The organism is Actinoplanes sp. NPDC049316 (assembly GCF_040677315.1).
Taxonomy (GTDB): Bacteria; Actinomycetota; Actinomycetes; order Mycobacteriales; family Micromonosporaceae; genus Actinoplanes.
Genome location: NZ_JBFAQM010000004.1, coordinates 55,837 through 111,512 on the forward strand (window position 1 = coordinate 55,837; position 55,676 = coordinate 111,512).

Here is a 55,676-nt window from a genome sequence, read left to right on the forward strand (position 1 = left end):
GGCGGACGGCGTACCTGGCCCGCTCCGGCAGTTCCTCCAGCGCGGGTTGCAGCGTGACCCGGTCGTACAGGATGTCGAAGTTCCGGTCCGGACCGCCGAGCAGATCCTGGCGCTCACACGGGTCGTCCGCCGAGCCGACCGGCCGGTTCAAGGAGTCGGCGCGGTAGGCGGACGTGCCCGCGGCCGCCGCGCGAACGTCGGATTCCGGCATCCCGAGGACTCCGGCGATCTCGGCGGTGGTCGGCGCACGGTGCAGCCGCTGCACGAGCTCGGCACGGGTACGGGTCACCTCGAGGCAGCGCTCCTGCATCTGCCGGGGCATGTGCACGCTCCAGGACCGGTCCCGGAAGTGCCGCTTGAGCTCGCCCAGGATCGTGGGGTACGCGTACCCCACGAAACTCGTACCCCGGTCGGGGTCGAAGCCGTCCACGGCCTTGACCAGGGCGAGCGCCGCCACCTGCATGAGGTCCTCGACCGGCTCGCCCCGGTCGGCGTAGCCGCGGGCCAGGTGCCGCGCCAGCGGCAGCTCGCGACGGATCACCGATTCGCGCAGCCGCCGACGGTCGGCGGCGTGGCACCCCGCTTCGCGCATCGACCTGATGGCCTCCACGGTGGCGCGGTCGCCGGCAACGGCGTCCGTAGCGACGGGCACGGCAAGCGAGGACATGGTCTCTCCCTGGAAGATCACACGGATGTCAGTGGCGGAGCGGGCGCCGGCGCGGTCCGCCGGCCGGACCGTCGGGAGCGGGGCGCACCGGCAGCGCGGTCGCTCAGCGCTCAAAGGCCGCCGAAGTGGGCCGGTGGACGGCCCGGGTGCCGGGGCTTGACACCGGCGGCGAGGAGCTTCGGGATCACGGATAACCGGCCCGCACCGGCAGAAACCCGGAACCCTTCTTCGTCATGAACCTGTCATGGGTTCGTGTGGACCCCGCGTCAGGGACAGGCGGAGTGTGGGAACCCGGGGCGGTCGTACCCCACGGCAGAAGGGAGAGACCGATGGCACCGCAATCCGCCACCTCGCTGGTCAAGCTCAGCGACAGCGACCGGGTCCTGGCCGACCCGGCCGACGACATCCGCGGCCGGAAGGTGTCCGATCCGGGTGGTGAAGAGCTGGGCAGGGTGGAGGACCTGCTGATCGACGAGGACGAGGGGAAGGTTCGCTTCCTGCGCGTCGAGCACGGCGGCATCCTGGGCTTCGGCGCGACCCCGTCGTTCGTCCCGGTCGACGCGATCACCGACATCGCCGACGAGACCGTCTTCGTCGGGGAGTCCCGGGATCGGGTGGCCGGCGCGCCGCGCTACGACCCCGACCTCGTGCAGGGCAACGAATACTTCGACCAGCTGTACGGCTACTACGGGTACATGCCGTACTGGGGAACCGGCTACCTCTACCCCGGCCTTCCCCGCCGGCGCGGCTGAGCACAGTAAGGCACTGCCGGTCAGGCCCGGGTCACGACGTCGGCGCCTTCGAAGAGGTACCGACGGCTTGCCTGGGAAGCATCACGAGGATCTTCTCCTCCTCGAACGGCGCATACGCCTGCCGGTCCGTCAGGTCGTACTGCTCCCGATATAAGTCGAAGGAGAATTTCTGCACGTTCGCATCGACCGTCACGGTCTGACCTTTCGCCGGCCCGGGCCTGCCCCGGCTCAGCACGAGCAGCGGCAGATCACCGAAATCGTCGGCGGCCATGACGAACGACGTGGGCGTGAGAACCTCTGTGACCTTGCCGGAGACCGTGACCGTCCGTCCGATCAGGTCGCGTTCTCCGACGGCGCCGGCCACTAAGGCGATGGATACCAGGCGTACTGATGACATGGTCGTCCCCCGTCGTGGAGTGGGGCGAGGCCCGGACTGGCCGGGCACGACACGTCCTTCCCGTTTCCGTCGCGCGAAACCGAGATACGGGCCCGCGTTCCGAGGACGATCGTGTGGCCAGCACCTCGCGGCCGCCGAAGGTACGCTTCGTCGGTATCCGCACGCAGAGCTCGACAAGGTCTTTCACGGACATACGGCACTGGAGGGTCATTGCGTAGCCGGGCACGGAGTGGCACCAGCGGCGGCGAAGTCGCCCGGCTGGCCGCGTCCGTGCAGCGTCTGCAGGCAGAGGTGGACGGCCTGCGCCGCGCCCAACGCGGCCGAGCCGTCATCGAGCAGGCGAAGGGCCTGCTCGTGGGCCGGCTGGGCTGCACGCCGGAGGAGGCGTTCAGCCACCTCTCCGAGATCTCGCAACGCAGCAACATGAGGGTGGCCGAGGTGGCCGCGGGTCTGCTCGGCATCGCCGCGCCGATACCGGAGCCCGCAGGGCCCTCCGACGCCGACGAGCCCTTCCTCCCGGATCGGTACGTCAGCCATCCCGCCCCCGGTGCGCCGGAGCCTGTGGAAGCGGCGCCGGTCGTGTCCCTGCTACCGGAGGAGATCACCGCCCGCTACCACCTGACCTGCGCCACGCTGGCGTCCTCGGAAGACCCCACGGGCCTGGCGGAGGTGGCGTGGTCCGAGGGTCTACGCCAGCTCGGCGTGACGGCGGTGCTGTTCGGCGTCCTCGAGCCGGACGGCGCCGTCCGCCTCGTCAGCACGTACGGATTGCCGAAGTCCCTCGCGAGCGCCTGGCAACGGGTTCCGAGCAACCTGAACGTCGCCTTCCTTCGCGCCGTGGGCGACGGACGCCCCCTCTGGATCGACCGCAAACGGGCCGCAGAGCTCGGCTACGACCTTCTGGGCGACGGTGATCTGCGGGCCTGCCTGCCCCTGCGGGACGGCGGCCGCGCCTTCGGCGTGGCTTCGATCGTCTGGGCCGAGGGCAACACACCCGAGCCGGGCCTCCGCGCTTACGTAGCCGCGATCGCGGAAGCGTGCGGACGCCGGCTCTCCCAGCTTCTGCGCGAGGGTGACGTCGTCCCGATCGTCTCACCGGCTGCGCATTGGGTGGAGGCGGTGCTGGAAACCCTCCCGGGGTCCTCCGCCCTGCTGGCGCCGGTGCGCGACCGCGACGGCCGGATCGTCGACTTCCGGTTCGACCGGTGCAGCCCGGAGGCGGTGGACGCCGCCGGGCGGACCGCCGAGCAGATCTGCGGCCGGCGGATGCTCGACCTGCACCCGTACGCGGCGACCAACGGAATCTTCGAGGGATATGTGCACGCTCTGCGGACCGGCGAGCCGTTCCGGCTGTCACCCACCGCCACCTCGGTCGTGACCAGCCACGGAAGACTGCCGGTGGTGGTCAGCACTCGAGCCACCCGATTCGGCGACGGCCTGCTCGTGCACTGGCGTTACCACGACGACGAACAACGCACCGCGGCACATCTCGAACGGCTGCAGCGGGCGGCAGACGCCGGGTGGTCGGAATGGGATCTCGTCACCGCAGAGACCACCTGGTCTGCGCAGGCCTATCAGATCCTGCACCGTGATCCGGCCCGGGGCCCGGTCAAGCTCTCCGCGCTCCCCCGCTACGTCGCCCCGCAGGAGGCCCCCTCCCTGACCGCCGCGATCCAGCGTCTGATCCGCTCGGGAGAACCGTTCGACCTGACGCTGCCGCTGCACCGCGGCGGTGCGGTGTCCTCGATCCGCATCCTCGCCGACCCGGTGATCGACGGCGACGGACGGGTGGTCGCCGTGCACGCCGGGCTGCACCGCATCAGCCCCCTCCCCGACGGCGCCCCCGCGGGCGAAGACCCCGCAGAGCCCGCTTCGGATTCGTCATAACGGGTATTCGAGGCGGCTGACGCGCACACGATCTCCGCGGACTCGGTTCGTGGAGGCGCTGCCGGAGGGGGATCATGCCGCCGCGGACAGACGCATCCGAACGGTCGAGGCCGGTCGTCCGGGCCGCTGTGACTGTCGCCGCCGTCCTCGTGCTCGCCGCGGCCGCGTACCTGCTCGTCCGGGTGCTGCTGCGGCTGGCGCCGATGACGATGGCGATCATCGCGGCGCTCCTGCTCGCAGCCCTCATCGGTCCGCTCACCGAGCGGTTCAAACGCTGGGGGCTGCCGGCAACCGTCGCCGCCCTGTCCGGTGTCATCGGACTCCTGGCATTGCTCGCCGGGGTCTCGTACCTGATCGGAAGGCGCGCCACGTCGGAGCTCGACGACTTGCGCGCCCAGGTGGTCGAGGGTCTCGACCGCCTCCGGCAGAGTGCCCTGGACACCCTCCCCGGCATCGACGACCGCCGCTTGGACGAGATCACCGCCGCTGCGGCGGACGCGGCCCGGCGCGCGCTGCCCAGCCCGGTCGCGGGTGCCACAAGTGCGGCGGAGTTCCTGGCGTCGGCGTTGCTGGCGGTTTTCCTGTTGTTCTTCTTCCTGCGCGACGGCGAGCAGATGTGGTGCTGGCTGGTGCGGCTCATCCGGTCACCGCGGGCGGAACGGGTGGACCGGGCCGGACGGTCGGGATGGCACACCCTCAGCGCGTACACCCACGGGACGGCAGCCGTCGCGGCGGTGGACGCCATCGGCATCGGAGCCGCTCTGTTCGTCCTGAAGGTGCCGCTGGCCCTGTCGCTGGCGGTGCTCACGTTCGTCTCGGCGTTCGTACCCATCGTCGGCGCGACCGTGGCCGGTGCGGCGGCGGCGCTGGTCACCCTGGTCACCAACGGCCCCCGGGACGCCCTCATCGTGATCGCCGCGGTCGTGATCGTCCAGCAGCTGGAGGGCAACCTCCTGCAGCCGCTGGTGATGCGCCGCGCCATCCGGCTGCATCCCGTGGTGACACTGCTGGCTGTCACCGCCGGCACGCTGGCCGCGGGCGTGGCGGGAGCCTTGATCGCCGTCCCGATATGCGCGGTGGTCTATCACGCGACGCTCGGCTACCGAAGCGACCGCCTCGAGGAAGAACCCCCGCACGACACGGACGCGCGGGGCCCGGACGACGAGCATGCCCCGGCGGGCGACCGTCCCGGCGAGAGCGAGACGGCCCCGAGCCCTGAACACCGGGTGACGCAGGCGCACGCCGGCCAGGCTGCCTCGCGAGGTCGGGTGTAGTACCAGGACCGGACGCGGTACGAGCGCGACATCGCGGAGGGAGACGTCAGTGCGGTGGGGTTTGGGATGGTGGGACGCCGTGACGGTGGTCGGGTCGGCCATCGGCTTGTACGTGGCATTTCTGATCATGTTGCGCATCGTCGGGCAGCGGGCGTTCGCCACCATGTCGAGCTTCGACCTGGCGGCCACCGTCGCATTCGGCGCCGTCATGGGCCGGGCCGTGCTGGGCTACACCCCGACGCTGGCCGCCGGGCTGCTGGGCATGGTCACCCTTCTGCTCCTGCAGGGTCTTTTCGGGGTCCTCCGGCGAAACCGCGGTGTCGCCTCCGCCCTCACCAATCAACCCATACTGCTCATGGCAGATGGCGAGGTGCTGCACGACCACCTCCGGATGACGCACATGGTGGAGGATGAGCTCCGGCAGCAGCTGCGGCTGTCGGGGATTCACCGGTACGACGAGGTCACCGCCGTCATCCTCGAACGAACCGGCTCCGTGAGCGTGCTCCGGCGCGGCGAGACGATCGCTCCGGAGCTGCTCAGCGATGTGCGCGGCAGCGAGCACCTCGCGGCCCGCCATGTCCGCCCCTGATGGGGGGCCCGAGCAGTACCGCCGGCAGAGGCGCCGGGCCCGGCGAGCCGCCCGGGCCCCGAGCCTGGTGAACAGCGGATCCACGCGGCCGGGCAGCCGCCGGCAGCGGATGTCTTCGCCCGTCCGGTGAAGACTCTTCCGCAGTGCTACCGCGACGAGGTTGCCTCCGGGGCCAGCGGGCAGCAGCGCGGCGCGGAACCCGTGGCGACGGAGTGGTTGGCCGTCACCGTGACCGCCGAGGTGAGCAAGGTGATCACGGATCGGTCGTTCGTGCTGACCGGCGAGGAGTACGGCGACGACTCGCTGCTCGTCCTTTCCGCACCTGGCATCGAGGCAGAGCGCGGCGAGGAAGTCACCGTGACCGGCGTGGTAGGCAAGTTCGCGTACGGCGCCTACTTCAACGACTACGACCTCGGCAGCGCGGACTCGTACGAAGACTTCGACGCAGAAGAATTCCTGGTGGCCACCGGGGGCGGCCCGGGGACCGATCCCTCCCCCTCGAAGTGAGGGGGCATCGAACACCGCTGACGCTGCCGCTGTTTCGACCACAGCGCCGCTTCGCCCGCGTGGGCATCGTGGCCGCCGGCCTATGTCGCGGGCCGCTCCGACTCCAGAAGCCGCACCGCCCGGTCTGCCAGCTCCGCATCGACCTGGACGTCGTAGTGGGTGGCGACGAGCTTCGGCTCGGTCGTGATGGAACGGCGGCCACGGGTCGCGGCATAGCCGATCAGACCGATCGCCGCGCCGAGCACGGCACCCAGGATCGCGGCGTTGACGACCAGCCATGCGGAGGACACGGTCGGGTCGACCAGGTCCACGATCGCGAGGATCCACCCGGTGAGGGCTCCGACCGCCACCCCGGACAGAGCCCCGCGGCCCGCGACTTCGGAGCTGGACATCCAGCCGTTGGCGGACTCCATCGTCGTCAGGCCGCGCCCGACGATCGCCGCCCGGTGGACCGGGAACCCGGCCTCGTCGAGCAGGCGCACTGTCGCCTCGGCGGCTGCATGGTCGCCGTGTACGGCGATGACCCGCTGCGCCAGGCCGACGCGCACGTCACCGGCACCGGCGGACGAAGGTGCGCGCTGCGCAGGGGCTGCGCTTGGAGATGCGGATGAGAAGATTTTCATGACTGCTCCCAATCGTGAGCGTCCGCCGGGCTTCGGCGCAAAGGCAGAGATCTCCGTCGCATCGCGCCGTTCAGCGGCGGCGCACGATCAACGGCGGCGTCTCTTCCTGACAGTCAGGGCGTTGCACACGTCGGTCACGCCTTCGATCCGCCACACGGCCGCCACGACCGCCGATCGGGTCGGCTCGGAGTCGGCATCACCGTCGATGATCACCACACCGTTCTGCACGTTCAGGTCGATGTGGCCCCCGGTCACCTCCGGGTCGTCGAACAGGGCATCGGCCACCGCCCGCAGGATGCGTTCGTCACGGTCGGACATGGACGTACCGGCGCGCCGGCGCGCCGAGGCGCGATCGTCGCCCCTTGCCGGCCGCGGCGCGTACATCGGGCCGTTGTACCAATCGGTGTACCACCAGTAATACATGGCCAGCTCCCGCCGTCCGTTTCCCGTCATCCGCCACGTTGCCCGGGCGGTATGGCGGGTGCCACGCGGCACGATGACAATCGCGTGACTACCCTGCGGGCCCCCGGATCAGGGAGGCGCGACATGGCCCCTTCGGACCTTCGACGACCTCGAGACGGCCCTGGACAGGGTCCGCCGGCCCGGCGCCGAGGTACAGGATGCACCGGTGAGAACCGGCGTCGGCCGGGTACCCCGATCCATCAGAACCCTGACCGGAGGCCGTCATGGTCATGCGTATCCTCCTCCTGACGCTCGCCGTCGCGGGCGTCCTCGTGGCAGCCGCGGGATCGCTGTTCTCCGTGGGGATCCTGGTCCTCGTGGGCGCGGCGCTGCTCGTCGTGGCTGTCGTCATCGGTGCCCTGGCCGCTCCCCGCACTCGCCGGGGGCCGTGACGCCCGGCCGGTCGTACGGCGGCGGGCCACCGACCGGGTGGATCCCGGCAACCGCTGTGACCGCGAACCTGTCACGCAACCGTCATCGGACCGCCGGGGAACCGCGTCGGCTCCTCACTACCGTCGAAGGATCCGACGCCGCAGAGGGACCCCCACTGGATCGGCGAGGTGATCATGGTGCTCCCATCGAGCAATGCACACGCCACGTGGCGCACGAGGTTCACATGGCGACTCGTACTCGTCCTTGTCGTCGTCCTGACGGCGTCCTGCACGCCCGGACACGGCCGTGACGAACCGGCGCCGGAGCCGAAACGCACGGCGCTGCGCAACACCATTGAGGCCACCAGCGTGGGAGGACGTCTGATCATCACAGCTGCCGTGACCGAGGTCATGACACCGCAGTCGTTCGTGGTCGCCGACACCGACCTGCCGGACCAGGGCCTGCTGGTGCTCTCGGACGCCCGGACCGATCTGCAGCCGCACGAGCTGGTGACGGTGTACGGGGTGCTCGACCGGTTCGACTACGGCCGCTTCGCCGCCCGGCTCGAGCTGGCCACGGCCGCGACGTACCGGGCCTATGACAACCGGAAGGTCCTGGTGGCCGCCGACGTCTCGTCCCGGGCCTGACCGTTCCGCTGTGCACCGTGGTTGTCTCCATTGCCACGTCACCGGCACGCAGTCGCGGCCTCGCCGGGTGCACACGACGCGGCTTCATCGACCGCGGACCGCGGCGATCCGGCGGCGCAGCACGCCGTGCCACGCCGGGGTATCGGTCTCGTCGTCGAAGCCGCGGGCCACCACGACGTCCGTCGACGAGTGCAGCACGATCGAGAGCACGATCGTCAGCGCCACCAGATGGAAGATCTCGTCCGCCGCCGTGATCCCCGACTCCAGCACCAGCAAGCCGTACACGACCGAGGCGAAACCCTTCGGCCCGAACCACATCGCCGCGGCCTGCTCACGCAGGTCCAGCCCCGACCCCAGGAACGACACCCACAACGCCACGGGACGCGCGACGAAGATCGCCAGGAACGCGAACACCCACCCCACCCAGGAGATCTCCCCGAGGAACTCCAGCGAGATCAACGCCCCGAACACCAGCAACGCCGCCAGCTTGAACAGCTCGGCGATGTTCTCACCGAAGTGCTCGAACGCGGCCCGCTGCCGAGGCCCGAACGTCGCCACCGTGATGCCGGCCGAGAACGCCGCGAGGAACAGGTTCGCATGCGTCGCCTGCGAGACGCCGAGCACCAGCAGACCGATCGCCAACCCGTTCAACGGCTCGTACGCCGTCGACGCAGCGAAGAAACGAGTGCGTTCCAACAGGATCGCCGCAACGGGGATGACGACACCGACGACGATCCCGAGCGACACCTCCACCGCCAGCTCGCCCAGATGCAGATCCTCCGAGCCCGCCGCGACCGCCAGGAAGACGATGACGAAGGGCAGCGCCAAGCCGTCGTTGACTCCCGACTCCACGTTGAGCAGGTGCCGCAACCGCGCCGGCACCTTGTCGTTGCCCACCAGCGCCGAGGCGAACACCGGGTCGGTCGGCGCCAGGATCGCCCCGATCAGCAGCGACTCCGCCCACCCCAACCCGGCCACGTAGTGCGCGGCGACCGCGGTCACCACCAGCGTCAGCGGCAGACCCCAGCCGAGCGCCCGCCCGGGCAGCTTCCAGGCGCTGCGCAGATCCGCCCACCCCACCCGCATGCCGTCGGTGAACAGCACCGCGAACAGCGCCAGCTCCGCCAGGGTGCCCACGATCGGTGCATCGGCGTGCACGTCCACGATCCCGGTCGTGTCCGGCCCCACCAGGAAGCCGGCGACCAGGAACAGCACCGCGGTGGACAGGATCGTCCGCTTCGCCAGCGCCGACACCAGCACGGCCAGCAGCAACACGACCGCGAAGGTCAGAAGAAGCACAGAAATCTCCTGGTACGGGGCTCAGCCCTGGTAGACGTCGGGAATGCTGTCGTTGTCACGGTCGATCTGCTCGACCTCGTGGATACGCCGGTAGACACGGTTGCGCAGGCGCAGGACGACCGCCGCCAGCAGGGCGGCAGCCAGCGAGCCGGTCAGCACGGCGACCTTGACGTGATCGTCGCGCTCGGTGCCGATGCCGAAGGCCAGCTCGCCGATGAGCAGCGAGACCGTGAAGCCGATCCCGGCCAGCGTCGCCAATCCCACCACGTCGATCCACGCCAGACCCGAGTCGATCTTCGCGCGGGTGAACCGCGCCGTCAGCCAGGTGGCGAGGGTGATGCCGACCGGTTTGCCGATCACCAGGCCGGCGACGATGCCGATCGCCACAGGGTCGCTCAGCGCCGACGCCAGGCCGCCGAACCCGCCGATCGTCACGCCGGCGGACATCAGCGCGAAGATCGGAACCGCGATGCCGGCCGAGATCGGACGGAATCGGTGCTCGAAGTGCTCGGCCAGCCCCGGCCCGGCCTCCGGGCCACCGGCCCCGGGACTGCGGATCACGGGTACGGCGAAAGCCAGCAGGACACCCGCGACGGTCGCGTGCACCCCGGACGCGTGCACCAGAGCCCACGTCACGAAGGCCAACGGCAACAGCAGCCACCAGGACCGCACCCGGCGCTGCACCAGAACGGCGAACAAGCCCAACGGTACGAGCGCTCCCAGCAGCGGCAGCACCGACAGATCCGCGGTATAGAACACCGCGATGATGAGAATCGCCAGCAGATCGTCGACCACGGCCAGCGTCAGCAGAAACGTCCGCAACGCCGACGGCAGCCATCGGCCGATCACCGCCAGCACGGCCAGCGCGAAGGCGATGTCCGTCGCCGTGGGAACGGCCCAGCCCTTCAGCGCTCCGCCGAGATTGAAGGACACATACACCAGCGCGGGGACGATCACACCACCGACGGCCGCAGCCACCGGCACCGCCGCACGACGGACATCACGCAGGTCCCCGGCCACGAACTCACGTTTGAGCTCCAGCCCGGCGACGAAGAAGAAGATCGCGAGCAGCCCGTCGGCGGCCCACTTCGCCAGCGACAGGTCCAGGTGAAGAGACGAAGGGCCGACGGTGAACGCCAACATGTCCTCGTACCGGTCCGACCAGGGCGAGTTCGCCCACAGGAGCGCGATCAGCGCGCCGACCAGCAGCAGCGCACCGCCGATCGTCTCCTTGCGCAGGACGTCGGCGATCCGGCTGGCCTCGGCCCACGATCCGCGGCCCAGGACCGGATGGACGGGAGGGGACTTCTGGGACACGAGTGCTCCATCTCCGGGGTCGGTTCAGCTCATGCCGACCAGACTTCCCGGCGCACCGCGTTCAACCCTACCGGAGCCGTCATCCCGAGACGGAGGGCCGCTCGGACCGGTCGAGCGCGTCCACCGCGGCGGGGTCAGGCCGGAGCGATGAGATCCGCGTAGTCACCGGCGCCCAGCGGCCCGCGGGACAGGGAACCGTCGGCGCGCGGCACCTGCAGGACGTCGCCGCCACGCGTGAAGACCACCGAGTTGACATCCGCCCGGGACGTCAGGGTGCAGACGATCTGCCCGTAGGCCAGGGTCTCGTCGCTGCGCGCGTTGCTCTCGTCCGTCTCGGCGACCTCCACCTGCGCCTCCGTACTTCCGGCCGGCACGTCGACCCGTAACGTCGTCGCAGCCAGAGCCGTCGTGAGGCCGTTGGCGCGCTCGGCCTCCGTGGGGCCGGCCGCCAGGGTCTCGAGCTGACGCTGCACGGTGGGCGGCGCGCTCACCCGGCGGACCGCCTGCACGATGCGGCCGTCCCGGACGAGGCAGAGCACCTCCACGACCTCGCCCGGCGGCTCCGTGCCGGCGGTCGTGGCCGCCGGGCTCGTCAGCGGCCGCCTCGGGAGCTCGGCCTTGCGCGGCTCGTCCTCGGCAGGCAGACCGCAGGCGGCGCCGAGGAGGCAGCTGAGCAGTGCGGCGACAAGCCGGCCGGCTCGGGTCGTCATGGCAACTCCATCCGGAATCGGGCGCCGCCGGCGGGGCGGTCGCCGACGCTGACGGTGCCACCGTGGGCGGCGGCGTGCTGCGCCACGATGGACAGGCCCAGACCCGTTCCGTCGCTGCCGCCCCGGGCGTTCGCCGCCGGCCCGCGAACGAACCGATCGAAGATCACCGTACGGTCCTCCTCCGCCACGCCGGGCCCCGCATCGTCGACCTCGACCAGATAGCGGTCCCCGGCCCGGCCCAGCCGCACCGCCACCGGTCCCCCGCCGTACCGCACCGCGTTGTCCAGAAGGTTGCCGAGCGCCTGCTCGACCCGGCGCCGGTCCACCGGCCACTCGTCCGGCGTTCCGGGGGCCACCTCCAGCAGTTCCGGGGACAGACCGCGGCCCTGGCAGACGCGTGCGACGAGCTGTCGCATGTCGGTGGGTTCACGGTCGGCCGGCTGGTCGCTGCGGGCCAGTTCGAGCAGATCGTCGACGAGGACCTGGAAGCGGCTCACCTCGTCGGTGATGAGGCCGATCGCCGCGGCCGCCTTCGGGTCGAGGCCGTCACGGCGCCGGTCGACGACACTCGCGGCGGCGGAGAGGGTCTGCAGCGGGGATCGCAGTTCGTGGCTGACATCCGCCGCGAACCGGCGGTCGCGCTGCAGGCGCCGGGAGAGCTGGTCCGCCATGTGATTGAAGGAGGTCGACAATTGCGCGAGATCCGGCTCGGTGTCCGGGTCGAGACGGGTGTCGAGGTCGCCGTCGGCGATGTCGCGGGCGGCGGCCGCCACGGCGGTCAGGGGACGCAGCGCGTGCCGGGTGACGTACCAGCCGACCGCGGCGCCGGCGGCCGCCACCATGATCGCCACCGCGGTGAGCACGAGCGCGAGCAGTTGCAGCGTTCGTTCCAGCTCTGTGAGCGCCACCACCTCGTAGAACTCACCCGACGACAGGGGGATCCCGACGACCAGAGCGACCTGTCCCTCGTCGTGGACGCGCTGCAACCCCGCTTCGCCGTCCCCCGTCATCTCCTGCAGCGCCGCGGGAACGGCCGCACCGGCGGTGGAGTCGGCGCTGCGCGAGTACCACTGGCCGTCACGATGCAGCAAGACGTACCGGTCCGCGCCGGGGTCCAGCGAGCGCAGCACCTCGCCCACGTCGGCGGTGCGGCCGCCGGGCAGGCCCGCATCCACGACGGTGGCGTCGAAGTACGTCGCGCGTACGGCGGTCCGCTCGCGTTCGTGGATCAGTGTGCTGCGGGCCAGCTCGTACGAGACCATCGAGATGCAAGCCGACAGCAGGAGCGCGCCGACTGCGAAGGCGGCGCTGACCCGCGTCCGAAGCCCGATTCTCATCGTCTGGACGCGGCGCTCGGATCGGTCTCGCCCTCGACCGGCAGTGCGGAACCCATACGCGCATGATGCCTCGGTACGCCGGGGGGCCACACGTGCCGTGCCCTCCACCGCAGGTTTGTCATCCGACTGTCATAAGGCCGGGCGCTTTCCGCCGAACCCGGTGGGCAGGCTCGATAAGCAACCGAAGCAGCCGCGGCATCGGAGGACGACGCCCATGACCACCAGCAGCCTGGTGACCGCCCTCGTGATCGGGCTGGTCCTCGGCCTCAGCGCCCGATGGATCGTGCCGACGCGGCGCGACGTCCCCTTCTGGCTGCCGCTCGCCGTCGCGATCGGCGCCGCGATGTCCGGCACCGTCGTGGGCAGGTTCGCCGGCATCGGTACGGACGGCGTGACCGCCACGGAGGTGCTGCTCCAGGTGATCTTCGCCGCCACCGGGGTGGTCCTGGTCGCGATCACGGCGGACCGGCCGCAGGACTCCCGGTACCCCGGCGCCGGCCGGCCGCGATGACGGTCGTGCCCACCGGGGACGGCACGGCGCTGCTCATCTGCGACCTGTGCCGCGGCGAGGACAGCGCCGTCGACGCCACCCGGGACGGTGACCTGGTGTGGCCGGTCGTCACCGCGCTCGGCTGGACCGGATCGGCGTTCGCGACCGGGCCGCACCGATGCCCGCCGTGCAGCGAGGAATCCGGCCCGCAGCAGCAGGCGACCGGTGGGGAGCGGCCCGCTTACCACAGCGCGTCGTACCAGATCCGTACCGACGACGACGTCGATGTCGCGGCCATCACGCCCATGGCCGACCTCGACGCCGGCCTCGCCGACCGGCTGCGCGAGGACCTGATGCGCGCGGCCTCCGGGCACCGGCACGTGGTCGTCGATCTGCACGCCGTCCGCTTCATCGACCCGGCAGCGCTGGGCCTGCTCGTGCGCGCGAGGCAGGAGGCCCGGCAGCACGGCGCGACGTTCGACCTCGTCGCGCCGTCGCGGTTCGTGCGTACGGTGCTGCACACCATGCGGCTGGACGGTGTGTTCCGCACGTTCCCCGACCTGCCGTCCGCGGTGAACGCGATGGCTCCGGACCGGACCGGCCGCCCGTCCGACATCGTTTCCGCCGCCGCGGTTGTCCAATCGCGCACGAAAACATGACAGTCTTGTGACCACCTTTCCGGGGTCGCTTTTTCGGCTTCTCATTTCCGGCCGAAATGGTGGGCCGTAACAGGCGCGGCCAAGTTCCCCGAAGTGCCTAGAGTCGGTCATGCCATTCTTCTCGACAACAATTCTGGCTCGGACGGCGCTGCTCTGCGCCGGGGCCCTCGGAACTGTCATCGGCGCCGCCGATGTCGCCGCCGCGGCGACGGTCGGCGAAAGACCCCGCGCGATGCCGTCCTTCAACGGGTCGGTGTACGCCGTCGCCTACAGCGGCAACACCGTCTTCGTGGGCGGCTCCTTCACCGCGGCGCTCGTCGGCGGGAAGAAGGTGACCCGGCAGCGGCTCGCCGCTGTGGACGCACGCAGCGGTGCGCTGCTGCCCTGGGCGCCGTCCGCCGACGGCACCGTGCGGGCCCTCACGGTGTCCGGTGGCGTGGTGTACGCCGGCGGAGACTTCTCCGGGATCTCCGGAAAGAAGCGGGATTCCCTCGCGGGCATCAACGCCGCGTCGGGATCCGTGACCGCCTTCCGGCACAGTGTCTCGGGGCAGGTCAACGCGCTGAGCTCCACCGGCGGACGCCTGTTCGCCGGCGGCCGGATCACCGCGATCGACGGCAAAGCCCGGGGCAATCTGGCGACATTCGCATTGCCGGCGGGAACGCTGAAGAATGGGGCCGCCAGAACCGACGACACCGTCTACGCCCTCGCCGTCACGGGCAGCCGCCTTTATGTCGGCGGCCGTTTCCACAAGGTGAACGACGTACGGTCGGCCCTGCGCCTGGCCGCCGTCGACACCTCCACCGGCGCCCTGCTCACCGGCTTCCGTCCCGCAGCCGTCTCGGCCGTGTACGCCCTCACCGCGGACTCCACCGGCGTCTACGCGGCGCACGGCGGCCAGGGCGGACGCGCCGTCCGCTACACCCCCAAGGGCGTGACCAAGTGGAGCCGCGTGTTCGACGGCGACGTCCAGGCGATCACCCGGCTGGACGGTGTCACCTACGTCGGCGGGCACTTCGACAACGCCTGCACCACCGCACGGAACGCGGCTCAAGGGGTGTGCACCGACGGATCCCTCCCCCGCGTCAAGTTCGCCGCTGTGAAGTCGGACGGGACGTTGACCGGCTGGGCGCCGCAGGCGAACGGCGTGGTGGGCGTACGCGCCATGGCCGCCGACCCGGCGCTCGGGCGGCTCAGCGCGGGCGGTGACTTCACCGTCGTGGCCGGCAGCCCGAGCAAACGCTTCGTGTCCTTCTGAGCCGAGGTCTGTGCGCCGCCGCTCGGGCGATGGGTCACCCCACCGCCCGAGCGGGTCAGCGGCGGTCAACCCGATCATGTCAGTCAATCCTTACCGTCTTCTGACGCTTGCCGGATCGCACGTCCGCCGGCGGGCGGGCCGCCGTACCGCTGCCCGACGGCCGAGCCGGGCCGTCGACGCCTCGACCCCAGGAGGACCAGCGTGCGAACCCCCACCCCACGACGAGCGCTGTTGCGATCACGCCACGCCCGGATCGGCGTCGCCGCCGCCGTGCTGGCCGCGACCGGCGCCCTCACCGTCACCTTCGTGTCCGCCGGCGGCAAGGGCACCGCCGACGCGGCCACCGAGCTCCAGCAATACGCCGCGATCGAGACCGTACGGCCGAACGTCACGGTTCCCCGGGTCCAGGCGAACGGCTCGCGTGGCCGCTTCGTGGTGGACTGCGGCACCAACGCCAACGGCAAGTTCAGCCCGGACAACCCGGTGGCGCAGCCGGGCATCAAGAACGGCGCCGAGCACGTGCACGACTTCGTGGGCAACCTCGCCATCACCGCGAACTCGTCGGACGCCGACCTCGACGCCTCCGGCACCACGTGCAGGAACGGCGACAAGTCGTCGTACTTCTGGCCCGTGGTCCGCATCGACCGATCGGTGCGGTCGGGCACGGACACCCGCCGGGCGCTGGCCGCGACCACGCCGACGGTGACGTGCCCGGGTGTGCGCAACCGGCTCCCCGCCGTGCCGGCCGGCGCGCGCGACGCCGTCCTGGCGCGGCTGCGCAGCCTCGACGAGGCGACGGCCCGGGCGAACGCCCGCATGGCGAGCAACCGCGGACGCATCGACGCCCGCGCCAACGACGCGCTGCTGACCTCGCTGCGGACCGAACGGGTCCGCCTCATCAAAGGCATCAGCGACAGCATCGCCGCGGCCGGCGGCGGCCGCAGCTCCGGGCTCGTCTCGCTCGTCGAGTGCGACGTGAGCTACGACGGCATGCACGCCGCGATGCGGCACACCGCCGCCGAGCTCAAGGGCCGCCTGGTCGCCTCACCCCAGGTGCAGTGCCCGACCGTACGCGACAAGCTCCCGGGCGTCCCCGCCCCGGCACTGGACGAGGTGAACCGGAACCTGACCGAGCTGGACCGGCAGATCGCCGAGGCCGACGAACGCCTCGTGACCACCCGCGGACAGGGCGGCCCGGACTTCGTCGCCAACGCCGTCGTCGGCCCGCTCAACGCCCGCCGCGTCGCCGTGCTGGACCGCATCGCCACCGCCATCGGCCGCCACACCGACCGGCCGCGGAACCTGGGCGCCCTCGCCACGTGCACCGTCAGCGGGCAGAGCGGCGCGCCCGTCACCCCGCAGCCCTCCTCCAGCGCCGCCGCGCCCCTGCCCGATCCGCAAGGTCCGAACCTCGAGCTGCCCAACAACACCGGCGGGATCGTCCGGCCCGCCTCCGTGCTGATCGAGTACCGCGGCAACGCCACCAGCAAGGTCGTACCCATGCCGAAGTTCCTGCGGGCGCTCACCGGCGACGCCAAACCCACCAGCCGGGGCCCGGCGAACGCCCGCGCCGCCTGGACCTGCTCCGGGTTCGCCGACCGGCTCGCCGACCGGTACCCGATCTGCCCGGCCGGCCGGCAGGTACAACGCGTCCACGACTTCCCGGGCTGCTGGGACGGCAAGAACACCGACAGCGCGAACCACCGCAGCCACGTCGCCTTCGCCGACCGGGCGACCGGCGCGTGCCCCGCGGGCTTCGTGGCCATCCCCCAGCTGCGGATCACCATCTCGTACGCCATCCCCCGCGATGTCCAGCTCAAGGGTCAGTACGCGCTGGACTCCTTCCCCGAGGAGGACCACAACCCGTTCTCGGACCACGACGACTTCGTGAACGTCAACTCGGCGCGCACGATGCAGCGCATCGCCACTTGCATCAACAAGGCGCGGGTCTGCTGAGGGCCGGTGAACGCACGGCCGCGGGCCGCATCGGCCCGCGGCCCGCGGCGTTCACGACCGTAGGTCGCGACGGCGATATCCGCCGACACCGGCAACTGCCAGCACGACCGCCGCCGCCAGCATGGCCGCCGAGGCAGCCGGATCGGGGCCGGTGAGCGGCACCGGCGCCAGATGGGCGAACGGCGAGACGTCGTGCACCCAGCCCGGTGCGGCGACGCTCTCGGCGAGGACCAGCAGCAGGAACCCGCCCACGCCGGGGAGGCTGCCGATCAGCCCGGTCCAGCGCGGCGCCCAGCCCACCCCGAACACCGCGGCGCCGAGGCTGAGCAGCACGATCGGCAGGACGTTCCAGACGCCTCGCAGCGCCGCCGCCACGCCGAACTCACCGCCCGCGGCCGTGACACCGGCCCAGGTGAGCAGGCCGGCGCCGGTGACCAGGACCGCCGCGGCCGCCGCCGTGACGGCGGTCTCGGCGGCGATCAACCGGAGCCGGGTGACGGGCTGACTCGCGAGCAGGGTCAGCCGGCGGTCGGTCTCGGCGCCGGTGAACGCGCTCATCCGGACCGCGGTGAAGCCGCCGGCGGGCAGGGCGAGGATCGCGAACAGCGTCGCGGCGAACCCGGCGATGCTGCCCAGGCCGTCGAAGCCGGCCTGGGCGGCCTCACCGGCCAGCGCCGGGTTGTCGTTCAGGAAATCGGTGATCGACACCGCCGTCAGCCCGATCAGCAGGTAGTAGGCGCCGACGCCGAGCATCCAGCCGGTCAGCGGCCGCAACGTCCGCCGGATCGCGAAGGTCTCCACGCTCGCCAGCAGACGCGTCCGGGGCGGCCGCCCCGCTGCCGCCGGGATCAGGCCGCCCTGAACGTCACGGCGGCCCGCCGCGACCAGCGCCGCGACGGTGATCAGACCGGTGACGGCGGCCAGCAGCACGAGCGGCAGGAACCGGTTGTGCACGTACGGCCCGCTGAGCGCGAGCAGGCCGAAGGGTGAGAGCCAATGCAGCCAGCCGAGGGCGGCGACGCCGTCGCCGATCATGCGGGCCAGCAGGCCGACGGCCAGCACCGCCACGGCCGAGCCGGTCGCCGCCGGCCGGGCGGGGAAGATCTGCGCGGTCGACCCGGCCACCGCGACGAAGAACATGCCCAGCAGGCCGGTGCCGGCGCCGTGCAGCAGGGCACCTGCCGGTTCCGTCCCGGCGGCCAGCAGGGCGGCCGCGATGGCGGCCCCCGTGGCGGCCGCAACCGTCATCACGGCGGCCATGTGCCTGATCAGGACGGTACGCATGGCAGGGCGCCCGGACAGCAGCAGATCCCACCGTCCGGCGTCCTCCTCGCCGCGGGTGATCCGGGTGACCGCCAGGATCGACCAGACTCCCAGCAGGACGGCCATGACGGTGCCGACCCGCCACACCGTGAACCCGCCGGCGGTGTCGAGGCCGACCGGGGCGCCGAACAGCGTACGGATCGCGGGGTTCCCGGCCAGCGCCTGCAGACCGCCGGCCGCCGCGGGGTCCGCCATGACCTGTGCATAGGTGGCGACGACCAGCGCGGTCATCCCGCCACCGAGACCGGCGACGATCAGGCCGCCGCGCCGGATCTGCCGGATCGCCAGCCACGTGACGGCCCGCCCGGGAGCCGGATCGGGCAGGAGCTCCGTCTGCGGTGCGGCAGCGAGCGCGCCGACACTCATCGGACCTCCTCCGTCCCGTAGTAGTCGAGGAAGATCTCCTCCAGGCTCGGTTCCCGCACGGTCAGGGCGGCGACCTCCGCCGCGGCCAGTGCCCGCAGCGCGGGGCCGGGCTCCCCGGCCAGGGTGAACCGCAACCGGCGATCACCGGCCGGCTGCACCGCCTCGACGCCCGGGATCGAGCTCAAGTCGGGTGCCGCCCCGGTGTAGGAGATCGTGACCTCGGACCGGTGCAGAGCCCGCAGCTCGCCGATCGTCGACACCTCCGCGAGCCGGCCGGCCCGCAGGATGCCCACCCGGTCGCACACGGCCTCCACCTCGGCGAGCTGATGCGAACTCAGGAAAACCGTCTGGCCTCGGTCGCGGGCATGCCGGACGGCCGTACGGAACTCGCGCTCCATCAGCGGATCCAGCCCGCTGGTCGGCTCGTCCAGCACCAGGAGCCGGGCCCGGGTGGCGAACGCGGCGATCAGCGCCACCTTCTGCCGGTTGCCCGTCGAATACGTCCGCGCCGGCTTCGACGGATCGAGGGCGAACCGTTCGACGAGGTCATCGCGATAGGCCACATCGATGCCCGGCCCGGTCCGCGCCTGCAGATGCAGGATCTCGGCGCCGGTCAGGTTCGGCCACAACGCCACATCAGCCGGCACGTACGCCAGCTGCCGATGCGCGTGGCCCACATCGGCGGCGCCAATGCCGAACACCTCGGCGCGCCCGGCGGTGGGCCGGGCGAGGCCGAGGAACAGACGGATGGTGGTGGACTTGCCCGCGCCGTTGGGGCCGAGGAATCCGAACACCTCGCCCGCCGGGACGTCCAGGTTCAACGTGTCGAGGGCGGTGAGGCGGCCGTACCGTTTCGTCAGGTCGACAGCGCACAGCGCAAGATCGGTCATCGCGGGGGAAGTCCTTCCGGTCGGCGTCGATCAATGACCGCCGACCAGACTTCCCGGCACACCTGACGCTCACCGTACCCGCGTCCGCCCCGGTCGGGAAGCCGTCGCCGCGCCCTTCCTACCCGGAGCCATCGGGAGCCGGCCGGTCAGCCCCCGATGCGCCACGGCCGGTACTCGTACCGAGGTCGTAGTCCAGCCACACGCGGTCGCGCAGAGGGATGCCGGCTATGACGATCGGCTCCGGGTAGCCGGTCGCCGGGGTGAACGCGTCCCGGTCGACCGCACGCATGCGAAAGCCCTGCCGCTGATAGAAGCGCAGATTGCCCACATCGGCAGCCGCCGTGGCGACCCGCACGGTCGCACGCCCTTCGGACCCGGCCAGAGCGATCGCCGCCCGCACCAGCAGGCGACCGGTCCCTCGCCCTTGACGGCTCTCCCGCACCGCCATGTTCTTGATCTCGAGCACGCCGGGACGGTCGCTGCCGACCAGCTGGAGGTGACCGATCACCTCGTCGCCCGCCAGCGCCACCAGGACCCGGCCTTCGTGCAGATAGGAGTCGAGCTGGGCAGCGGAGTCCTCGGCCAGCTCGAACAACGGCCGCAGATCGTCGCGGGAACCGGTGTGCAGCTCGATCCGGACATCGCTGACGGATCGCTCGGCTCCCGCGGGGCTGTCAGGCACAGGCATCGCGTCCACGAGCGAACCGTACGCCCGAAGCCCGCCGCCTTGCCCGGCAAGACGCCGACGACGTCGGGCGGGGCGTGGAAGGGTGGAGGGGTGAAACCACCGCAGAGTCACGCCGACCTCCTCGACAAGCCGACCTTCGCCCACCTCGCCACGGTCCGGCCGGACGGGTCGCCGCAGTCGAGCGTCATGTGGTTCGCCTGGGACGGCGAGCGGATCCGCATGACCCACACCAAGACCCGGCAGAAGTTCCGCAATCTGGCGAACGAGCCACGGGTGGCGCTGTCGATCGCCGATCCGCAGGACCCGTACCGTTTCCTGGAGATCCGCGGCGTGGTCGAGGACGTCACGGACGACGACGAGCAGGCGTCGTTCTACCGCTCCCTGCAGGAGCGCTACGACATGGTTTATCCGATCCCCGACGCCGACGTCCGCATCATCATGACGATCCGCCCGGAGAAGTTCGTCGCCGTCAAGAACGGCTCGGTGGTCGCCAGCGAAGGCTGACCGCCGGCCCGGAACCGGCGGCCGCCTCCGGCCACCGGAACCGGCGGCGGCCTCAGCGGGCCGGCGGGTGGTCGTCGTCCGTACGGTCCTCGCGCAGTTCGTCGATCACGAGCAGGTCGGCGCGGGCCTGCCCGGCGCGGTAGACCGCCCGGCCGACCATGTGCGCGGCGACCGGCGCGGTGGCCAGCTGGAAGATGCCGACCAGCACCAGCGTCGTGACGTCGATGGTGGTCTGCAGGCGCACCGCCGTGCCGGCGAGGATCAGCAGCAGTCCCAGGACCTGGGGTTTGGTCGCCGCGTGCATGCGCGACAGCAGGTCGGGGAAGCGCAGCAGGCCGACGCCGGCGGCGAGGCTGAGCAGCGCGCCCGAGACGAGGCAGGCGCCGGCGACGATGTCCGCGACGGTCTGCACGGTCATCGCCGGCTCCTCGGGGAGAAGCGGGCGACGGTGACCGAGCCGATGAAGCCCAGGATCGACAGGACGACCAGGACGGGCAGTGCCGTCGCGTCGCGGGTGTAGGCGGCCTCGGCGGCGATCGCGCACACGACGACCGCGAGGAGCACGTCGACGGCGACGATGCGGTCCAGGGTGGTCGGGCCGCGGACGATGCGGACCAGCACGAGCGACACGGCCGCGAACAGCAGCGCGGACACGGTGATACCGGCGACGATCATGAGAGTTCCCTTCTGCCCGCGGGCGGCGGACGGTCGAGCATCCTGATCTCGGCCTCCGAGCCGATGGCGCGCACGATGCGGGCCTCGGTGGCGTACACGTCGCGGCGGAAGCGTTCGACGGCGGCGCGGTCGGCCACCCCGATGACGTGGATGTAGAGCGTCGTGGACGCCTGGTCGGTGTCGACGATGAGGCTGCCCGGCACCAGCGAGACGGCCTCCCCGGTCAGCGTCAGCACCAGGTCGGACGGCACCCGCAGCGGCACCCGGATGATGGCGCTGCGCGGCTGGTGGCCGAAGCGGAACGCCAGCAGGGCCAGCTGGACGCTGGCCCGGACGAGGTCGCCGGCGAAGCGTGCGGCGAAGCGCAGCAGCCCCACCGGGTGCGGACGCCCGGCGAAGGTGACGGGCGGCAGCGGGAAGACCTTCAGCACGACGGCGGAGACGACGATCCCGCCGGCCAGGGTGGCCCAGGAGAACACGCCCCAGAGCAGCGTCCAGACGGTGACGAGCGCGGCGGCCGCGACGATGCGGTCGCGCCATCGGGTACGCGGCACTGCGCTCCGGCTCTCGGTCATGGCACCTCCTCGGCGAAGACGGCGTCCACGTACGGTTGCCGCTCGCGCAGCTCCGTGGCCGCCCGGCTGGTGACGTCGAACAGCGGCCCCGACACCACGGTGAGCCCGGTCCCCAGGACGACGAGGGCGAGGGTGGCGCCCACCATCAGCCGGGGCAGCGCCCGGCCGGTCCGGGTGCCGTCGTCCGCGGGCATCGACGTGTGCGGGGTCCGCCAGAAGGCCAGATTCCAGACGCGGCCGATGGCGTAGAGGGTGAGCAGGCTGGTGATCACGCTTCCGGCGACGAGGATCCACGCCAGGACGCCGCCCGCGGCGGCACCGGCCTGCAGCAGCCCCAGCTTGCCCAGGAACCCGGAGAACGGCGGTATCCCGGCGAGGTTGAGGGCCGGCAGGAAGAACAGCACGCCGAGCACCGGGGTCAGCCGGGCGAGCCCGCCGAGGCGGTCCAGCGTGGTGGTGCCGCCCCGGCGCTCGATCAGTCCCGCGGCGAGGAAGAGCGTGGTCTGCACGACGATGTGGTGCACGACGTAGAAGATCGCTCCGGACAGCCCGGCGGTCGAGGCCAGCCCGATGCCGAACAGCATGTACCCGATGTGGCTGACGAGGGTGAACGACAGCAGCCGTTTGATGTCGGACTGCGCCACCGCGCCGAGGATCCCCACGATCATGGTCAGCAGCGCGGCGACCAGCAGGACGTCGCCGGCCGGGCCGTCGGGGAACAGCAGGGTCTGGGTACGGATGATCGCGTACACGCCGACCTTGGTGAGCAGGCCCGCGAAGACCGCCGTGACGGGCGCGATCGCGGTCGGATAGCTGTCGGGCAGCCACGCCGACAGCGGGAAGACGGCGGCCTTGATACCGAAGGCGAGCAGCAGCATGGTCTGCAGGCCGAGCTGGAGATCGCCGGGCAGCGCGTCGAGCCGGCCGGCGAGCTGGGCCAGGTTCAGCGTGCCGGTCGCGGCGTACGTCAGGCCGATGGCGGTCAGGAAGATCAGCGACGACAGCAGGCTCACCACGACGTACGTGGTGCCGGTACGGATGCGGCTGCGGGTGGCGCCCATCGTGATGAGCACGTAGCTGGCGGCGAGCAGGATCTCGAAGCCGACGTAGAGGTTGAACAGGTCGCCGGCGAGGAACGCGTTGGTCACGCCGGCGGTGAGGATCAGGTACGCCGGGTGGTACACCGCCACGGGTACGGTGTCGTCGCCGTCGGCCATGCCCTGGCCGATGGAGTACACCAGCACGCAGAGCGTCACCGCGGCGGACACCACCAGCATGAGCGCGGCGAGCCGGTCGGCGACGAGCACGATGCCCAGCGGCGCCGCCCAGCCGCCGACGGCGACGGTCAGCGGGTCCCCGGCGACGGTCGACGCCAGCAGCAGGAGCGCGACGACCAGGGTGGCGGTGAGCACGAGCACGCTCACCGTCCGTTGCAGGGCGGGGCGCCGGCGCAGCAGCAGCGTCACCGCGGCGCCGAGCAGCGGCATGATCACCGGGAGCGGGACGAGCCACGTCATCGCGACACCCCGTTCGGGGACGTCTCGGGGGTGTCCTCGTCCTCCAGGCCCTCGTCGCGCTCCGCGCGCCGCCGGATGCGCCGGTCCTCCACGTCGTCCTGCACGTTGTCGTGCCCGGTCAGCAGCCGGCTCCGGTACGCCATCGCGAGCAGGAACGCGGTCATGCCCAGCGTGATGACGATGGCGGTCAGGATCATGGCCTGGGCCAGCGGGTCGCTCATCGCCGGCTCGGGGGTGACGCCGACGATCGGCGGGCCGCCGTACGCGCCGCCGAGCAGGATGAGCAGGTTCACTCCGTTGCCCAGCAGCATGATGCCGAGGACGACCCGGGTCAGGTTGCGTTCCAGCAGCAGCGTGACACCGGTGGCGAACAGCACCCCGACGACGACGATCAGCACCAGGTTCGGCGTCATACCAGCTCCTTCTCCCGGCGGGCCGGCTTCTCGGCGCGCTGGATCTGCTCGTGGCGGTCGACCTCGGCGCCGAGGCTGCGCAGGATGTTGAGCACCGCTCCGATGACGACGAGATAGACGCCGACGTCGAAGATCATCGACGTGACGAAGTGGACGTGGCCCAGCATCGGCAGGTGCCAGTCCAGCAGGGTGCTCTGCAGCACCTGGCCACCGCCGAGCAGGCCGGCGAGGCCGGTGCCGAGCGCGAGGAACAGGCCGGAGCCCATCACCGCGCCGGCGTCCACCGGCGCCGCCACCGCCAGCTCGTGCCGGCCGCCGGCCAGGTAGCGCAGCACCAGGGCCAGCCCGGCGACGAGCCCGCCGGCGAAGCCGCCACCGGGCGCGTTGTGCCCGGCGAACAGCAGGTAGACCGAGAACAGCACGATCGTGTGGAACACCAGCCGGATGACCACCTCGAGGATGGGTGAGCGCAGCCCGGCGTCGAGCGTGTGCCCGGCCATCAGCCACACCTGACCGCGCGGTGGGGTCGGCAGCGGTGGGCGCCGGCCGCTGTGCAGCAGGCGCTCCGATCCGCCGAACACGAGGCCGGCGACGCCGACGGCGGCCACCAGCAGCACCGAGATCTCGCCCATCGTGTCCCAGGCCCGGATGTCGACCAGGGTCACGTTGACCACGTTGCGGCCGCCGCCGTCCGACACCGCGGGCTCGGCGAAGCCGGTGGAGATCGCGACGGCCTGCCGGCCCGCGGTCGCAACGTACGCGAGGCCGGAGACCACCACGCCCACCGCGATCCCGACGGCGGCGCGTGCCCGGCGGCCGGCGACCAGCGGCCGGACGGTGAAGTGCCCGGGCAGCCGGCGCAGCACCAGCACGAACATGACCATCGTGCACGTCTCGACGAGCAGCTGGGTCAGGGCGAGGTCGGGGGCGCCGTGCAGGACGAACAGGATCGCCGTGGCGTACCCGGTCACGCCCACCAGGACCACCGCGGCCAGCCGGCGGCGCGCCCGGGTCGCGAAGACGGCCGCGACGGTCAGGACGGCGGCGGGGACCAGTTGCACAGCGTTGTCCCACAGCCGGAACCCGCCGGGCAACGGCCAGGAGGCCAGCAGGGCGCCGCCACCGAGCACGACCAGGACCATCAGGATCGTGCCGAGGTAGAGGGGCAGGGATCCGCGCTGGGTGGCGCCGGTGACCTCGATCGCGAGCCGGCCCAGCCCGTCGGTGGCCCGCTCGTACCCGGTCGCCCCGTCCACGGGCAGCCGCAACCGCCGCCACCCGTGCGTGCGCCGGGTCAGCACGAACAGGGCCGCGCCGGAGACCAGGATCAGCGCGGACAGGGCGAGCGCGGGCGTGACGCCGTGCCAGAGCGCGAGGTGGTAGTGGCCGCCGTCGGGATAGGTGTCGGCGTAGCCGGCCAGCAGCGGGTCGAGCACGGGTGCGAACAGCCCGGCCGCGAGACCGGCCGCGGCCAGCAACGCCGCCGGTGCCAGGAAGGACCACGAGACCCGGTGAACCGTACGTGGCTCCACGGCGGTCTTGTCGCCGAACGCCCCCCACAGGAACCGCACCGTGTACGCGACCGTGAGCACCGAGCCGGCGACCACGGCGGCCAGGACCGTCCACTCCGGCCATCCGCCGGACAGGAACGCGTCGATGACGGCTTCCTTGCCGACGAACCCGGCCAGGGGCGGCACGCCGGCCATCGACAGCGCGGCGAGCACAGCCACCACCCACACACCCGGCGCGGCGCGGCGCAGACCGCTCAGCTCGCGCAGATCGCGGGTGCCGGCGGCGTGGTCGATGATGCCGACCACGAAGAACAGCGCGGCTTTGAACATGGCATGGGCCAGCAGCATCATGGCGCCGGCGAGCGCCGCGTCGCGAAAACCCGCGCCGAGGGCGATGACCAGCAGACCCAGCTGGCTGACCGTCCCGTACGCCAGCAGCAGCTTCAGATCGTGCTGGCGCAGCGCGGTCCACCCGCCGAACAGCATGGTGATCGCGCCGGTGGCCAGCACGAGGGGGCGCCAGGGCCCGGCGCCGGCGAGCGCGGGGCCGAGCAGTCCGACGAGGAACACGCCGGCTTTGACCATCGCGGCGGCGTGCAGGTACGCGCTGACCGGCGTCGGGGCGGCCATCGCCGCGGGCAGCCAGAAGCTGAAGGGGAAGATCGCCGACTTGGACAGCGCGCCGAGCAGCAGCAGGATCGCGGCCACGGCCAGATAGCCGCCGCTGGGCAGCGCGGACGTCACCTGCGACCAGCGGTAGCTGCCGGCGTGCTCACCCAGCATGATGATGCCCACGAGCATCGCCAGCCCGCCCAGCGTGGTGACGATGAGGGCCTGCAGGGCGGCGCGCCGGCTGGCCCGGGCGGCCGCGTCGTGCCCGATGAGCAGGTACGAGAAGACCGTGGTCAGTTCCCAGAAGACGTACAGCACGATGAGGTTGTCGGAGACGACGAGCCCGAGCATGGCACCGGCGAAGCCGACGAAGACCCCGGCGAATCGGGCGAGCCCCGGCTCGCCGGCGGTGAAGTACCGGGCACAGTAGACGAGGGCGAGCGCCCCGACACCGCCGACGAGCAGCACCATCAGCCAGGACAACGACGTCATGCGCAGGGCCACGTCCAGGCCGAGCTGATCGGCCCACGGGTACGCCTCGGCGACCGCGCGCCCCTCGGTCACGGCCGGGGTGTGGGTGAGAGCCCATACCAGCGCGGCGGCCGGTACGGTCGCCAGCACGTAGAAGGCCCGCAGCTTCAGCAGGCGTACGAGGCTCGGGGCCGCAACGGCCGCGGCCAGGTGAGCGGTCAGCAGGATCAGCACACGGAGTCCCTCTCGGTCAGCGTGGCGCGCGGCGGTCGACGTACACCGGCCCGCCGAGCAGTTCTGCGACGGTTCTCGCCTCGGTCTCGGTCAGCGCTGCGACGGACTGCGCGCTGTCCGGGTCGTCGGGGTCGTAGGCGACGAGGTCACGGCGGCCGCCGAGGTGGGTCACCACGCCGATCCGCCGGCCCTCGGCGGTGGTCAGGACGTACGTGACGCCCACACCCGGCAGGGCGGTGCGCTCGACCTCCGGGACGGGGGCACGCAGGCCGGGCTCAGCCGCGCTCCAGGGCGCGCAGGGCCTGCGGGGCGTGCGTGCCGGCGACCTCGACGGCGTACCGCCGGGCACGCAGGGCGGTGGTGCTCGCGAAGTCGCGGCGCCCGTCGGTGGCCCAGTGCGTGACGAAGCCGAGCGCCGCACCGGCCGCCGCGCCCGTCACCAGGCCGGTGAGCAGGGTGGGCAGCCACGCGACGGGCAGGAAAAGGCCGAGCACCAGGCCGGTCAGCATGCCCAGCCAGGCGCCGAGCGCCGCGCCGAAGAGGGCCGCGCGGCCACCGGTGAGGCGCCCGGCCACCTGCTCGACGCTGTGCAGTCCGGTGCCGACGATGCGGGCCCGTTCGACCGGGAACCCCGCGTCGGACAACCGGTCCACCATCCGTTCGGCCTCGTGGTACGTCGTGAACTCGCCCAGCCGGTAAACGTCTGTGCGATCCACGCTGTGCAGCAGGGTCGCCGTGGCGTTCATGTCCGCTCACTCCCCTCGGATAGTTGGTATGGCCCAACCATACCCCATATAGTTGGTTGGTGCCAACCAACAGGAGGCGTAAGGTATGCGCCGTGCACGATGACGACACTTCCTCCGCCGAGCCGATCCACGCCGCTTTCACCCGGCTGATGCGCTGGGCGCACCGCGGCGACGTACGCCGGCTCCTGCTGGGCAGCGCCGCGGAGGCGCTGTCCATGAACGACATCACGCTGCTGCGGGCGATCGGCACCCACGGGCCCGTCCGCGGCTCGGACCTCGCCGCCTGGCAGGGCGTCGACAAATCCACGATCACCCCCCAGGTACGGCGCCTCGAGGACCGCGGGCTGATCGCCCGCGAGGGCGACCCGGGTGACCGGCGCGCAGCGCTGCTCACCGTCACCGAGCACGGCCGGCGCAAGCTGCGGAAGATCGACGACAGCGGCGCGCTGCTGTTCGAACGGGCCGTCGACGGCTGGTCCGATGACGACCGGCGCCTCCTCGGCGAGCTGATGACGCGCCTCGCCGCCGAGCTCGCCCTGGTACCCAAGGAAAGCGTTCTGCACGCCCGCCAGCGCGCGTAACCGGCCCCCAGCCCATTGCCGACGGTCGGCAGCACGCCGGCCTGCCCGCGCTGCACCGGCTGCGCCACCTCGGCGGCCGCCCGCAGGGACCGGCCGGCGATCGGCACATCCTGCCGACGACCGGCAAAGGGTCGGCCGCGGAACCGGCCGACGCCGGCCCTGGCCGCCGCGCCGGCCGCAAGCCACTGTGGTGACAAGGCCGCAACGCTCTCCGTGGAGGTGGACCATGCAGCAGCAGACCGTACGCACACTCATGACCAACCAGGTGCTCACCGTGCCGGCCGAGGCCACGCCCGCCGAGGTGGTCGCGATCATCACCGCTCACGATGTCAGCGCGTTGGCCGTCGTGGACGAGTTCGACGTGGTGATCGGCGTCCTCACGCGCACCGACGTGCTCAACGCCCTGACGCCGTACGGGGAAAGACCCCGCAGCCGCCTGCCGTGGCGGCGCCGCGAACGGCCCGGCCTCGGCTGGAGCCGAGCGACCGCCCGCGAGATGATGACCGCTTCGCCGGTGTCCATCGGGCCCGAGGCGACTCCCGCGGAGGCCGCGCGACTGATGGACACCGCCGGGGTGAAGCGGCTGCTGGTCACCGACCGTCGCCGGCGGCTCCTGGGCATCATCGCCGCCGCCGACCTGCTCCGGGGCCTGGGCCGGTCCGGCGAGACTGCCGCGCCCCGGGCCACCGTCCCGGCCGGTGCCGACACGCCGGCCCGGCGAGCGCATCCGCTCGACGGATGGTGGCAGGCGCGACGACCGAGCCGGTCAGCGACGCGCGTACCGTCCGCCGTGGGGTGAGGCTCCGCCGGTCAGCGGTTCAGATAGGCGGCCAGGCCGCCGAGTGCCTCGTCGGCGATGAAGACCGATCGGACGTTGACGATGGCTTCCTCGACGTGAGCCGGGCAACCCCACGCCGAGTCGCCCCACGAGTCGGCGATCTTGAGCTCGGCGGGCGCGGTGCATCCGGCACGGCCACCGAGCTGACAGTGCTCGGGACGGGGATGCGCGGTCTGCGTGGCCGCCGCGGCGCGCATCCGCGCGTTCAGCTCGGCGGCGGCGGTGGCCCGCTCTTCGGCCGCAGCGCGCAGCTCCCGCTCCGAGCGGACCGCCTTGGCCAGTTCCTCGAGGGCTGACGCGGCCTTGGCCTCGGCGGCCAGTTTCGCCTGCTCGATGTGGTGTCGTTCGATCGCCAGGGCGGCGGTGTCGGCGAAGAGGCGGGCGAGGGCCAGGTCGGCGTCCTGAGGGGCGCGGGGGGTGCGGTGGTACATGGCGAAGGTGCCCAGCAGGCCCCCGTCGCGGGCCAGGATCGGCATCGACCAGCAGGCGGCCAGCCCCGCCGACCCGGCGAGCCCGCGGAAGTCGGCCCAGAACGGGTCGGTGGCGATGTCGGTGACGATGACCGGCCGGCGCCGGTGCGCGGCGGTGCCGCAGGAGCCGACGCCTTCACCGGTGGCGATGCCGTCGATGGCCTGGTTGTAGAAGTCCGGCAGGCTGGGCGCGGCGCCGTGGCGCAGGTGCCGCCCGTCGGGGTCGGCGAGCAGCACGGAGACGAGCACCTCCCCAGGGGCGAGGTCCTCGATGCAGCGCGCCATCCCGTCCAGCACCTCACTCAGGGGCGCCTGGCGGGCGATCTGCTCCAGCAGCGCGCGATGCTCGGCCGTCAGCCGCTGCGCGTGCTTGACCTGGGTGGTCTCCACGCCGATCACCCGGATGCCGGTCACGGTGCCGTCGGCGGCGCGGCGAGGCTCGTAGGTGAAGTCGAAGAACACCTCTCGCGCCTGGGCCCCGGCGCCCAGCACGACGCGGGCGTCCCGGCCGGTGTAGGGCTCACCGGTGCGGTAGACCCGGTCCAGCAGGTCGACGAAGCCCTGACCGGCCAGTTCGGGCATCAGCTCGGCGACCGGCACGCCGGTGCGGGCCCGCTCCTCCCCGATGGTGGCGAAGAACGCCGGGTTCGCTGTCTCCACCACGTGCGCCGGCCCGGTCAGCGAGGCGAACACCGCGATGGACTGCCCGAACAACGCGCGCAGATCGCCGTCCGCCGCCTGTCCGGCGCCCGCCGGATCCACAGGAGCGGTCCGCCCGTCTGGCACCGCCGTCATGAGATGGTCGCCCTTCTTGTGCAGGAACGCGGGGGACGGCCCGATCAGCTCGCCGCCGGACCGGGCGTCAGCGTAGCCGACCAGCGCGGCATCCGCGCCGATGAGCCCAGCGGCACCGGGAGCCGGCGGTCCGATCCGCATCATCGGATCGATGGTGGCGAATTTGTGTTCCCTGCCGTTCCACGAGCGTTCAACCGCCGGCGCATGCCTGCGTCATGCAGCTTTCCTACCTTCCCTGTGACAGGCCGCGGAAGAAGGTCGCATGAACGAAAGTCCCGCCATCCGGGCTCGTGGGATCAGCAAGTCGTTCCGCGACGTCGTCGCCCTGGACGCCGTCGATCTGGAGGTGGCCGCCGGCCGGATCCACGGCGTGGTCGGGCCCAACGGCGCCGGCAAGACCACCTTGCTCGGGCTCCTGCTCGGCCTGGCGGTCGCCGACAGCGGCCGGCTGGAGATCCTGGGCACGCCGATCGGCCGCGCCCTGGACACGCCCGCCGGGGTCGCCGGCTTCGTGGACGGACCGGGGCTCTATCCGTCGCTCACCGCCCGGCAGAACCTCGCCGCCCTGGCCGCCCTGCGTGGCCTCGGCGCCGGCACCGCCGCCATCGGCGACGTCCTGGACCGGGTCGGGCTCACCGATGTCGCCGACGACCGGGCCGGCGGCTTCTCCCTGGGCATGCGTCAGCGGCTCGGGCTCGCCGCGGCGCTGCTCACCCGGCCCCGGCTGCTGGTGCTCGACGAGCCGTCCAACGGTCTGGACCCGGCCGGCACGAGGCACGTCCACGACGTCCTGACCCGGCTCGCGGAGCAGGGCACCTGCGTCGTGCTGTCCAGCCACCGCATGGACGACGTCGAGGCGCTGTGCTGCGAGGTCACGATCCTCACCACCGGACGCGTGGTGTTCTCCGGGCCGCTGAGCAAGCTCGCCGCCGGGCACCGCGAGCTCGGCTACCGGCTGATCGTCTCGGATCGCCAGGAAGCCCGGCGCGTGGCCGGTGGGACGGCCGGAGTGGTCCTCGTCGACGACGCCGGGCCCCGGGACGAGATGCTGGTCGTCCGTACGGTCGTACCCGCCCTCGACGAGCTGGTGGCGCGGCTCGTCCGCGCCGGCGTCGCGATCCGCGAGCTGGCGCCGGTGATCTCACCGCTGGAGGCGGCCTTCCTCGAGCTCACCGAGCAGCCGGCGCCACCGCGATGACCACCACCACCGCCGCCCGCGACCACGCCGCCGTGGCGCAGCGCGTACCCGTGGCCCGCGCGTACCGATTCGAACTGGTCAAGCTGTTCTCGCAATGGCGCATCCGGCTGCTGCTGCTCGCCTGCTGGGCAGGGCCGGCGGTCTTCGTCGCCGCCGTCGGCCGGCAGGGCACACTGCCGGTCGACACGCTCTTCGGCCGGTGGATGCACGCCACGGGATGGGCCGGGCCGCTGGTGATGCTCGGGTTCGCGGGCAGCTGGGCGCTGCCGTTGCTGACGTCGGTGGTCGCGGGCGACGCGTTCGCGGCCGAGGACCGGCTCGGCACCTGGCGTCATCTCCTCGTCGCGGTCCGATCGCCGCGCCGGATGTTCGCGGCGAAAGCGCTGGCGAGCCTCACCGTGATCCTGCTGCTCGTGACGGGACTCGCCGCGTCCGGCACGGCCGGCGGCATCCTGACGGCCGGCAACGAGCCGCTGACCGGCCTGGACGGCCACCTCCTGGGGCCCGGCGACGCGGCCGTACGGGTCCTGCTCGCCTGGTCCTGCGCGCTCGCACCGACCCTCGCGCTCGCCGCCGTCGGGCTGCTGGGGTCGGTCGTCCTGGGCAGGTCGCCGATGGGACTGCTGGTGCCCGCTCTCCTCGCGCTCGGCCTGCAGCTCGCCCAGATGCTGCCGATCCCCGTCGCCGTACGCCTGGCCCTGCCGGGCTACGCGTTCATCGCCTGGAACGGGCTGTTCACGACTCCGGCACAACTCGGACCGCTGTACGCCGGCATCACCGTGAGCCTGGTCTGGGCCGGCGTCGCAACCGCGCTGGCGTACCTGGTGTTCGTCCGGCGTGACTTCACCGATCAGGCGTACGACGGGTCCGGGCGCCGGGCGATCCCGGCCGGCCTTGCGTTCGCCGCGCTGATCACGGTGACGATCCTGGTCGTCGCCGCGACCACCGGTGGCCCGGGATCCGGGATCGGTCAGGACAAGGTGCAGCGGTCCGTCGCGACAGCCTTCGCCCACCTCTACCGGCTGCAGAGCAAGCAGCTCAACCGTCCCGACGTCACCGAGGCGCAGCTCGGCAGCACCGCGGCCTGCACCAGGGGCGGCGGCCGGCTCGACCCGCAGGGACCGGGCAACGACTGGCGGTGCGTCGTCTCCTGGCACCTGCCGGGGATCGAGGCCGTCGGCACGGCCGTCTACCAGCTCGACATCACCCCGGACGGGCGGTTCACCGCCGACGGCGACGGACCCAAGGAAGTGAACGGCTACTTCCTGGTCAGCACCGCGGCCGGGGATGCGCCCAACCCGCTGTGGCAGTTCGACGGCACCGTCGCGCTGCTGCCCACCCCGTCGAAGGGATAGGACATGCAGGTCACCCGTCGCCGCCGGCCGGCGGCACCCGGCCCGCGGCGCTTCGGCCGGCGGCTGCTGCTGGTCACCGCGGGCGCCACGGTCGTCGTCACCGCGAGCGCCGGCATCGCGTTCGGCACGACGTACCAGTTCGGCACCGACCAGGTCGGCCAGACCACCCGCCGGGGCCTCGTCGTCTCCGCCGATCAGTACGTCGACCCGGCCGGCAACCGGCTGGTGATCCCCAACGGCAAGATCATGTCGTCCACGCCCAGCCCGGACGGCACCCATCTCGCGGCCTCGCTGGCCGACGGCGGCCTGGCGCTGGCCATCGTGGACCTGCGCAACTGGACGGTGCAGCAGCTGATCGGCAACAACGCGGCGGCCGACCTGCGCATCAGCGGCAACGACGTCGGCCAGGAAGGCCCGGCGTACTCCCCCGACGGTTCACAGCTGTGGCTCGGCCAGGCCGACGGCTACCGCAGGTTCGCGGTGAATGCGGACGGGACACTCGCGAATCCCACGTTCGTCCCGATCCCGAAGGACGGATCGAAACGGGCGCTGGCGAGCCGGGCGGTGTTCTCCGCCGACGGCTCCACCGTGTACGCCGCGGTCAACGGCCAGAACCGGGTGATCGCCATCGACTCCGCCACCGGCGCCGTCCGGCAGAGCTGGGCGGTGGGCAACGCCCCGCGCGACCTGGCCCTCGCCGGCTCGAAGCTCTACGTCAGCAACGAGGGCGGCCGCCCGGCGCGCCCCGGCGACACCACGATCAACTCGTACCACACCCCGGTGCCGGCCGACCCGGTGACCGCCGCGACCACCACCGGCACGGTCAGCGTCATCGACCTGGCGAACGCGGGCGCCGCCGCCCGGACCATCGATGTGGGCCTGCACCCGACCGCCCTGTACGCCGCGCGCGGAGCGCTGTTCGTCACGAACACCGCCACCAACGACGTGTCGGTCGTCGACACCACCACCGACACCGTCGTGCAGACCATCGCCACCCAGCCGTGGCCGGAGGCGTCGGTCGGCTACGAGCCCGACGCGGTGACGCTCACCGGCGACGGCCACCTGCTCGTCACGCTCGGGCGCGCCAACGCGGTCGCCGTCTACCGGTACACCACACCGCTCGAACCGGTCAGCTATGTGGGGCTGCTGCCCACCGACTACTTCCCCGCGGAGATCACCACCGTCGGCGATGCCGTCCTCGTCTCCAACACCCGCGGCATCGACGCACGGCGCCCGACCACCAGCGCCGGGCACAACACCCACGACACCACGTCCAGCCTGCAGCGCTTCGCCCTGCCCACCGACCGCGCCGTCCGGGCAGCGACCGCCACGGTGTTCCGCCAGAACGGCTGGACGCCCGGGTCGGTCAGGCTCGCCGGCAAGGGCACGGCGCGGCCGGTGCCCGTACCGGAGCGGCTCGGCGACCCGTCGACGATCAAGCACGTCTTCCTCATCGTCAAGGAGAACCGGACGTACGACCAGCTGTTCGGCGACGACCTGCGTGGCGACGGCGACGCCGCGCTGGCCGAGTTCGGCGAGAACGTGACCCCGAACCAGCACGCGATGACCCGGCAGTTCGGCCTGTACGACAACACGTACGACATCGGCACCAACTCGGCCGAGGGCCACAACTGGCTGATGCAGGCCGACGATCCCGAGTACACCGAGTCCTCGGCCGGCGAGTACATCCGCAGCTACGACACCGAGGACGACGCGCTCGGCCACCAGCGCACCGGCTTCCTCTGGACCGGCGCCCAGGCGGCCGGCAAGACCGTACGGGACTTCGGCGAGTTCCATCAGTTCCTCACCAAGCCCGCCGGGGCCACGTGGCAGAACCTGTACTGCGACACCAGGAACATGGCCGCGACCGGGCAGGACACCGCGTACCCGATGGTGTCCTCCTCGCCGATCCCGTCGCTCAACGAGGTGTCGGTGCACGCCTTCCCGAAGTTCGACACCGACGTCCCGGACATCTACCGCTACGAGATCTGGAAGCGCGACTTCGACGAGAACGGGCCGGCGAACCTGAACATGTTCTGGCTCTCCAGCGACCACACCGGCGGTCCGCCGAACGCGACGGCCCAGGTGGCCGACAACGACCTCGCGGTCGGCAGGATGGTCGACCGGATCTCGCACAGCCGGTACTGGAAGGACTCGGCGATCTTCGTGGCCGAGGACGACTCGCAGGCCGGGCTCGACCACGTCGACGGCCATCGCGCGCCGATCCAGATCATCAGCCCGTACGCCCGGCGCGGGACCGTCGACCACCGCTACTACTCCCAGATCACGATGATCCGGACCATCGAGCAGATTCTCGGCATCCACCCGATGAATCAGAAGGACAGCGCGGCCAGCCCCATGCGGGCGGCGTTCACCCAGCGGCCGGACCGCACACCGTTCACGTCCGTGCCGAACCGGACCTCGCTGACGCTGGGACTCCCCACGCCTCCGCCGTGCGGCGAGGACGTGCCGGCGCCGCAGGACCCCGCCGCGGCGGCCGCGCCCACGGCCACGGTGCCGGCGGACAAGCAGCAGGTCGCCGCGCAGTGGGATGCGTGGAAGGCGAGGCAGCGGCTGACGGGACCCACCGCCCGGCCCGACGTCGCGAACCCCGCGCAGATGAACCACTTCACGTGGTACCAGGCGCACGACTGGACGAAGCCGTACCCGGGTGAGAGCGCCATCCACGGCCCGGACACCGTTCCGGGGGCGGCCATCCCCCCGGCCGAGAGCGACTGACCCTAGACCGTGACGTCGTGCCGGACGTTGCGGATGCGGTGACGGGCGACGCCGGCAGCGCTCAGCTGTCCGGCGAGCTCCGTCGAGGAGTTGTCGAGGAACACGGCGACCTTCTCGTCGTCGCCGAGGTGGCAGGCCGCCACGAGCGTGCCGAGGTTGATGGGGTCGATGCCGCGCACGTCGCCCAGGTCGAAGACGAGCCGCAGGGGTCGCACCCGGCGCACGGCGTGGACCAGGGTGTGGCGCAGGTCGACCGCATCGTCGGCGCTCAGGACGCCGTGCGGGTGGATCACGAGACTGCCGTCGGGACTGGTTTCTACGTCGACCGTCGTGCCGGCCATCCGTGTCACCTTCCGCTGCCGGGATGGGTTCCGAGCGGTCAAGGGTAGGCGTCACCCGAAGGCCAGTCGACCTCTCGGCAAAAAGTTCACCACATCACGGTGACGTCACGGCCGGTCGCTGGGGGCGCGGCCGACGGCCCGCCGGTCCTGCCGGTCGGTGAGCGGCCAGGGCCGGTGTGACGCGGTGGGTACGCCGAGAGTGTCCAGCCTGCGCAGGATCACTCCCTCGCGCAGCGCCCACGGGCAGATCTGCAGCTCGCGGACGTCCAGCGCCCGCATCGCGGCCCGGGCCACCAGCGCCCCCGCCACGAGCTGGTGGGCGCGGCCGGGGCTGACGCCCTCCAGCGCGGCCAGGTCGGCCGACGCCATCCGGGTGATGAAGCCGTACACCTGGCGCAGCCCGATGTCGGTGAGCAGGCGCGGCGCTCGCGGCCCGGCGCTCGACGGGGCGGCCCCGGCGAGCCGGGCCAGGGAGCGGAACGTCTTCGAGGTGGCGACGGCCACGTCGAACGGGCCGGCCTGCCGCATCTGCCGGGCGATCGGCGCGAGCGCCGCATCGAGGTGTTCGGTGAGGGCCTTGAGCTCGCCCCGGGCGGGTGGGTCGCTGGTCAGGCGTTCACGGGTCAGCCGGCCCGCGCCGAGCGGCAAGGAGAGCGCCACGTCGGGGTCCTCGTCGCGGCCCGCGGCCAGCTCGAGGGACCCGCCGCCGATGTCGAGCACCAGCATCCGCCCGGCGGACCAGCCGTACCAGCGGCGGACGGCGAGGAAGGTGTAGCGGGCTTCGTCCTCGCCGGACAGTGTCTGCAGCCCGACTCCGGTCTCGGCGCAGACCCGGGACAGAACCGCGCCGGAGTTGCCGGCATCGCGCAGCGCCGACGTCGCGAAGGCGAGGAATTCATCGCAGCCCGCTGCGGCCGCGGCTGCCTTCGCCCGCCGTACGGCATTCGCGAGGCGGCCGACCGCCGCTTCGCTGAGCCGGCCGGCCTCGAGGTGCTCGGCGAGCCGCAGATCGGTCTTCTCCGAGTACATGGGATCGGGGTGGCCGCCGCGATGAGCGTCCACAACGAGGAGATGCACGGTGTTCGAGCCGACATCCAGCACGCCGAGCCGCATGACATGGACGCTAACGCCGGGCATCGACAGGTGCCGTGCCCGGCGACGAGTTTCACCCGCCGTTCAGCCGCCGTTCGCCCGGGGCCCATGAACGCACACCGGGGCGGTGCCGGAACTCCGGCACCGCCCCGTGACGGTCATCGAGTGCTGCGGCCGGGGCAGCCGTACGAGCAGGGCGTGGCGAACTGCGCGAAGTGCGGACGGCTCACACCGGCGAAGGCGGTGAACTCGCCGCCCACCGCGATCCTGCCGAGCGCCGGGTGGACGTCCATGCTGAGCACCCCCCACTTGCCGTTGCTCTTCGGGTTCCAGGCCAGCAGCGAGCCGTTGCCGGCGTTCAACGCCTCCAGCTTCGGCTGGCTGCGCAACGTGGCCGGGCACCAGGAGGTCGCGGTGCGCGACGGTACGGGGCAAGCCACGGTGAAGTGCCCGCCGGCGTACACGGTTCCGTCCAGATAGGTGATCGCCTGGATGTCCCCGTCCGTGACCGTGCTCCAGACGAGCTGACCGTCCGGCCGGTACGCGGCCACCCGCCCACCGGGTCCGGCCAGTCCCGCGTACACCTTGTCCGGTGCGACGGTGAGCGCACCGACGGCGTACGGCGCAGCCGGGCGGAAGGTCGGGTCGACCTGGCCGTCGGCGAGCCGGAGGGCGCCGAGCCGGGCCGTGCCTGTGGCCCCGTTGAGGCGCTTGAAGCCGCCGCCGACGTACAGCCGGGAGCCGGCGACGGTCAGCGCCTTGACGCCGCCGTCGGCGCTGCCGACGAACGAGGTGTCCAGCGCGCCGGTGGTCAGGCTGAACGCGGCGAGGTTGCGCCGCGCGCGGTTGTCGACGGAGCTGATGGTTCCGCCGAGGAAGAGCCGGCCACCACCCACCGCGAGCGCGTGCCCCTCCCCCTTGACGGTGTGCTTCAGGGTGCCGACGGCGCCGGTCCTCAGGTTGATGTCGGCCAGCCCGCCGCGCGGCTGGCCGCCCACGGTGGTGAACTTGCCGGTGATGTACAGCGACTGCCCGAACGCGGTCAGCGCCCACACCGTGCCGTTGGTGGCCGGCGCCCAGGGCAGCAGCTCCCCCGTGCGCGCGTTCAGGGCGGCGAGCCGTTTGCGGGGCACCGACCGCCCGTCGACGATGGCGTTGCGGAAACTGCCCGCCACATAGACCGTTGATCCGGCGTACGCGGTGGCGTACACCAGGCCGTCGAAACCGACCGAGGCCGACGGCTTGGCCGACACCAGCGGGGTGGCCGCGACGGCGGCCGTGGGTGTCGCCGTCGTGACGAGCAGGCCGGCGAGCACCAGTCCGAGGTGGCGCCGCCGCGGCAGAGCTTTCCGCGCAATCAAAGCTAATGGCATGAACGCGACGCTAGGTGCCAAAGAGGTACATATCCGGCGAACGGGGAACGTACGCCCTAACGTGCGACAGCCCGCACGTCAGCGGCCGGCGCTATCCAGCGCGTCAGTGGCCAGCTCACGCCCGAGGGCCACCATCTCCGCGGCCCGGTGGAAATCCATCACCCGGCAGGCGTTGACCGGCACCGCGATGCGGACGTCCGGCGGCAGACCGGCCATCCGGTACCGGGCGATCATGTCCTGCATGGCGTCCAGCGAGAACGTGATCACGTCGGCGATCCGCAGGTCGCTCGGCAGCGCGACGTCGGCGCCGAGCTCCCCCGTCACGACCTCCCCGGAATTGCCGGACCGGGCGAACACCTGGCGCAGGCGCTCGTACCAGTCACCGGCCCGCTGGGGCTCCGCGGTGGCGTGCACCGGGCCGGAGGACTCCTGCACCGGACGCGGCGCCTGCAGCGAGACGGCGACCGTCAGGTCGGCAGCGGCCGCGGCGGTGGGCTCGATCGGTACGGGATTGAGCAGACCGCCGTCGGCCAGCAGCCGGCCGTCCACCACCACCGGCGTGATCAGCCCCGGGATGGCGATGGAGGCCCGGATGGCCGAGCGCAGCGAACCCTTCTGGAACCACACCTCGCGGCGAGCCATGAGATCGGTGGCGACCGCCGTATAGGGAATCGGCAGATCCTCGATCTCCGCCCCGGCGAGGAACTCGTTCAGGTGGTTGATGAGGCGGTCGGCGGCCATCGCGCCGGGCGAGGCCCATTTCGGGTCGATGAGGCGCAGGACGTCGCGCTGCTTGAGGGTGACGGCCCACTTCGTGAACTCCTCGAGCCGCCCGGCGGCCAGGACGCCACCCACGAGGGCGCCCATGGAGGAGCCGGCGACCGCGACGATCTCGAACCCGCGTTCCTGCAGGACCTGGACGACGCCGATGTGGGCGAAACCGCGGGCGCCGCCGGACCCCAGCGCCAACGCGACCCGCCGTGGCTGGGACATCAGCCGATGCTAGCCGACGGCGTACCGGCCGCCGGCCATGCCGAGGATCGGCTCCATGCCCGGCAACCGGGCGCGGCACGTCACTCCCGGTCGGTGGTGGCTTCCGCCGTACGCTCGGCCGGGGCGGTGGCGCTCCAGCTGGCCAGCAGCCGCAGCGCCTGCTGAGACGGCGATCCCGTCTTGGCGGTGTAGACGAACAGGGTCTGTTCCGGGTCCTCGGGCAGTTGCAGTGCCTGGAAGTCGATCGTCACGTCACCGACGATCGGGTGACGATAGTGCTTCGCCCCGGACGTCCGGGTGAGGACCTGATGGTCGGACCACCATTGCCGGAACTCTTCGCTCTTGACGGACAGCTCCCCGACCAGGGCCGCCAGGTGCGGGTCGCCGGGGTGCCGGCCGGCGTCTAGGCGCAGGACGGCGACGGTCTCGGCGGCGACCTTCTCCCACTGGGCGTACAGGGCGCGCGCGGTCGGGTCGAGGAACATGAACCGGGCTTTGTTGCGCTGCCCGGCCGGCAGGGCGTTGAAATCGCAGATCAGCGCGCGGGCCATCCGGTTGGCGGCGAGCACGTCCATGCGCCGGCCCAGAATGAACGCCGGCGAGGCGGCGTCGTCGAGGGTCTCGAGCAACTGGTACATGGTCGGGCGCACCCGCTGGGCCCGCGGCGCGGGCGCGCGCCGGGCCCGGCGGGGCTGGGCGAGGTCGAACAGGTGGGCCCGTTCGGTGTCGTCGAGCTGCAGAGCCCGGGCGATCGCGTCGATCACCGTGGCCGACGGGTTGAGGTTGCGGCCCTGCTCCAACCGCACGTAGTAGTCGACGCTCACCCCGGCGAGGGCGGCGAGCTCCTCGCGGCGCAGCCCGGGCACCCGGCGGTCCGGGAAGTCGTCGGTGATGCCGGCAGCGGCCGGGGTCAGCCGGGCCCGGCGGGTGCGGAGGAAGTCCTTGAGGTCGACGTTCTTGTCCACGGTCCCAGTCTCCTCCCGGCGCCGGCCCGGCCGAACGCCCTACCTGGTATCGCCGGTCCTACGCAGCCTGCCGGGTCGGCATGATGGTGATCTGCTGCAGGTTGACGTGCTTGGGCAGGCCGGCGGTGAACGCGACGACCTCGGCGACGTCCTCCGGCGTGAGCCACTGGACGGTCTCCTTCGAGCCGTCCAGCCAGTCGAGGGCGCCCTGGTCGGTGACGTGGCCCTGGAGCTCGGTGCCCACGATGCCCGGCTCGACCGCCGAGACCCGCACGTCCTTGGCGCCCAGCTCGACGCGCAGGTGCCGGGAGAGGTGGGTGATGTACGCCTTGGTCGCCGAATAGACGGCGAAGTTCGGGAAGATGTTCTGCGCGGCGATCGACGAGGTGTTGAACAGGTCGGCCGTACGGCCCTCGCCGGCCGCGGCGACCAGCTGCGGGGTGACTGCGCCGATGGTGTGCATGGCGGAGGTGACGTTCAGATCGATCTGGTGCTGCCACTGGTCGGTGCGCAGCTCCTCGATCGGCGCCGGCAGCATGATGCCGGCGTTGTTGACGACCAGGTCCACGGTCCCGAACGCCGCCTCGGCCTCGGCCACCGCGGTTCGGACGGCGGCGCTGTCGGTGACGTCGGCCGCCACGCCCAGCGCGCTGCCGCCCGCTGCGGTGATCTGGGCGACCAACTCGTCCAGGCGGTCCTTGCGCCGGGCCAGCAGCGTCACCTTCGCGCCCCGGGCGGCCAGCAACACCGCTGTGGCCGCGCCGATCCCACTGGAGGCGCCGGTGACGAACGCGACGCGACCGGCGAGCGGCAGGTTGGCGGGAGCAGTCATGGTGTTCTCCTCGAACAGTGCGACGGTGTCTCCGTCTGCACCCCATGGAACCGCCGGGGAAGCCCTGGTGGGCGTCCCTACCTGGGCCGGTGCTGACCAGGTCCGCCAGTCCTACCCGGGCCGTCCGGGGTGAGCACGCCGTGGGCCCGCGTCGCCTACCGCCGCCCCGTTCCGCCGTACGGCGGGACGGTGTGCAGCACCGCGGTCGGGGCATCGGCCATGCCGCCACCGACCGGCTCGACCAGCGTGTCCGGCTCGTCCGCGCTCTTCCTCCGGCGGATCAGCATCAGCACCAGCGCACCGACACCCGCGGCGACCAGCAACACGCCCAGAATCGTGTACGGCAGCACACTGCCGCCCTCGTCGCCCCCGGTAGCCGTGCTCGCGGGCGGCGTCGCCTCCGCCGGACTCTCCTGCGCCGCCGGCTCCTCCGCCACCTCGGGAGAGCTCGTCACGGCGGTGGGAGTCGGCGGTGTCTTCGACGGGACGGCCACGGCGGCCAGGACCAGGCGCACGGTCGCGGTGCCGCCGGCGGTGGCCTGCACGGTCGCGCGAGCGGTGCGGTAGCCGTCCTTGCCCGCGCCGACGGTGATGAGGCCGGCGGCGATGGGCCTGCTGTCGCTCGACCTGACCGAGAACTTGCCGTCCTTGCCGCTGGTCGTCCGGTAGCTGTGCCCGGCGCTGTCCCGTACGGTCACATCCGCGTTGCGGACCGCCTTGCCGGCGGCGTCGCGGACCCGGCCGGAGACCCGGCTCACCGCCGACGACGGGGTGTCCCCGCCGCGGACGAGGATCTGCTTGTGGTCGAACGCGGTCTGCACGCCGACCCGAACGGAGACCGCGAGGTTGAGGCCGGTCTCCTCACCGGCGCGCACCTGGGGCGCGACAACCGTGGCCTTGAACGTCTCGCTCCGGCCGGGCCCGAGGTCCCGGACCGCGGCACATCCGTCGGTGCACCGAAGGCCGCCGGAGACGGCCACGAAGACCCGCGCGGCCCCGCGCTCGTTGTTCGTGGCCCGGAACCGCACGCGCACCGGCTCACCGGACTTCACGGTGTCCGACGACACACTCTCGATGCGGATCGCGGGCGGGGCAGCCGCCGCGGGCGCCGCGGGCACCGCGAGCGCGCCCCCAAGCAGGGCGATCAGCGCGGCGGCTCGGGCCCACCGGATACGCCTCGTCACGTCCAACCACCTTCCTCACCGCAAGCGACCCGGGTCTTCTCTCCGCAAGCGACCAGGGTCGATGACACCGCCGGACACTATGCCCTGTCGCGGCCGGGTCGCGCGACTTCGCGGTTGTCCACAGGGCGATCGCCGGGTGCCGGCCCGGCGGCATAGGGTCGGCCTGACCGCTCGGACCGCTGCCGAAAGTGAGCCCATGGCCATCGACCTGACCGCCCTCCGGGCGCACTTCCCCTCGCTCGGCCACGGCCTCGCCTTCTTCGACGGCCCGGGTGGGACGCAGACGCCGCGCCCGGTCGCCGACGCCATCGCCGCGACACTGACCGGCCCCCTGTCGAATCGCGGCGTCGTCAGCGTGTCCGAGCTCAACGCCGAACGGGCCGTCGCGGAGTTCCGAGCGGCGTGTGCCGACCTGCTCAACGTGCCCGCCGGCGGGGTCGTGCACGGTCGCAGCGCCACCCAGCTCACGTACGACTTCTCCCGGCACCTGGTCAAGGAGTGGCGCGCCGGTGACGAGATCGTCCTCAGCCGCCTCGACCACGACTGCAACGTCCGGCCCTGGGTCCAGGCCGCCGGGCGCGCCGGGGTGACCGTCCGCTGGATCGAGATCGACCCGGAGACCACGGAGCTCGACCTCGAGGCGTACGAGCGGGTGCTGTCGCCCCGGACGCGGCTGGTGGCGGTCACCGCCGCCTCCAACGTGCTGGGCACGAAACCGCCCGTGCGCCGGATCGCCGACCTGGCGCACGAGGCCGGTGCGCTGGTGTACGTGGACGGGGTCCACTACGCGGCTCACCACCTGGTCGACGTGCCGGCATTGGGTGCGGACTTGTTCGTCTGTTCGCCGTACAAGTTCCTCGGGCCGCACTGCGGTGTGCTCGCGGGTGCGCCGGAGTTGCTCGAGACGCTGCGCCCGGACAAGCTGCTGCCGTCCTCCAACGCCGTGCCGGAGCGCTTCGAGTTCGGCACGCTGCCGTACGAGATGCTGGCGGGCGTCACGGCCGCCGTGGACTTCCTCGCCGCGATGGACCCGGGCACGGGCACCACGCGCAGGGATCGGCTCGCGCGTTCCTTCGGCTCGCTGCACGAAGCCGAGCAGGCGCTGCGGACCAGGCTCGAAGAGGGGCTGCGCGGGCTGGGCGACGCCGTCACCCTGCACTCGAAGGCGGCCGACCGCACCCCGACGCTGCTGATGACCCTCGAGGGGCGCGACGCCCGCGAGGCCCAGCGCCATCTGGCGGCCCGGGACGTGCTGGCCCCGGCGGGGTCCTTCTACGCGTACGAGCCGTTCACCGCGCTGAAGCTGGAGGATCCCGCGCTGCGGGTGGGGCTGGCCCCGTACAACACCGCCGAGGAGGTGGACAGGTTCCTCGACGGGCTGTCGTCCTTTCTCTGAGTCGTCAGTCCTCGGCCGGAAGACGCGAGCCTCGATCTCGATGCGTGCCCGGCCGGCGCTCACCTCGTTCAGCGCCTCGGCGTGGGTCGCGGCGAACGTGGTCAGCCGCGGCAGCGCCGCCGTCATCACGGCGCCGACGGCGTGGGCCCGGCAGCGGGCGTCGGCGGCGCCGGCCCCGCAGCGGACGTCGGCGGCGCCGGCCCGGCGACGCGCGTCGGCGGCGACCTGCGCGCGCCGGTCCTCCGGCTCACCGGTCCCGCGACCTGTCAGGACCACGGCGAGGACGACGGCCAGGCAGGCGTGGAAGGCACGTCCGGAGGTCCATTGCGGGACCGTAACGGCCGGTCGGGCCCATCGAGGTGCAGGCCCGGCCGACCTGTCACCCGAACGGCGGCCACAGCGTCACCTCGGGCCCGGAGCCCGGTCACCGCGCGGCCGCGGTGTCCCGGCCACGGGCAGGCTGACCCGGCCGCCTCAGACGCGTGCGGATCGGCGGCCCCGCAGCACCTCGAGCGCCACCGTGGCGCCCACGCACGCGATCACCACCCCGGCCCAGCCCAGCGCCGCGATCAGCAGGAACGTCAGCCACCAGGCGGTCGCGATGCCGGCCACCATGGCGGCGGGACCCGTCTTCCGCTCGGGGGATGCCCGCTCCACGTCTCCCTCCGCTGTGGACCCACGCGGCACCTCGGCGCAGCGCAGCATGCTGCAGACGTCGCGGATGCCCTCGGTGTCCCAGGCGATCTCCGCGGCGACGCGCTCCACTTCGGGCGAGTCGGCGGTGCCGGTCAACAGGGCGACACCGTTCTGCACCTCCACCGTCAGGCGAGCGCGCCGGGTCGATGGATGGGCACGCAAGCGTTCGGCGACCCGCTGGGTCAGCCGTTTGTCGAGAGTCGCCGGTGGTGTCCGGCCCTGCCGAGGAGAGGCCGGGTCGTCCGGCCACGGCCAGGTCATCATGGCGAAACCCCTTCCGCACGAGCACACTCACCCGGCTTTCACAATCGCAGACCCGAGCGGCGGCGACTCTGCGATGCCATGAAACTTCGATAACGAACCCCGCTCGCTGAATGACAGTTCCATGACAATGGCGAACCGGCTCGATCACGCCTCGGCGCCGGTGGCTGAATTCGCATTCCCGTGTCACCATCGGAGCGTGGACGTGTTGTTGTGGATTATTGCCGCCGCGGCGTTCGCCGTCGCGGAAATCTTCACGGCCACGCTATTTCTCAGCATGTTCTCGGCGGGCGCGCTGGCCGCCGCCGCGGCGGCCGGGCTGGGCGCGCCCGTGGCGGTCCAGGCCGCCGCGTTCGTCGTGGTCTCGGCGCTGACGCTCGTGGTCGTCCGCCCGGCGCTGCGCCGCCGCCTGGGCACCACCGAGCCGGCGCCCATGGGCGTGGAGGCCATGCGGGGCGCCGTCGCCGTCGTCGTCGAACGGGTGGACGCCGAGAACGGCATGGTGAGAATCGACGGCGAGTTGTGGCAGGCGCGGTCCCTGGAAAGCGCCGGCTCCTACCCGCCCGGCGAACGGGTCAGAGTCGTCGACATCGGCGACGGCACCGTCGTGGTCTGGCGTGACGATCTGCTCGGCATCGCCGACGTGCATCCCTGAGCCGCTTCTTCCCGTACCCGAACGAAGGTGAATCACGCACATGGACGCTGCCCTGGGCATCATCATCGCCGTCATCATTCTGTTCACCGTCGTCACTTTGGCCAAGGCCGTCCGAATAGTGCCCCAGCAGCGGATGGATGTGGTGGAACGGCTGGGGAAGTACAAGCGCACGTTGTCGCCGGGTTTGAATCTGCTGGTGCCGTTCGTGGATGCGGTGCGGACCAAGGTCGATATGCGTGAGCAGGTCGTCAGTTTCCCGCCGCAGCCGGTCATCACCTCCGACAACCTCGTGGTCAGCATCGACACGGTGTTGTACTTCAAGGTGGTGGATCCGGTCCGGGCCACGTACGAGATCTCCAACTTCCTGCAGGCGATCGAGCAGCTGACCGTGACCACGCTGCGTAACGTGATCGGGTCGTTGGATCTGGAGCGGGCGTTGACGAGCCGGGAGGAGATCAACCGTCACTTGTCGGGGGTGCTGGACGAGACGACGGGCCGGTGGGGGATCAAGGTGACCCGGGTGGAGATCAAGGCGATCGAGCCGCCGCCGAGTATCCGCGATTCGATGGAGAAGCAGATGCGTGCCGAGCGGGATCGGCGGGCGGCGATCCTGAATGCGGAGGGGCACAAGCAGGCGCAGATCCTGACCGCGGAGGGTGAGAAGCAGGCGGCGGTGTTGCGTGCTGATGGTGACCGCCAGGCCCGGATTTTGCAGGCCGAAGGCCAGGCGAAGGCGATTCGTACGGTGTTCGACGCGATTCATACGTCGAATCCGTCGCAGAAGGTCCTGGCGTATCAGTATTTGCAGTCGTTGCCGCAGATCGCGAACGGCTCGGCGAACAAGGTGTGGATCGTGCCGACCGAGTTGACCAAGGCCCTGGAGGGTCTGGGTGGTGCGCTGGGCGGGCTGGCGAACATGGCGGGGGATCAGCCGTCGGCGGCAGTGGATGCCGGTGCGGTCGAGCGTGAGGCCCAGGCGGCGGCGCAGGCGGCTGCCGCGGAGGCCGAAGCGGTCAACGAGCAGGTCCGGGTCGCTGAGGCTCAGGTCTCCGGCGACGGCAGCACCAAGGGCCTCCTCGCACCGGAACCGGCCCGGGAGCTGCACGCCGGAAGCCCGGACGGGCCCTGACGACCGGACGCCGTCAGGCCTCTCGGCAGCACCTCGGCCCAGCCGTCATGGCCCAACGGATTCTCCGCCGCTCAGGCCGGCGGTGAGCACGGCGATCCCACGGTGGTCCCCCACGGCGACCACCGTGTCGTCGTGGCGCAGCAGGAACTCCGGCCCGGGTGCGGCGGTCACCCGGGAGCCCCGGATCACCGCGACGATCGCGGTCCCGGCCGGCGTCCCGGCCCGGGCGTCGGCGAGCGGGCAGCCGTCGTACGGTGAGCCGACCGGCACCCGGATCCGCGCCGCGGTGACGCCGTCGATGCGCTGTTCCAGCTCGCGGATGTGGTCGATGGTCACGGTGGCGTCGAGCAGGTCCGCGACGCTGTGCGCCTCGGCGGGGTCCAGGTGCAGCGTGTACGCGACGTCGTCCGGATCGCCGGGGTCGTACACGACGACGTCGCGGCACCCGTCGAGATGCGTGATGACGCCGAAGCGCTGTCCGGCCGTCGTGTCCGCGGTGTGCCGTACGCCCACGCCCGGCAACGCGGTGCGTTCGATGTTCATGTCCGCCCTCCGATCGGTTGAGCGTTGGTGTCGGGTGAGCGATGCGGCCGGTCGTCCGGCCGGTGATCAGGCGACGGCAGCGCATCGGCGGGTCCGAGGCGGGGCAAGGCCGGCGTGACGGCAGCCGACCGGCGCGTGGAACGTGGTGGCGCATCGGGGGTCGCCGGTCTCGCCGTGCCAGCGGGCCAGGCGTCCCGCGCGGCCGACCGCGCGAAGGCGTTGTTCCACGGCCTGCCGCGTGTGGTGCGTGGCGATCAGCAGCAGCTGGTCGCCGGCCCGCAGATAGGTGTCCCGGTCGGGTACGAAGCTGGCGCCCTCGCGGACGATCAGCGTGATCGCGGACGGCGGCGGGAGCCGCAGTTCGAAGATCGCCACGCGGTGCAGCCGGGAGCCGCGCGGGATGGTGATGGTGAGCAACGCCGCGCCGAGCACCTCCAGCGGTGCGGTCTCGACGTGCAGCTCCCGCGGCTCGTTCGAGCGGACGAGGCCCAGCCGCCGGGCCAGCCACGGCAGGGTCGGCCCCTGGACCGGGTGAAGATGACGACGAGGACGAACACGACGTTCATCAGCTCGCGGCTGCCCGGTACGCCGGCCACGATCGGGAACGTGGCCAGCACGATCGGCACGGCGCCGCGCAGTCCGGCCCAGGAGACGAATCCCTGCTCGCGCCAGGGCATCCGGAACGGCAGCAGGCACAGCACGACCGATACCGGCCGGGCCAGGAACAGCAGCACCGAGCCGATCACCAGCGCCGGGAGCACCGCGGCGGGCAGCTCGCCGGGGCCGACGAGCAGGCCGAGCATGACGAACAGTCCGATCTGGGCGAGCCAGCCGCAGCCCTCGGCGAACGAGTTGATCGCGTTGCGGTGCGGCAGGCCGGCGTTGCCCAGGACGATTCCCGCCAGGTACGCCGCGATGATGCCGCTGGCGTTGACCGCACCCGCGGCGGCGAACGCGAGGATGCCCCACGCGAAGGTGACCAGCGGGTACAGGCCCGTAGCGGGCAGCGCGATGCGCCGCAGCGTCATCGATCCGAGCCGGCCCAGCATCAGACCCGCCCCCGCGCCGACGATCAGCTGGTAGGCGACGTCGCCGAGGATCGCGCCCGGCCCCGGCAGGTCGGTGACGGCGGTGCTGAAGACGAGCACCAGGATGATCGTCGGGGCGTCGTTGAAGCCGGATTCCGCTTCCACCATGCCGGTGACCCGCTTGGGCAGCGGCAGCGCCCGCAGCACCGCGAACACCGCCGCCGCGTCGGTGGAGGACACGATCGCGCCCAGCAGCAGCGCCAGATGCCAGTCGACGCCCAGCAGCAGGTGCGCGCCGGCGGCCGTGACGATCACCGAGATGGCGACCCCGGCGGTGGCCAGCAGCCCGGCCGGCAGCAGCAGGCTGGGCAGTCCGAGCCGGTTGGCGAAGCGCGCCCCCGCGATGCTGGCCAGCAACGCCGCGCCGGCGACCAGCAGCACCAGGTACAGCTGGGTCAGGCTCACCGCATCGTCCCCGGCGGCGCCGCCCCTGAACACTGCCGCTCCGTGCGGTGCACCGACGACGCGGTGCGGGCTCGCATGCCCGTCGAAGCCTCCTTCGGGTCACTCGCGGCGATACCGGTCGGCCGATGCAGACGGGTGCCGCAGTCTGCTCATCCTGGCGTGGGCCCGGCGCCCGCATCATCGGTGCTGACCCCCATATCGTCGAGCGCATGAGGGCCGGCCCGGATGGACCGCCCGGCACCGGGCGGCCCAGCATGGAGGTCCGCCACCAGATACCGGAGGTCTCCGCGCGTGTCCCTGTTCTGGCGGATCTTCACGCTCAACGCCGCCGTCCTGGTCGCCGCCGCCGGCGTGCTCCTGCTGGGCCCGCTCACCGTCTCCACCCCGGTGCTGCTGACCGAGGCGGCCGTCCTGGCCGTGGGCTTGGCCGCGATGCTGATCGCCAACGCGCTCCTGCTCCGCGTCGGCCTGCGCCCCCCTCGACCGGCTCAGCGGCACCATGAACACCATCGACCTGCTGCGGCCCGGCCATCGTCTGCCCGTCACCGGCCGGGCCGGGATCGCGGACCTGATCCGTACGTTCAACGCCATGCTCGACCGGCTGGAGCGCGAGCGGGCCACCAGCGCGGCGCGGGCGCTGTCGGCGCAGGAGGCGGAACGCCAGCGCATCGCGGCTGAGCTGCACGACGAGATCGGCCAGACGCTCACGGCGGTGCTGCTCGAGCTCAAGCGGGTGGCCGATCACGCACCGCCGCCGGCCCGTGACGAGCTGCACGAGGTGCAGGAGACGATCCGTACCAGCCTGGACGAGATCCGTCGCATCGCCCGCCGGCTGCGCCCCGGCGTGCTGGAGGAACTGGGGCTCGTCAGCGCTCTCAAGGCGCTCGCGGCGGAGTTCTCCACGGCCGGGCTGACGGTGCGCCACGCCCTCGACGGCGACCTGACCGGCCTCGGCCGGGACGTGGAGCTCGTGCTCTACCGGGTGGCCCAGGAAGGGCTGACCAACGTCGCCCGGCATGCCCGGGCCCGGGCGGCCGACCTGCGGCTCAGCTGGACCCCGGACGGGGTCGACCTGCGCATCCGCGACGACGGCACCGGCCTGCGCGGCGCGGCCGAGGGCGCCGGCATCCAGGGCATGCGCGAACGGGCCCTGCTCATCGGCGCCGAGTTGTCGGTCGGCCCGGCGGACGGCACCGGCACCGGCACCGAAGTCCACCTGCGCGTACCGGCATCCGACGAGGACAGGTGATCATGCCGCAGCCGACCCGCATTCTGCTCGCCGACGACCACGCCCTGATCCGTCGTGGCGTCCGGCTCATCCTCGACGGCGAACCCGATCTGACCGTGGTCGCCGAGGCGGCCGACGGCGCCGAGGCCGTCGATCGCGCCCGCGCCACCGGCCCCGACCTGGCCGTCCTCGACATCGCCATGCCCCGCCTCACCGGCCTGCAAGCCGCGCGAGAGCTCACCCGGACCCTGCCCGGCCTGCGCATCCTCTTCCTCACCATGTACGACAACGAGCAGTACTTCTTCGAGGCCCTGCGGGTGGGCGCGGCCGGGTACGTCCTCAAGTCGGTGGCCGACCGCGACCTGGTGGAGGCGTGCCGGGCGGCGATGCGCGACGAGTAGTTCCTCCACCCCGGGGCCGAGACCGCCCTGATGCGCACGTACCTGCAGCGGGTCAGGCAGGGCGACCCGCTGCCCCCGCGGGCCGTCACCGAGCGGGAGGAGGTCCTCAAGCTCGTCGCGGAGGGCCACTCCACCAAGGAGATCGCCGAGATGCTGTTCATCAGCGTCAAGACGGTGGAGCGGCACCGGTCCAACATCCTGCAGAAGCTGGGCCTGCGGGACCGGCTCGAGCTGACCCGGTACGCCATCCGAACCGGCCTCATCGAGCCCTGACCGGTCAGGGCTTCAGCGTCACCACGAGCGTGTGCCGCCCCGGCCCGGTCGAGGTGGTCAGCTCGTCGCCGCGCGCGGTGGGCACCCGCCGCACCGGAACCGGGCGTCCGTCCAGGGTCACCGTCGCCACGGTCGCGCCGTCCGGCAGGACGGTGCCGAGGGTCAGTCGCGCGGGTACCGCCGCGTCGACGGAGACCGACAGGACCTTCCCGCGGCTCGCCGCCCGCACGTCGAGGTGCCCGGAGCCGACCCGGATGTCCGACCCGGCGATCCGCCGACCGGCCGGGATCAGCGGCACCACGGACAGCCGCCCGTTGCCCAGGTCCGGCGCGACGCCGAGCTGCTGGTGGACCACCGGCCACAGCACGCCGTACGCACCCCAGGCCTGCAGCACGCTGGAGCGGCTCAGGAAGTCCTTGCTCAGGTTCGAGCCGAAGTCCGGCGACGGCAGGATCTCCGGCATCGCCCCGGGCATCTCCCACATGCCCGGGTCGAGCTGGCTGCGCGCGTTCGCGGTGGTGTAGCGCTGCTGCTGGGCCATGCGGCCGTAGTTGCCCTCGGCCACCGCCATGATGGCGTTGCCGAGCGAGAAGACGCTCCGCTCGGACGGTACGGCGGAGAGCACGCTGTCGCACGAGGGCCCCGGGTTGCCGGCGGGATCGCTGGTCGGCCCGGTTCCGGTGTGGAAGAGGCCGGAGTCGCCGGTGAAGCAGTCCCGTTCCCGCTGGGTCAGCGCGACCGCGCTGGGGAACTTCACCGTCTCGTCGGTGTTGCCGGCGTCGGCGTTGACGCCGTAATAGACCTGCCCGTCCGGGGTGACCTCGTGCACGACCTTGCCGGAGCGGTCGTTGGCGATCTCGCTGAGGTCGCGCAGTGTCCGCAGGTGGTCCTCGACGGCCGCGAACTGTCCCGCGGCCACGGCGGCGAACGCCGTGTACTCGCCGTCGGTGGCGAAGATCCACGGGTAGTCGGGCCAGCCGGCGCCGATCCAGCGGGCCCGGCCCACCACGCCGGCCGGCGGCGGGTGGGCGGTGCCCTGGTTGCTGGCGAAGACGTGCAGGTCCCGCGATTCCTGGACGGAGTCGGCGAGGTTCTGCTTCGACCACTCGACGCTCTGCTGCAGGAGCCGGTCGCCGGGCAGGTCCACCCGGCTGTGCCGGGCGACCGCCGCCCGCGCGGCCGTCTTCGCGGCCAGCGCGCCGTCCGGGTCCCGCAGCGCCCGGGCCAGTTCCGCCCGCGCGGGTGCGAGGCCCTGGTCGGAGCCCGCGACCGCGAACCAGACCGTACGCGCGGAGCCGCCGGCCGTGACGTCGTAGGCGAGCCGGCCGCCCGTACCCCGGCCGTCAGGTCCGTCGTCGCAGACCGCCGGCGCCGGATCGCCGCAGATGACGCCGGCCTGCGGTCCGCGCAGGCCGGGGCCGAGCGCGTGCCCGGCCGGGGTCAGGCTGCTGCCCACCAGCGCGGCCCAGTCGTGCGGCCGCGCGTTCGCGACCGGTGGCGTGCCCCGGTCCCGGAAGACCAGGTTGCGGCCGTCGAAGGAGCCGGTGTCGGGCAGGTTGGCGGCGGCCTGACCGGGGGTCGTGAAACCCCACGGGTACGCGGACAGCAGCTCGGAGTGCGCGTCCACGGTCAACCGCACGGTGCCGGCTCCGGCCGGGAACCGCAGCCCGATGAGCGCGGCCCGCCCGCCGTCCGGCACGACGTCGACGCGCTGGACGGTCAGCCCACCCGGCCCGGCCAGGCTCATGGTCGTGTACCCGGCGCCCGTGGTGAACCGGCGGGCCTTCAGCCACGTCCCGTTCACACCGAACCAGATGCCGTCCAGCACCTTGATCGGCGGCGTCCAGAAGCCGCCCATCTCGCCGCGGATGTGCCAGCCGGTGGCGGGATAGGTCGCGTCGGCGGCGCCCACTTCGTACATCCGGCTCCCGGTGACCACGAAGCGGCGGTCACCCAGCCGGGTGGTCTCCGCCGGTCCGGCCCGGGTCGCATCGGCGGAAGCCGCCGGCGCGTACCCCGCCAGACCGATGACAGTGCCGGCCACAACGGCCGCGGCGAGGCTCCGCCGGACGTGACGTTCCATCGGCACGCTCCCGGATTGAAATCCGCTGATGTCCCTCGGACCGACCCTCGTCCGCGGAGCCGCGCCGGCACATCCCCCGATCGGACACGAGCGGGAGCCGCGCCCTCATCCCTTGACCGCTCCGGTGAGGCCGCCGACGATGCGGCGTTCGAAGAGGCTGAAGAAGACCAGCGCCGGGATCATCGACAGCGAGGTGAAGGCCAGGACCTTGGCCGTGTCCACCGAGTACTGGGACGAGAAGGCCTGGACGCCCAGCGGCAGGGTGAAGGTGTCCTGGTCGTTCAGGATGAACAGCGGTAGCAGGTAGCTGTTCCAGCTGCCGATGAAGGCGAGGATGCCGGTGGTGATCAGGCCGGGCACCGACAGCGGGAGCACCATCCGCCAGAAGAAGCCGAGCCGGCTGCAGCGGTCGATGGCCGCGGCCTCCTCGATCTCCTTGGGAATGGCCCGCAGGAACGGGACCAGGATGATGATCGTGGTCGGCAGGGCGAAGGCGATCTGCGGCAGGATCACGCCGGGCAGCGTGTTCACCAGCCCGAGATTCTTCACCAGGATGAACAGCGGCGTGATGGCGACCGTCACGGGGAACATCAGGCCCGAGGCGAACAGCGCGTACATCGCTCCGCGGCCGCGGAATCGGTAGCGCGCCAGGACGTAGCTCGCCATGACGCCCAGCACGACGACGGCGACCGTCGTGACCAGGGCCACGATGGTCGAGTTGCCGACCTGGCGCCAGAACGTGTCGCTCGTCAGCACATCGGTGTAGTTGGCGGTCACCCACGGGCGCGGCAGGCCCGCGGGGTCGGTGATGATCTGCGAGTTGGTGCGGAAGCCGCCGACGATGATGTAGAGGACGGGTCCGAGCATGACACCGATCAGCATGAGCGCGGCGGCGTAGACGACCGGGCTGCCCCAGCGAGTGTCGTTGCGGGCCATGGCTACTGCCCTTCAGTGAGCGCGCCTTCGGTGTCCCGGCGCAGGACGAAGCGCTGGTACACGAGGGCGATGACCAGTGAGATGACGAAGAGCACGACGGCCACCGCGTTGCCGTACCCGTAGTTGGCCGCGTTGCGTCCCTCGACGACCATGTACGTCGCCATGGTGGAGGTGCCCGCGGTCGACGCGACGTACTGACCCCAGATGATGTAGACGAGGTCGAACAGCTGCAGCGCGCCGATGATCGACAGGAAGGCCCAGATCCGGATCGTCGGCCCGAGCAGCGGCAGGGTGATCCGCCGCTGGATCTGCCAGTACGAGGCCCCGTCGACGGCCGCCGCCTCGGACAGCTCCTCCGGGATGTTCTGCATGCCCGCCAGGAAAAGGATCACCGCGAACCCGACGTACTTCCAGGTGAGGATGAACATCAGGGTCCAGATGGCGAGGCTGCGGTCGGCGAGCCAGTCCTCGGCCAGGCCGCCGAGGCCGATGGACCGCAGCACGTCGTTGACCGCGCCGCCCGCCTGCAGCATGAGGGCCCAGGCCGTGCCGACGATGACCTCGGCGATCACGTACGGGACGAAGATGAGCACCCGGATGACCGACTGACCGCGGACCTTGCGGTTGAGCAGCAGCGCGAGGCAGACGGCGATCGGGCCCTGCAGGACCAGCGACAGCACCACGATCTGACCGTTGTGCCACAGCGCCTGGTGGAACGAGCTGTCCTGCAGGATGGTGCGGTAGTTGTCGAGGCCGACGAAGTCGGTCGGCACCCCGTAGCCCTTCCACCGGTAGAAGCCGTAGTACGCGGCCATCACCACCGGGAAGATCACGAAGCCGACGAACATCAGGAGCGCGGGTCCGGACAGCGCCGCGATCTCCAGACGCTGGGCCCAGCCGATTCCACGCCGGCGGGGACGCAACGGAGGGGGCGCCTGCCCGCTTCCCCCGTCGCGTACCCGGTTGCCGGACGCGTTCTCGGTGACCGCTGTGCTCTCGCCACCGATGTCGCTGATCATGGCTCGGCTACCCTCAGCCCTTCTTGGCTGCGTCGTTCACGGCCTTGATGATCCCGGCGACGTCACCCTTGCCGGCGAGCAGATTGACGACCCCGACGTTGAGCGCGTTGCCCACGCTCTGGCCGTACACCGTGTCGAGCCACTGCGAGACGTACGGCGCCTTGTTGTACGCGTCGAGCACCGCCTTGAGGTAGTCCTCGGTGACCGCACCCTGCGCCTGCTTGCTGACCGGGATGGCGTTGAAGGCCTTGTAGTACGCCTCCTGCACGTCCTTGGTGAGGATGTAGTTGAGGAAGTCGGTGCACTCCTTCGGCGCCTGGGCCGAGCAGGAGTAGCCGTCCGCGCCGCCCATGATCGCGGCGGGGTCGCCCTGTCCGCCCGGAACCGCGGGGAAGGGGAAGTAGCCGAGGTCCGGCAGCGGCTTCGCGTCCTTGGTCAGCGAGGCGATGACACCCGGGTCCCAGGCGCCCATCAGCTCCATGCTCGCCTTGTGGTTGGCCACCAGGCCCGCCGAGCTCCCCGCGCCCTGCTGCGCGGAGGTGGTCAGGAAGCCCTCGGCGAAGGGCTTCGTGGCGGCGAAGGCCTGGAGGTCCTCGCCGGCCTTGGTCCAGCACGGGTCGGTGAAGGTCTTGTCCTTGGCGGCGGCGTCGAGCGTCGCCTTGCTGCACGCCCGCAGCGCGAAGAAGTAGTACCAGTGCGCGGCCGGCCAGGCGTCCTTGGCGCCGAGCGCGATCGGCGTGCCGTTGGCCTTGAGCTTCGTCACGGCCTGGTTGAGCTCGTCCAGCGTGGCCGGTGGCGCCGTGACGCCGGCCTTGCGGAAGATGTCCTTGCTGTACCAGAAGCCGCCGGGCAGGATCGCGACCGGCACGGCGTACGCCTTGCCGCCGACCTGGCCGGTCTGCAGGGCCGCCTCCCCCACCGCCTGCTTGGTCTCGGCGCTGATGTCGTCGGTGATGTCCTTGAGCTGGCCCGCCTCGACCATCGCGGCCATCTTGCCGCCGCCGCGCTGCAGGAAGATGTCGGGCGCGGAGCCCGAGTTCAGCGCGGTCTGCAGCTTGCCGTCCAGGTCCTCGTTCTGG

The 55,676-nt window shown here is 71.9% G+C and carries 58 protein-coding genes and 1 pseudogene (2 of these 59 only partly in view); 24 read left to right on the top strand and 35 right to left on the bottom strand.

Annotated features, from left to right (window positions below; genetic code table 11):
* Positions 1–667, bottom strand: the 5' portion of a protein-coding gene (locus AB0K03_RS07625) for a sigma-70 family RNA polymerase sigma factor (RefSeq protein WP_364681829.1). Its footprint begins 959 nt before the window's first position; the window shows 667 of its 1,626 coding nt (coding positions 1–667); its start codon is at positions 665–667; its stop codon lies beyond the left edge, outside the window.
* A 329-nt stretch (positions 668–996) separates the two neighbouring features.
* On the opposite strand from AB0K03_RS07625, the gene AB0K03_RS07630 reads away from it, so the two are divergent.
* Positions 997–1,419, top strand: coding sequence for a PRC-barrel domain-containing protein (locus AB0K03_RS07630; RefSeq protein WP_364681830.1), 423 nt, complete (start codon positions 997–999; stop codon positions 1,417–1,419).
* Positions 1,420–1,450: 31 nt separating this feature from the next.
* On the opposite strand, the gene AB0K03_RS07635 is transcribed toward AB0K03_RS07630, so the two are convergent.
* Positions 1,451–1,816, bottom strand: a complete 366-nt coding sequence (locus AB0K03_RS07635) for a hypothetical protein (RefSeq protein ID WP_364681832.1) — start codon at positions 1,814–1,816, stop codon at positions 1,451–1,453.
* 210 nt (positions 1,817–2,026) lie between these two features.
* Here AB0K03_RS07635 and AB0K03_RS07640 point away from each other — a divergent pair, with 210 nt between their 5' ends.
* The 4 genes from AB0K03_RS07640 to AB0K03_RS07655 all read left to right on the top strand — a co-directional run bounded on the left by AB0K03_RS07640 (position 2,027) and on the right by AB0K03_RS07655 (position 6,073).
* On the top strand, positions 2,027–3,703 hold the full coding sequence (locus AB0K03_RS07640; RefSeq protein WP_364681834.1) for an ANTAR domain-containing protein: 1,677 nt from the start codon (positions 2,027–2,029) through the stop codon (positions 3,701–3,703).
* A gap of 128 nt (positions 3,704–3,831) precedes the next feature.
* On the top strand, positions 3,832–4,977 hold the full coding sequence (locus AB0K03_RS07645; protein WP_364681836.1) for an AI-2E family transporter: 1,146 nt from the start codon (positions 3,832–3,834) through the stop codon (positions 4,975–4,977).
* A gap of 49 nt (positions 4,978–5,026) precedes the next feature.
* Positions 5,027–5,566, top strand: coding sequence for a YetF domain-containing protein (locus AB0K03_RS07650; RefSeq protein ID WP_364681838.1), 540 nt, complete (start codon positions 5,027–5,029; stop codon positions 5,564–5,566).
* A 126-nt stretch (positions 5,567–5,692) separates the two neighbouring features.
* Entirely contained in the window at positions 5,693–6,073 is a 381-nt protein-coding gene (locus AB0K03_RS07655; RefSeq protein WP_364681840.1) for a hypothetical protein, read from the top strand.
* An 80-nt stretch (positions 6,074–6,153) separates the two neighbouring features.
* Here AB0K03_RS07655 and AB0K03_RS07660 read toward each other — a convergent pair whose 3' ends face one another.
* Positions 6,154–6,696: a general stress protein gene (locus AB0K03_RS07660; protein ID WP_364681841.1), complete on the bottom strand. Its 543-nt coding sequence runs from the start codon at positions 6,694–6,696 to the stop codon at positions 6,154–6,156.
* Between the two features lie 87 nt (positions 6,697–6,783).
* Positions 6,784–7,191, bottom strand: coding sequence for a BON domain-containing protein (locus AB0K03_RS07665; protein WP_364681843.1), 408 nt, complete (start codon positions 7,189–7,191; stop codon positions 6,784–6,786).
* A gap of 197 nt (positions 7,192–7,388) precedes the next feature.
* Between AB0K03_RS07665 and AB0K03_RS07670 the strand changes: the two genes are divergently transcribed.
* Positions 7,389–7,550, top strand: coding sequence for a hypothetical protein (locus AB0K03_RS07670; protein WP_364681845.1), 162 nt, complete (start codon positions 7,389–7,391; stop codon positions 7,548–7,550).
* 378 nt (positions 7,551–7,928) lie between these two features.
* On the top strand, positions 7,929–8,177 hold the full coding sequence (locus AB0K03_RS07675) for a hypothetical protein (RefSeq protein WP_364681847.1): 249 nt from the start codon (positions 7,929–7,931) through the stop codon (positions 8,175–8,177).
* Between the two features lie 84 nt (positions 8,178–8,261).
* Here AB0K03_RS07675 and AB0K03_RS07680 read toward each other — a convergent pair whose 3' ends face one another.
* From AB0K03_RS07680 to AB0K03_RS07695, 4 genes are all read right to left on the bottom strand, one after another.
* The gene (locus AB0K03_RS07680; protein ID WP_364681849.1) at positions 8,262–9,476 is read right to left on the bottom strand and encodes a cation:proton antiporter; all 1,215 of its coding nucleotides are present in this window, start codon (positions 9,474–9,476) and stop codon (positions 8,262–8,264) included.
* Positions 9,477–9,497: 21 nt separating this feature from the next.
* Positions 9,498–10,760 carry a Na+/H+ antiporter NhaA gene (gene nhaA, locus AB0K03_RS07685; protein WP_364682443.1) on the bottom strand — a complete coding sequence of 421 codons (1,263 nt, stop codon included), beginning with the start codon at positions 10,758–10,760 and terminating at the stop codon, positions 9,498–9,500.
* A 167-nt stretch (positions 10,761–10,927) separates the two neighbouring features.
* Positions 10,928–11,503 carry a GerMN domain-containing protein gene (locus tag AB0K03_RS07690; protein WP_364681851.1) on the bottom strand — a complete coding sequence of 192 codons (576 nt, stop codon included), beginning with the start codon at positions 11,501–11,503 and terminating at the stop codon, positions 10,928–10,930.
* Positions 11,500–12,840, bottom strand: coding sequence for a HAMP domain-containing sensor histidine kinase (locus AB0K03_RS07695; protein WP_364681853.1), 1,341 nt, complete (start codon positions 12,838–12,840; stop codon positions 11,500–11,502). Before AB0K03_RS07695 ends, AB0K03_RS07690 begins: the two co-directional genes overlap by 4 nt.
* 214 nt (positions 12,841–13,054) lie before the next feature.
* Between AB0K03_RS07695 and AB0K03_RS07700 the strand changes: the two genes are divergently transcribed.
* The 4 genes from AB0K03_RS07700 to AB0K03_RS07715 all read left to right on the top strand — a co-directional run bounded on the left by AB0K03_RS07700 (position 13,055) and on the right by AB0K03_RS07715 (position 17,203).
* A complete protein-coding gene (locus tag AB0K03_RS07700; protein ID WP_364681855.1) occupies positions 13,055–13,351 on the top strand; it encodes a GlsB/YeaQ/YmgE family stress response membrane protein in 297 nt (98 codons plus the stop codon).
* A gap of 5 nt (positions 13,352–13,356) precedes the next feature.
* On the top strand, positions 13,357–13,989 hold the full coding sequence (locus tag AB0K03_RS07705) for an STAS domain-containing protein (protein ID WP_364681857.1): 633 nt from the start codon (positions 13,357–13,359) through the stop codon (positions 13,987–13,989).
* A gap of 109 nt (positions 13,990–14,098) precedes the next feature.
* Positions 14,099–15,247 (top strand): hypothetical protein, encoded by a 1,149-nt coding sequence (locus AB0K03_RS07710; protein WP_364681858.1) that lies wholly within the window; start codon positions 14,099–14,101, stop codon positions 15,245–15,247.
* Positions 15,248–15,448: 201 nt separating this feature from the next.
* Positions 15,449–17,203 (top strand): DUF1996 domain-containing protein, encoded by a 1,755-nt coding sequence (locus AB0K03_RS07715; protein WP_364681860.1) that lies wholly within the window; start codon positions 15,449–15,451, stop codon positions 17,201–17,203.
* A 51-nt stretch (positions 17,204–17,254) separates the two neighbouring features.
* Here AB0K03_RS07715 and AB0K03_RS07720 read toward each other — a convergent pair whose 3' ends face one another.
* The 3 genes from AB0K03_RS07720 to AB0K03_RS07730 all read right to left on the bottom strand — a co-directional run bounded on the left by AB0K03_RS07720 (position 17,255) and on the right by AB0K03_RS07730 (position 20,470).
* A complete protein-coding gene (locus AB0K03_RS07720) occupies positions 17,255–18,892 on the bottom strand; it encodes a hypothetical protein (RefSeq protein ID WP_364681862.1) in 1,638 nt (545 codons plus the stop codon).
* The gene (locus tag AB0K03_RS07725) at positions 18,889–19,782 is read right to left on the bottom strand and encodes an ABC transporter ATP-binding protein (RefSeq protein WP_364681864.1); all 894 of its coding nucleotides are present in this window, start codon (positions 19,780–19,782) and stop codon (positions 18,889–18,891) included. Before AB0K03_RS07725 ends, AB0K03_RS07720 begins: the two co-directional genes overlap by 4 nt.
* 118 nt (positions 19,783–19,900) lie before the next feature.
* A complete protein-coding gene (locus AB0K03_RS07730; protein ID WP_364682445.1) occupies positions 19,901–20,470 on the bottom strand; it encodes a GNAT family N-acetyltransferase in 570 nt (189 codons plus the stop codon).
* A gap of 90 nt (positions 20,471–20,560) precedes the next feature.
* Between AB0K03_RS07730 and AB0K03_RS07735 the strand changes: the two genes are divergently transcribed.
* Complete coding sequence (locus AB0K03_RS07735) at positions 20,561–20,974, top strand: PPOX class F420-dependent oxidoreductase (RefSeq protein ID WP_364681866.1); 414 nt, start codon at positions 20,561–20,563, stop codon at positions 20,972–20,974.
* 52 nt (positions 20,975–21,026) lie between these two features.
* On the opposite strand, the gene mnhG is transcribed toward AB0K03_RS07735, so the two are convergent.
* Genes mnhG through AB0K03_RS07775 form a run of 8 tightly spaced genes read right to left on the bottom strand, consistent with a single transcriptional unit; the run spans position 21,027 to position 27,728 of the window.
* The gene (gene mnhG, locus AB0K03_RS07740; protein WP_364681868.1) at positions 21,027–21,392 is read right to left on the bottom strand and encodes a monovalent cation/H(+) antiporter subunit G; all 366 of its coding nucleotides are present in this window, start codon (positions 21,390–21,392) and stop codon (positions 21,027–21,029) included.
* Complete coding sequence (locus AB0K03_RS07745; RefSeq protein ID WP_364681870.1) at positions 21,389–21,649, bottom strand: monovalent cation/H+ antiporter complex subunit F; 261 nt, start codon at positions 21,647–21,649, stop codon at positions 21,389–21,391. The genes mnhG and AB0K03_RS07745 overlap by 4 nt, the downstream gene beginning before the upstream one ends.
* Positions 21,646–22,224, bottom strand: a complete 579-nt coding sequence (locus tag AB0K03_RS07750; protein WP_364681872.1) for a Na+/H+ antiporter subunit E — start codon at positions 22,222–22,224, stop codon at positions 21,646–21,648. The genes AB0K03_RS07745 and AB0K03_RS07750 overlap by 4 nt, the downstream gene beginning before the upstream one ends.
* The gene (locus AB0K03_RS07755; RefSeq protein WP_364681873.1) at positions 22,221–23,741 is read right to left on the bottom strand and encodes a Na+/H+ antiporter subunit D; all 1,521 of its coding nucleotides are present in this window, start codon (positions 23,739–23,741) and stop codon (positions 22,221–22,223) included. Before AB0K03_RS07755 ends, AB0K03_RS07750 begins: the two co-directional genes overlap by 4 nt.
* Positions 23,738–24,154: a Na(+)/H(+) antiporter subunit C gene (locus tag AB0K03_RS07760; protein WP_364681875.1), complete on the bottom strand. Its 417-nt coding sequence runs from the start codon at positions 24,152–24,154 to the stop codon at positions 23,738–23,740. The genes AB0K03_RS07755 and AB0K03_RS07760 overlap by 4 nt, the downstream gene beginning before the upstream one ends.
* Positions 24,151–26,982 (bottom strand): Na+/H+ antiporter subunit A, encoded by a 2,832-nt coding sequence (locus tag AB0K03_RS07765; protein WP_364681877.1) that lies wholly within the window; start codon positions 26,980–26,982, stop codon positions 24,151–24,153. Before AB0K03_RS07765 ends, AB0K03_RS07760 begins: the two co-directional genes overlap by 4 nt.
* A 16-nt stretch (positions 26,983–26,998) precedes the next feature.
* Positions 26,999–27,205: a potassium transporter TrkA gene (locus AB0K03_RS07770; RefSeq protein WP_364681879.1), complete on the bottom strand. Its 207-nt coding sequence runs from the start codon at positions 27,203–27,205 to the stop codon at positions 26,999–27,001.
* 52 nt (positions 27,206–27,257) lie between these two features.
* Complete coding sequence (locus tag AB0K03_RS07775) at positions 27,258–27,728, bottom strand: general stress protein (protein WP_364681881.1); 471 nt, start codon at positions 27,726–27,728, stop codon at positions 27,258–27,260.
* Positions 27,729–27,820: 92 nt separating this feature from the next.
* On the opposite strand from AB0K03_RS07775, the gene AB0K03_RS07780 reads away from it, so the two are divergent.
* On the top strand, positions 27,821–28,309 hold the full coding sequence (locus tag AB0K03_RS07780) for a MarR family transcriptional regulator (RefSeq protein WP_364681883.1): 489 nt from the start codon (positions 27,821–27,823) through the stop codon (positions 28,307–28,309).
* Between the two features lie 226 nt (positions 28,310–28,535).
* On the top strand, positions 28,536–29,108 hold the full coding sequence (locus AB0K03_RS07785) for a CBS domain-containing protein (protein ID WP_364681884.1): 573 nt from the start codon (positions 28,536–28,538) through the stop codon (positions 29,106–29,108).
* A gap of 11 nt (positions 29,109–29,119) precedes the next feature.
* Here the strand turns inward: AB0K03_RS07785 and AB0K03_RS07790 are convergent, their stop codons facing one another.
* A complete protein-coding gene (locus AB0K03_RS07790) occupies positions 29,120–30,556 on the bottom strand; it encodes a GAF domain-containing protein (RefSeq protein WP_364681885.1) in 1,437 nt (478 codons plus the stop codon).
* Between the two features lie 118 nt (positions 30,557–30,674).
* Here AB0K03_RS07790 and AB0K03_RS07795 point away from each other — a divergent pair, with 118 nt between their 5' ends.
* From AB0K03_RS07795 to AB0K03_RS07805, 3 genes are read left to right on the top strand one after another with little or no spacing between them, the layout of a single operon-like run.
* On the top strand, positions 30,675–31,610 hold the full coding sequence (locus tag AB0K03_RS07795) for an ABC transporter ATP-binding protein (RefSeq protein WP_364681887.1): 936 nt from the start codon (positions 30,675–30,677) through the stop codon (positions 31,608–31,610).
* Positions 31,607–32,965, top strand: a complete 1,359-nt coding sequence (locus AB0K03_RS07800; RefSeq protein ID WP_364681888.1) for an ABC transporter permease — start codon at positions 31,607–31,609, stop codon at positions 32,963–32,965. Before AB0K03_RS07795 ends, AB0K03_RS07800 begins: the two co-directional genes overlap by 4 nt.
* A gap of 3 nt (positions 32,966–32,968) precedes the next feature.
* Positions 32,969–35,704, top strand: coding sequence for an alkaline phosphatase family protein (locus AB0K03_RS07805; protein ID WP_364681889.1), 2,736 nt, complete (start codon positions 32,969–32,971; stop codon positions 35,702–35,704).
* 2 nt (positions 35,705–35,706) lie between these two features.
* Here AB0K03_RS07805 and AB0K03_RS07810 read toward each other — a convergent pair whose 3' ends face one another.
* The 7 genes from AB0K03_RS07810 to AB0K03_RS07840 all read right to left on the bottom strand — a co-directional run bounded on the left by AB0K03_RS07810 (position 35,707) and on the right by AB0K03_RS07840 (position 42,484).
* Complete coding sequence (locus AB0K03_RS07810; RefSeq protein ID WP_364681891.1) at positions 35,707–36,045, bottom strand: STAS domain-containing protein; 339 nt, start codon at positions 36,043–36,045, stop codon at positions 35,707–35,709.
* Positions 36,046–36,150: 105 nt separating this feature from the next.
* Entirely contained in the window at positions 36,151–37,158 is a 1,008-nt protein-coding gene (locus tag AB0K03_RS07815) for a Ppx/GppA phosphatase family protein (RefSeq protein ID WP_364681892.1), read from the bottom strand.
* A 137-nt stretch (positions 37,159–37,295) separates the two neighbouring features.
* Positions 37,296–38,510 (bottom strand): hypothetical protein, encoded by a 1,215-nt coding sequence (locus AB0K03_RS07820; RefSeq protein WP_364681894.1) that lies wholly within the window; start codon positions 38,508–38,510, stop codon positions 37,296–37,298.
* Between the two features lie 78 nt (positions 38,511–38,588).
* Positions 38,589–39,503 carry a patatin-like phospholipase family protein gene (locus AB0K03_RS07825; protein WP_364681896.1) on the bottom strand — a complete coding sequence of 305 codons (915 nt, stop codon included), beginning with the start codon at positions 39,501–39,503 and terminating at the stop codon, positions 38,589–38,591.
* 80 nt (positions 39,504–39,583) lie between these two features.
* A complete protein-coding gene (locus AB0K03_RS07830) occupies positions 39,584–40,468 on the bottom strand; it encodes a helix-turn-helix transcriptional regulator (RefSeq protein ID WP_364681898.1) in 885 nt (294 codons plus the stop codon).
* 58 nt (positions 40,469–40,526) lie between these two features.
* Positions 40,527–41,300 carry an SDR family oxidoreductase gene (locus AB0K03_RS07835; protein ID WP_364681900.1) on the bottom strand — a complete coding sequence of 258 codons (774 nt, stop codon included), beginning with the start codon at positions 41,298–41,300 and terminating at the stop codon, positions 40,527–40,529.
* Between the two features lie 155 nt (positions 41,301–41,455).
* A complete protein-coding gene (locus AB0K03_RS07840) occupies positions 41,456–42,484 on the bottom strand; it encodes a carboxypeptidase regulatory-like domain-containing protein (protein WP_364681902.1) in 1,029 nt (342 codons plus the stop codon).
* 196 nt (positions 42,485–42,680) lie between these two features.
* Here AB0K03_RS07840 and AB0K03_RS07845 point away from each other — a divergent pair, with 196 nt between their 5' ends.
* A complete protein-coding gene (locus AB0K03_RS07845) occupies positions 42,681–43,880 on the top strand; it encodes a cysteine desulfurase-like protein (protein WP_364681903.1) in 1,200 nt (399 codons plus the stop codon).
* A gap of 474 nt (positions 43,881–44,354) precedes the next feature.
* On the opposite strand, the gene AB0K03_RS07850 is transcribed toward AB0K03_RS07845, so the two are convergent.
* Entirely contained in the window at positions 44,355–44,840 is a 486-nt protein-coding gene (locus tag AB0K03_RS07850; protein ID WP_364681905.1) for a BON domain-containing protein, read from the bottom strand.
* Between the two features lie 196 nt (positions 44,841–45,036).
* Here AB0K03_RS07850 and AB0K03_RS07855 point away from each other — a divergent pair, with 196 nt between their 5' ends.
* Positions 45,037–45,492 (top strand): NfeD family protein, encoded by a 456-nt coding sequence (locus tag AB0K03_RS07855; protein ID WP_364681907.1) that lies wholly within the window; start codon positions 45,037–45,039, stop codon positions 45,490–45,492.
* Between the two features lie 40 nt (positions 45,493–45,532).
* Positions 45,533–46,621, top strand: coding sequence for an SPFH domain-containing protein (locus AB0K03_RS07860; protein WP_364681909.1), 1,089 nt, complete (start codon positions 45,533–45,535; stop codon positions 46,619–46,621).
* Between the two features lie 45 nt (positions 46,622–46,666).
* On the opposite strand, the gene AB0K03_RS07865 is transcribed toward AB0K03_RS07860, so the two are convergent.
* From AB0K03_RS07865 to AB0K03_RS07875, 3 genes are all read right to left on the bottom strand, one after another.
* Positions 46,667–47,164, bottom strand: a complete 498-nt coding sequence (locus AB0K03_RS07865; protein ID WP_364681910.1) for a TrkA C-terminal domain-containing protein — start codon at positions 47,162–47,164, stop codon at positions 46,667–46,669.
* Positions 47,165–47,230: 66 nt separating this feature from the next.
* Positions 47,231–47,539 (bottom strand): hypothetical protein, encoded by a 309-nt coding sequence (locus AB0K03_RS07870; protein ID WP_364681912.1) that lies wholly within the window; start codon positions 47,537–47,539, stop codon positions 47,231–47,233.
* A complete protein-coding gene (locus AB0K03_RS07875) occupies positions 47,491–48,657 on the bottom strand; it encodes a potassium/proton antiporter (protein WP_364681914.1) in 1,167 nt (388 codons plus the stop codon). Before AB0K03_RS07875 ends, AB0K03_RS07870 begins: the two co-directional genes overlap by 49 nt.
* Positions 48,658–49,141: 484 nt before the next feature.
* Here AB0K03_RS07875 and AB0K03_RS07880 point away from each other — a divergent pair.
* The 4 genes and pseudogenes from AB0K03_RS07880 to AB0K03_RS07895 all read left to right on the top strand — a co-directional run.
* A pseudogene (locus AB0K03_RS07880) lies at positions 49,142–49,252 on the top strand (hypothetical protein); the annotation flags it as partial.
* Complete coding sequence (locus AB0K03_RS07885; RefSeq protein ID WP_364682447.1) at positions 49,247–49,906, top strand: sensor histidine kinase; 660 nt, start codon at positions 49,247–49,249, stop codon at positions 49,904–49,906. The pseudogene AB0K03_RS07880 and the gene AB0K03_RS07885, both read left to right, overlap by 6 nt.
* 2 nt (positions 49,907–49,908) lie before the next feature.
* Positions 49,909–50,286 carry a response regulator transcription factor gene (locus tag AB0K03_RS07890; protein WP_364681916.1) on the top strand — a complete coding sequence of 126 codons (378 nt, stop codon included), beginning with the start codon at positions 49,909–49,911 and terminating at the stop codon, positions 50,284–50,286.
* A 30-nt stretch (positions 50,287–50,316) separates the two neighbouring features.
* Positions 50,317–50,559: a response regulator transcription factor gene (locus tag AB0K03_RS07895; protein ID WP_364681917.1), complete on the top strand. Its 243-nt coding sequence runs from the start codon at positions 50,317–50,319 to the stop codon at positions 50,557–50,559.
* Between the two features lie 4 nt (positions 50,560–50,563).
* On the opposite strand, the gene AB0K03_RS07900 is transcribed toward AB0K03_RS07895, so the two are convergent.
* From AB0K03_RS07900 to AB0K03_RS07915, 4 genes are all read right to left on the bottom strand, one after another.
* Complete coding sequence (locus tag AB0K03_RS07900) at positions 50,564–52,642, bottom strand: hypothetical protein (protein ID WP_364681919.1); 2,079 nt, start codon at positions 52,640–52,642, stop codon at positions 50,564–50,566.
* 105 nt (positions 52,643–52,747) lie between these two features.
* Complete coding sequence (locus AB0K03_RS07905; RefSeq protein ID WP_364681921.1) at positions 52,748–53,578, bottom strand: carbohydrate ABC transporter permease; 831 nt, start codon at positions 53,576–53,578, stop codon at positions 52,748–52,750.
* Positions 53,579–53,580: 2 nt separating this feature from the next.
* Positions 53,581–54,597, bottom strand: coding sequence for a sugar ABC transporter permease (locus tag AB0K03_RS07910; protein WP_364681923.1), 1,017 nt, complete (start codon positions 54,595–54,597; stop codon positions 53,581–53,583).
* Between the two features lie 13 nt (positions 54,598–54,610).
* Positions 54,611–55,676, bottom strand: partial view of an extracellular solute-binding protein gene (locus AB0K03_RS07915; protein WP_364681925.1) — the 3' portion only. It continues 221 nt past the right edge of the window; only the last 1,066 of its 1,287 coding nucleotides appear in the window; its start codon lies beyond the right edge, outside the window; the stop codon is at positions 54,611–54,613.

Bases quoted from the DNA above. Each gene is read 5' to 3' on its own strand.
- AB0K03_RS07760 (WP_364681875.1), bottom strand. From the start codon at position 24,154: ATGACGCCGAACCTGGTGCTGATCGTCGTCGTCGGGGTGCTGTTCGCC.
- AB0K03_RS07860 (WP_364681909.1), top strand. From the start codon at position 45,533: ATGGACGCTGCCCTGGGCATCATCATCGCCGTCATCATTCTGTTCACC.
- AB0K03_RS07850 (WP_364681905.1), bottom strand. From the start codon at position 44,840: ATGATGACCTGGCCGTGGCCGGACGACCCGGCCTCTCCTCGGCAGGGC.
- AB0K03_RS07725 (WP_364681864.1), bottom strand. From the start codon at position 19,782: ATGACCGATCTTGCGCTGTGCGCTGTCGACCTGACGAAACGGTACGGC.
- AB0K03_RS07750 (WP_364681872.1), bottom strand. From the start codon at position 22,224: ATGACCGAGAGCCGGAGCGCAGTGCCGCGTACCCGATGGCGCGACCGC.
- AB0K03_RS07845 (WP_364681903.1), top strand. From the start codon at position 42,681: ATGGCCATCGACCTGACCGCCCTCCGGGCGCACTTCCCCTCGCTCGGC.
- AB0K03_RS07790 (WP_364681885.1), bottom strand. From the start codon at position 30,556: ATGATGCGGATCGGACCGCCGGCTCCCGGTGCCGCTGGGCTCATCGGC.
- AB0K03_RS07885 (WP_364682447.1), top strand. From the start codon at position 49,247: ATGCTCGACCGGCTGGAGCGCGAGCGGGCCACCAGCGCGGCGCGGGCG.
- AB0K03_RS07635 (WP_364681832.1), bottom strand. From the start codon at position 1,816: ATGTCATCAGTACGCCTGGTATCCATCGCCTTAGTGGCCGGCGCCGTC.
- AB0K03_RS07815 (WP_364681892.1), bottom strand. From the start codon at position 37,158: ATGCGGCTCGGCGTGCTGGATGTCGGCTCGAACACCGTGCATCTCCTC.
- AB0K03_RS07825 (WP_364681896.1), bottom strand. From the start codon at position 39,503: ATGTCCCAGCCACGGCGGGTCGCGTTGGCGCTGGGGTCCGGCGGCGCC.
- AB0K03_RS07835 (WP_364681900.1), bottom strand. From the start codon at position 41,300: ATGACTGCTCCCGCCAACCTGCCGCTCGCCGGTCGCGTCGCGTTCGTC.
- AB0K03_RS07865 (WP_364681910.1), bottom strand. From the start codon at position 47,164: ATGAACATCGAACGCACCGCGTTGCCGGGCGTGGGCGTACGGCACACC.
- AB0K03_RS07745 (WP_364681870.1), bottom strand. From the start codon at position 21,649: ATGATCGTCGCCGGTATCACCGTGTCCGCGCTGCTGTTCGCGGCCGTG.
- AB0K03_RS07800 (WP_364681888.1), top strand. From the start codon at position 31,607: ATGACCACCACCACCGCCGCCCGCGACCACGCCGCCGTGGCGCAGCGC.
- AB0K03_RS07905 (WP_364681921.1), bottom strand. From the start codon at position 53,578: ATGGCCCGCAACGACACTCGCTGGGGCAGCCCGGTCGTCTACGCCGCC.
- AB0K03_RS07795 (WP_364681887.1), top strand. From the start codon at position 30,675: ATGAACGAAAGTCCCGCCATCCGGGCTCGTGGGATCAGCAAGTCGTTC.
- AB0K03_RS07805 (WP_364681889.1), top strand. From the start codon at position 32,969: ATGCAGGTCACCCGTCGCCGCCGGCCGGCGGCACCCGGCCCGCGGCGC.
- AB0K03_RS07775 (WP_364681881.1), bottom strand. From the start codon at position 27,728: ATGAACGCCACGGCGACCCTGCTGCACAGCGTGGATCGCACAGACGTT.
- AB0K03_RS07695 (WP_364681853.1), bottom strand. From the start codon at position 12,840: ATGAGAATCGGGCTTCGGACGCGGGTCAGCGCCGCCTTCGCAGTCGGC.
- AB0K03_RS07670 (WP_364681845.1), top strand. From the start codon at position 7,389: ATGCGTATCCTCCTCCTGACGCTCGCCGTCGCGGGCGTCCTCGTGGCA.
- AB0K03_RS07720 (WP_364681862.1), bottom strand. From the start codon at position 18,892: ATGAGTGTCGGCGCGCTCGCTGCCGCACCGCAGACGGAGCTCCTGCCC.
- mnhG (WP_364681868.1), bottom strand. From the start codon at position 21,392: ATGACCGTGCAGACCGTCGCGGACATCGTCGCCGGCGCCTGCCTCGTC.
- AB0K03_RS07895 (WP_364681917.1), top strand. From the start codon at position 50,317: ATGCGCACGTACCTGCAGCGGGTCAGGCAGGGCGACCCGCTGCCCCCG.
- AB0K03_RS07900 (WP_364681919.1), bottom strand. From the start codon at position 52,642: ATGGAACGTCACGTCCGGCGGAGCCTCGCCGCGGCCGTTGTGGCCGGC.
- AB0K03_RS07630 (WP_364681830.1), top strand. From the start codon at position 997: ATGGCACCGCAATCCGCCACCTCGCTGGTCAAGCTCAGCGACAGCGAC.
- AB0K03_RS07810 (WP_364681891.1), bottom strand. From the start codon at position 36,045: ATGGCCGGCACGACGGTCGACGTAGAAACCAGTCCCGACGGCAGTCTC.
- AB0K03_RS07700 (WP_364681855.1), top strand. From the start codon at position 13,055: ATGACCACCAGCAGCCTGGTGACCGCCCTCGTGATCGGGCTGGTCCTC.
- AB0K03_RS07785 (WP_364681884.1), top strand. From the start codon at position 28,536: ATGCAGCAGCAGACCGTACGCACACTCATGACCAACCAGGTGCTCACC.
- AB0K03_RS07890 (WP_364681916.1), top strand. From the start codon at position 49,909: ATGCCGCAGCCGACCCGCATTCTGCTCGCCGACGACCACGCCCTGATC.
- AB0K03_RS07910 (WP_364681923.1), bottom strand. From the start codon at position 54,597: ATGATCAGCGACATCGGTGGCGAGAGCACAGCGGTCACCGAGAACGCG.
- AB0K03_RS07755 (WP_364681873.1), bottom strand. From the start codon at position 23,741: ATGACGTGGCTCGTCCCGCTCCCGGTGATCATGCCGCTGCTCGGCGCC.
- AB0K03_RS07690 (WP_364681851.1), bottom strand. From the start codon at position 11,503: ATGACGACCCGAGCCGGCCGGCTTGTCGCCGCACTGCTCAGCTGCCTC.
- AB0K03_RS07730 (WP_364682445.1), bottom strand. From the start codon at position 20,470: ATGCCTGTGCCTGACAGCCCCGCGGGAGCCGAGCGATCCGTCAGCGAT.
- AB0K03_RS07660 (WP_364681841.1), bottom strand. From the start codon at position 6,696: ATGAAAATCTTCTCATCCGCATCTCCAAGCGCAGCCCCTGCGCAGCGC.
- AB0K03_RS07710 (WP_364681858.1), top strand. From the start codon at position 14,099: ATGCCATTCTTCTCGACAACAATTCTGGCTCGGACGGCGCTGCTCTGC.
- AB0K03_RS07820 (WP_364681894.1), bottom strand. From the start codon at position 38,510: ATGCCATTAGCTTTGATTGCGCGGAAAGCTCTGCCGCGGCGGCGCCAC.